The organism is Neorhizobium lilium, from assembly GCF_004053875.1.
Taxonomy (GTDB): Bacteria; Pseudomonadota; Alphaproteobacteria; order Rhizobiales; family Rhizobiaceae; genus Neorhizobium; species Neorhizobium lilii.
This window is the reverse complement of the sequence record NZ_SBIP01000003.1, coordinates 391,672-448,081: the sequence shown is the minus strand read 5'-3', so window position 1 is coordinate 448,081 and position 56,410 is coordinate 391,672. Positions and strand designations below refer to the sequence as shown.

Genomic DNA, 56,410 nt, shown 5'->3' with positions numbered 1-56,410 from the left:
ACCTGCCGCTCGATCCCGTCGGTTACATTCGCAATTCCGGCGTCATCAGCGAGTTCCGCGATTCTTATCGCCGCCTTAAACTCGGCAGCGGACTCTACCAGCGCGATACGAGCGGCGTGCGTTTCGTCTCCTCCAGCCTGTTCCGCGCCTCGCTACGGTTACCGGCCAATATTCCGGACGGGCAGCACATGGTGCGTGCCTATCTGTTCAAGAGCGGCGCCCTGATTTCCCAGCGGGAAACACCACTGCGGGTGGTGAAGACCGGCCTGGAACAGGCAATCAGCGACGCAGCACATAACAGGCCGTTCGCCTACGGTTTCCTGTGCGTGCTGATTGCCGTCGTTACCGGCTGGGGCGCGAGCCTGATCTTCCGAAAGGATTGAACCAGACGCCACTCTCTTTTCGGGCACGCCACGACATGCCGGGGCAGTCTGCCGTTGGCCGTCATGATCCCGCCCTAACAATTTCACGATCGCCTGCGTAAATCGCCAATGCTCACCTATCTGAAATCGCTGCCGTCCCACGCCCGCATCCTCCTCAGCCCGGCTCAAATGCGGCTTCTCATCCGCCGCAGCGAGTTCGGGCTCATTGCGGTGGCCGCGCTTGTGGGGGTCATGGCCGGCGTCGGCGTTGCGGCCATGAGCTGGATTTCGCAGGCCCTGCACCAGCTCGTCTTCGGCATTCCTGTCGGCGAGAGACTGAGTTCGGCCTCCAGTCTCTCCCCGCAGATCATCCTCATTGCGCCGATCGGTGGCGGCATCCTGCTTGGCCTTCTTCTGCTTTGGCTGCGAAAATCGCGCAAGAAGCCGATGGTCGATCCGATCGAGGCAAATGCCCTGCATGGCGGCCGCCTGTCGCTGACCGACAGCGTCATCGTCGCCGTCCAGAACCTCATCTCCAACGGCTTCGGCGCGTCCGTGGGGCTGGAGGCCGGCTATACGCAGCTCTCTTCCGGGCTCGCGTCCAAGATCGGCCTGCTGCTGCAATTGCGCCGCGCCGACCTGCGCATCCTTGTCGGCTGCGGCGCTGCTGGCGCGATCGCTGCCGCCTTCAATGCGCCGCTGACAGGCGCCTTCTATGCCTTCGAGTTGATCATCGGGACTTATACCGTCCTCAGTCTCGCGCCCGTGGTGGTCTCGGCCCTGATCGCTACCTTCATGGCGCGGCTTCTGGTCGGCGATGCCTTCCTGATCGATATCGGCAAGTTCGGAACGGTGATGCCGGCCGACTACCTGCCGGCCATTGTGCTCGGTATCGTCTGCGCCGGCGCCGGCATCCTGCTCATGCAGGGTGTGACCTATGTGGAAGAACTGGCGCGCAAGAGCTCGATCTCCCCCATCTTCCGGCCGGCGCTTGGCGGGGTCGTGGTGGGGCTTCTCGGCCTCGTCGACCACCAGGTCCTCTCTGCCGGCCATGGCGCACTTCACGTCAACCTCAACCAGAGCATGACCATCTCGGCCGTGCTTGCCGTCCTGCTGATGAAGTCGCTCGCCTCGGCCATTTCGATCGGCGCCGGCTTCCGCGGTGGGTTATTCTTCGCCTCCCTGTTCCTCGGAGCGCTGCTGGGCAAGCTTTTCGCCTACTGCACGCCCTATATTTTCGAGCATGCGACGCTGACGCCTGTCGTTTATGCCGTTGTGGGCATGAGCGCCCTGTCCGTGGCGGTGATCGGCGGCCCCCTGACCATGACTTTTCTGGCGCTGGAAATCACCGGCGACTTCCCGATCACGGCGCTGGCTCTGGCGGCCGTCATCACGTCCTCGGTCGTGGTCAGAACCACATTCGGCTATTCCTTCGCCACCTGGCGGTTCCACCTGCGTGGAGAAGGCATTCGCAGCGCCCATGACGTTGGTTGGGTCCGCAACCTGACGGTCGGTAAGCTGATGCGTACCGACGTGCGCACAGCGCCTGTGACCATGCCGCTGGACGAATTCCGCAAGGAGTTTCGCCTGGGATCTACACAGCGCGTTGTGCTGATCGACGAACGCGGCACATATTCAGGCCTGATCCTGCTGCCGGATATCTACGCGGCGCCGCGAGAGGAGAACAACGAACCACAGTCGCTTACAGCTTTCGCCCGCTATCAGAACGATGTCCTGCTGCCTACTATGAACGCCAAGCAGGCCGCGGCGATCTTCGACAAGACCGAGGCGGAAGCGCTTGCGGTCGTCAGCAACCAGACGGAACGCAAGGTCATCGGCCAGCTCAGCGAAAGTCATCTGCTGCGGCGATACGCCGAAGAGCTGGACCGGCGACGGCGCGAGGTTTCCGGCGAAATCTGACGCTTCCGACTATCGCCGTATTGGTCCAGAGCATCCACACGGTCCGTTGGCTGCGGGATGGGATAAATTAGTGGAAACGTCAGCCGAGCAGGTTGCCGTAGCGCACGGAATAGATGCGATCACGCCCGAGGAGATGGGCGACCAGGGCATCGTGGTTGAACAGGCCCTGCATGGCGCGATGGCGCAGGTCCAGCCCGCCTGCCAGAACCCCAAAGGCCGGCATGACGAGCCGATCGCCATCGCAGGCAAAGCAAGGACGGCGTACGGATTTTTCCCGGCGGCGCACCGTGGCCGACGGATGCAGGTGACCGGCAATCTCGCCTTTGCCGGAAATCAGGCTCGGCTCGTGACGGAAGACCAGGCCGCCATAGATCAATTCATCGGTGGCGGTGCCAGGAAGATCCACGGTTCCATCCGGATCGTGGTTGCCGTTGATCCAGATCCAGTCGCGACCCCGCGCCATGCCGGAAATCAGGGCCCGCAGATCGGCCGGCAGATGCTCCGAGCCCCTGCGGTCATGGAAATTGTCGCCAAGCGAGACGACCACTTTCGGATCGTAGCGGCCGATGACAGCCGCAAGAATGTTGAGCGTTGCGATGGTGTCATAGGGCGGCAGCATCATGCCGCGGCGGGCGAAGGCAGCGCCTTTTTCCAAATGGAGATCGGACACGACCAGCATGCCCAGTTCCGGCAGGTAGAGGCCGCCCAGCGGATCGCAGACGGCCGCGACGCCATGGACGAGGATTTCCTCCCCGCCGACAGCCACGCCGTTTGTCAATGTTATGCGGGCGGCAAGCCCGAGGCGGTGCATCAACGTCGTTTCGTCTTTCCGTTTCCACCCTCATTCCTGTGACAAACACAGGGATGAGGGAGTTCCCTATTGCCAGTCTCACGAAAGGCTTACGGCGACATAGCCTCCGCGATCAGCTCGTCCGCAGCCTCCTTCAGCACCGCGTCATGCGCCTCTCCCGGCACGCTTTCCCTGCCGATTTCCAGCATGATCGGAACCGCAAGCGGCGAAACACGGTCGAGATCAAGATGGGTGATATGCCCTTTGATTCGCTTCAGCATATCGCCTAAGCGCGCAATATCCAAAAGACCAGATGCCGCATCCCGCCGTGTCGCCTCAAGCAGGATATGGTCCGGCTCGTGGGTGCGCAGCACATCGTAGATCAGATCGGTGGAGACGGTGACCTGTCGGCCTGTCTTCTCCTTGCCCGGATGGCGTCGCTCGATCAGGCCGGAGATCACCGCGCAATTGCGAAACGTGCGCTTGAGCATGTAGCTTTCCGCAAGCCAGGCCTCCAGGTCGTCGCCAAGCATGTCCTCGTCGAAAAGTTCGGAAAGACTGATACGCCCCTCTCCGATCATTCCGCCGATATCGTTGAGGCCCCAGACGGCGAGCGAGTAATCCGTGGCGACGAAGCCGAGCGGATGAGCACCGGCACGCTCCAGGCGCCGGGTCAGCAGCATGCCGAGCGTCTGGTGGGCGAGCCGCCCCTCGAAACAGTAGGCAATCATGAAGAAGCGCTTCCCGCGCGGAAAGGTCTCGATCAGCAGCTCGTCCTTCTTCGGAAGCATGGACCGTTCCTGCTGGATGCTCAGCCAGTCGCGCACCTGGTCGGGAAGCGCCTGCCAACGCTTGGGGTCGGCCAGCATGGAGCGGACCTGATCGGCAAGATAGGTGGTGAGCGGAAACTTGCCGCCAGCATAGGCCGGGATCTTCGGGTCCAGCGAGAAGGCGTTGGAGACCAGGCATTCGTTCTCGCGAATGCCTTCGAAGCGCAGCACCTTGCCGGCGAACAGAAATGTGTCCCCATGCACCAGCTGTTCCAGGAAATACTCCTCGACCTTGCCGAGCGTCATGCCGCCCCGGCCGACAGCCCCGGTAGCCCCGCGTTTCACCAGCCGGACGCTGAGCTCGGCTGCCTCCACGATGGTGCCGAGGTTCAATCTGTACTGCATGGCGATGGCCGGATTGGAGACGCGCCAGCGACCGTCCCCGGTCTTGCGGATCTTGGCGTAGCGCTCGTAGGAGCGCAGCGCATAGCCACCTGTCGCGACGAAATCGACGATTCGCTCGAACATTTCCCAGGAAAGGTCCGCATAGGGCGAGGCGGAGATGATCTCGTCGTATAGCTCCAACGGATCGAAGGGTTCGGCGCAGGCCATGCCAAGCACATGCTGGGCCAGAACATCCAGCGCGCCCTCGCCCACCGGCGGCGTATCCTGGGCGCCGAGGTAGTTGGCGTCGAGGGCTGCCTGACACTCCATCACCTCGAAGCGATTGGCGGGCACGAGGATCGCCTTGGAGGGCTCGTCCATGCGGTGATTGGCGCGGCCGATGCGCTGGGCCAGCCGCGAGGCACCCTTGGGCGCGCCGACATGCACGACAAGATCGACGTCGCCCCAGTCAATACCCATGTCGAGCGTCGAGGTGGCAACGACGGCACGCAGCCGGTTCTCGGACATGGCCGCCTCCACCTTGCGGCGCTGGCCAGCATGGAGCGAACCGTGATGCAGCGCGATCGGCAGGTTTTCCTCGTTGACGGTCCAAAGCTCCTGGAAGAGGAGCTCCGCCTGGAAGCGCGTGTTGACGAAGATCAGCGTCGTCTTGTGCCGCTTGATCTCCTCGTAGATCTCCGGAATGGCATAGACAGAGACATGGCCAGACCATGGAATGCGGCTTTCCGTGCCCATGATGGTGATATCCGGCGAGGCGCCGCCGGTGACATGCACGAGACCTGCGGGCGCGGCCGGGGCTTCTCCTCGCGGAACGAGCCAGCGCTGAAGATCCATGGGATCGGAGACCGTGGCCGAGAGACCGATCGTTTTCACCTGCGGCGCGTGCCGGCGGATACGCCCGAGGCCGAGCGACAGCAGATGCCCGCGCTTGGAGGTGACGAGCGAATGCAGTTCGTCCAGGACAATGTATTTCAGGTCCTTGAAGAAGCGCTCCGCTTCCTTGTTGGCGAGCAGAAGCGCCACCTGCTCCGGTGTCGTCAGCAGGATATCGGGCGGCACGAGCTTCTGCCTCTGACGCTTGGCCTGCGGCGTGTCGCCTGTGCGGTTCTCGACAGTCATGGCAAGGCCCATTTCAGTGACGGGCTTCATCAGGTTGCGCTCGATATCGACCGTCAGCGCCTTCAGCGGCGAGACGTAGAGCGTGTGAATGCCGGTGAAGGCAGAGCCCGGCGGTAGCTTGCCCCGCCGGACGAGATCAGTCAGCGAGGGCAGAAAGCCCGCAAGCGTCTTTCCGGCCCCCGTCGGCGCAATGAGGAGCATGTTTTCCCCGCCTTGAGCGCGGGCGAGCAGTTCCAGCTGATGGGCGCGCGGACGCCAGCCCTTTTCCGCAAACCAGCGGGTAAAGGGAACGGGCAAGTCGATAGTGCTGTCCATTTCGATGCGATCCACGCTGCACATGTAGTTCGGCAGCGCCCATTGAGAAGACGCGAGCGCTGAGGGAAATACCGGTGACGCTTGAATTTTGCCGCAATCGGGGCGTGCCTAAGGTCAAGTCTCATTTGTCGGATCGCCATGCCAACCCGTCGCACGATTCTCGCCGCCATCAGCCTTGCCGCGCTCTTTCCGCGCGGGCCGCTTGCCGCCGGTCCGGCTCCCCTTGCCCTATGGCCCTCAACGCCTCCAGGCGGTGGCGGTCCACCCGGGCCTATCCGGACGCGTCCTGGCGGCGCAGTGCGCAATGTCTCCGCGCCAAGTCTTGAGGTGTTTCAGGCGGAGGAACCGAACGGAATGGCGGTGCTGATTGCGGCCGGTGGCGGCTACAGACGCATCCAGAACGGCAATGAGGCCCTGCCGGCGGCCCGCTGGCTCAATGCGCATGGCATTACCGCCTTCGTGCTCACTTACAGGCTTCCGGGCGAAGGCTGGGCAGCCGGGCCGCTCGCGCCCCTGCAGGACGCCCAGCGCGCCATCCGGGTGATCCGTGCCGGCGCAAGCCGCTTCGATATCCACGCAGACCGTATCGGGGTTCTCGGCTTTTCTGCCGGCGGTCATCTGCTCGGGCTTGCAGCAACCCGGTCAACCTTCATCACCTATGAAAGGGTGGATGCGACGGACCAGATTTCGGCGCGGCCAGACTTTGCAGCGCTGATCTATCCCATCATCACGCTGAAGCCACCCTATGACCGGACTTCCAGCCGGAAAATGCTGGTCGGTGAGCATCCGGACCCGGCATTGACCGCCGAATGGTCGGTCGAGGAGCATGTGAAGGCCAATTGCCCGCCGATGTTCCTGGCACAGGCGAAGGACGATCCGGTGTCGGACCCGCACAACACCCTGCTCATGCAAGCGGCCTGCGAACAGGCGGGCATTCCGGTGGAACTGCTGCAGCTGGACGACGGCGGCCACGGCTTCGGCATGGGCAGACCCGGCACCGCCTCCATGGCCTGGCCCGATGCCTTCGCGTCCTGGCTGGCGAAAACCGTACCTAGCTAGAATCAGGAGTGGCATCTCATCTGGCCAATTGACATCGATTTTAATCGTGGATATATTTTATCCATGATTAGGAGATGGTCATGAAACTGAGCGACGGCGTGGAGCAGGCAATCCATTGCATGGCGGTTCTTTCGGGACTGCCTGACGGGAGCGTCCTGTCTGCTGCGGCGCTGGCGGAGTTTCATGGGGTATCGACCAGCTATCTCCTCAAGCACATGCAGGCGCTGTCGGGCGCCGGTCTGGTTGCCACCGTGCCCGGCCCCAAAGGCGGCTACCGATCGGCGCGCAAGCCCGAAGAAACCACCCTGCTCGACATCGTGCTGGCCGTCGAAGGACCGGCCGCCGCTTTCCGCTGCGCCGAGATCCGCCAGCGCGGGCCGAACCCACTGCCGGGCCGCTACTTCACCAAGCCTTGCGGCATCAACGCCGCGATGCTGAAGGCCGAGAAGGCTTATCGGGCCGAGCTCTCCAAGGTAACGATCGCCGACATTCTGGCAGATCTTGCCGCATCCGACGACGGAGGCATTGCCGCGCGCGGCTGTGCCTTCCTCCAACTTAACGAACGCAAAAAGGCGCGCTGACGTGCCACAACCCAAGGAGAAGATCATGCACCCCCGTTTCAACTACTACAAAGCCGCTCCTGACGCTTTCAAGGCCGTGACAGACCTCGAAAACTACGTTCAGAATTCCGGCCTCGAGCGCCGCTTCATTCACCTGATCAAGCTTAGAGCCTCCATCATCAACGGCTGCGCCTTCTGCGTGGACATGCACGTCAAGGAAAGCCGCCATGACGGCTTGTCCGAGCAGTGGATCAACCTGATGAGCGTCTGGTGGGAATCGCCGGTCTATGACGACAAGGAACGCGCATTGCTCGGCTGGGTCGATGCGGTGACGAAGATTTCCGAAACCGGGATTCCGGACGGCGCTTATGAGGCCCTAAAAGCGCATTTCACCGAAGAGGAGATGACCAAGATCACGGTGGCGATTGGCGCGATCAACGTCTGGAACCGCCTTGCCGTCGGCTTCCGCTCCCAACACCCGCTCGACAAAACCGCCAAGGCTGCATGAGGCGGGTCGATCAGCGCACCGCGATATAGCGGTCGGAGCGATGATTAATGGTGAGAAGCAGGTTCAGGATCACGGCGCTCAGCAGCGACCAGAGCACCGTGGCCGGGCTCACCACAAAGAAGGCGGCAGCCATGACGCAGAGGTCGAAGGCGAGCTGCACCAGCCCCGCCGGGATCTTGAACCGATCCTGGATATAGATGGCGAGGATGCCGATCCCGCCAAGCGATGCCCGGTGGCGGTAGAGGCCGAGCAGGCCGAAGCCGATCAGGATGCCTGCCAGCAAAGCTGCCCAGAACGGATCAATATACTGGATGACGAGGAAGCGTCGCTCCAGTTCCGAAATGACAGAGACGAGTGCGATCGCGCCGAAAGTCTTGACGGAAAAGCCGAGGCCCAGCCGCCGGAAGGACAGGTAGTAAAAGGGTAGATTGACGACGAAGAAGAGAATGCCGAACGGGATGTCGAAGGCATAGTGCAGCAGGAAGGCGACGCCGGCCGTACCGCTGGTAAGAAGGCCGACCTGGTTGAGCAGATAGAGCCCGAGGGCCGCAACCATGGCGCTGATGAAAATGCCCTGGGCATCCTCCAGCGGCGTATGGCGGGCCGGGTCCATGCTGTAGAACCCGATCATGCGTTTGCGCGCCTGCTCCTGATCCGCCATTCGTGCTCCCTTGTTTGCAGCATAGTGCAACGCAACATCGGCATGGGCAAGAAGGTTTCACGCAGCTTCCGGCTCGCCTGCCTAGAACGCACGAAGCTGATCGTCAGGAAGGCTTGCGCGACAGAAACAGAATGCCGTGGATGGGCTTTCCGGCATCCATGCGAATGACTGTTTTGGTCACGTCCAGAACTTCCAGTCCGTAGCGAGCCAGCAGCATGCGGATATAGGCTTCCGAATGGGCATAGCGTAGCGAATCCCTCAGCAGGAATGTCTCGCCATCGCCGGCGTCTTCTACCGAAAAGGCGAAGACGCCGCGGGGTGCCAGAAGGTCTAGCACCAAGGGAAAGACGGTTTCCAGCGAGCCGAGATACATGAGAACGTCGGCAGCGGAGACGAGGTCGGCGCGGTGCTCGGCCAATTCCTCCGAGAACAGGCCAGACTCGGCTGGAAGCCGGCTGAGATCGGCCTGCCCGAGATGGTCGTAAAGTCCCTTGGCCGCTGCCCTGGCAAGCATGTTGGCGGACAGGTCGAAGCCTTCGAGACGGCCCGCCCTCTCCCTGATCTCGGCGCCGAACAGGCCTGTGCCGCAGCCGAGATCGACCACGCTGGAGAAAGGCGCATGGGGAGCAACGAGCGCTGCCAGCTTGCCTGGCACCGAGTATTCCAGCTTTTCGACCAGTGCCGTATCGAAGCGATCTGCGTAATCGTCGAACAGGCCTTCCACATAGCGACTGGGCGGGCTGGCCGGCGTCTGCTCCTTGCCAAGCAAAGCAAGCTTGAGGCGCGCGCCGAAGACATCCTCCGGTTCGAGCGCCAGGGCCTGACGATAGGCGTTGGCCGCGCCATGCGACTTCACCGCGTCGGGCTGGGCTTTCTGACGGTATTCGCCGAGCCTGAACCAGCCGGCCGCCCATCTGGGCACCAGTTCCAGCGCCTGTTCCATCAGTTCGACTGCCGCTGCCCAATCGCCGGTCTCGGCCAGCATGCGGGCATAGTCCGTGCGGCGGTCGGCAATCGGGTCGCCGGAAGAGAACCGGTTTGTGTGTCTGGCTTTCGGCGTCATGTCAGTACCCCACGGAAAGATAGGTTCTTCGCCGAGGCCACAAAAAAACTCAACTTCTATCTGAGGAGGCGCTGCCCGCTTGCGATGCCGCACGGGCGCGGCTATGCCTTCTGGGCAATTCGGAGAAAACTGAAATGGCGAATGGGGTCAACAATTTCCTGGGCGACTCGCCCGGCCGAACGATCATCAAGCTGGTCGTGGTCTGCCTCATCGTGGGTTTCGTGCTGGCCTTCCTGGGCTTCACGCCGGACAATATCGTCAGCAGCCTGCGCTATCACTTCCTGGACCTGTGGTACAACGGTTTCGTCGCCATGGGCAGGGTCGGCAATTATCTCATGCTCGGCGCCATCGTCGTCATCCCCGTCTTCATCATCCTGCGCCTAATGAGCTACCGACGCTGACATGACCATGCAACTGATGAGGCCGTCGCGCCGGCATTTCCTCGTCCTGTCCGGCATGGGGCTCGTGCTGGCAGGCTGTTCTACCACATCCGTTCTGGCGCCGACACCGACGCCCGGCGCCAGCGACCAGACGGCAGCAGCGCTTCCTGCGGTCAACAAGCTGCGGCAGAGCCGAGGGCTTGCCGCACTGACGCTCGACGCGCCCGCTCGCAAAGCCGCCGCCGTCCAGGCCGTGCGCATGGCCAAGGCCGGCGAGATGAAGCACTTGATCGGCTTCGGCGACGATTTCGGCAACCGCATGAAGAAGAGCGACGTGCAGCTTCCCGTTGCCGAAAACATTGCAAGCGGCCAGAGCAGCGTCGATGCGGCCGTCACTGCCTGGATCAATTCGCCAAAGCACCTCACCAACATGCTCGGACCCTATAAGGGGTTGGGCGTCGCCATGGCGCGCGCCGGTGACGGGCGGAGTTACTGGGCCATGGTGCTTTCGGGCTGAGCATGGACACTGCGAACCAGCAGGCGGAGACAACCAGGCCCTTCGAAGTCACGCACCGTCTTGTGCTGGGCATCGCCGTGCCGATGACGCTCGGCTTCCTGACGACGCCGCTGCTCGGGCTGACGGATACGGCCGTCGTCGGCCATCTCGGACGACCGGAGGCGCTGGCAGGGCTTGCGATCGGCGCCATCCTCTTCGACCTGATCTATGGCAGCCTGAGCTTCTTTCGCACCTCCACGACCGGACTGGTGGCGCAGGCTTTCGGTCGCGGCGATATCCGTGAACAGCAGGCGGTCTTCTACCGGGCGATGATCAGCGCGGTGGCGCTTGGACTGCTGATGCTGGCGCTTTCGCCCCTGATCCTGGCCACCGCGCCCGACCTGATGACCGGCGACGCCGAGGTCGCTGCCGTGACCCGGCAGTATTTCGGCATCCGTATGCTGACAAGCCCGGTAACCTTTGCCAACTTCGCCATCCTCGGCTTCGTGCTCGGCCGCGGCAAGGGCTCGCTCGCCCTGCTGCTGCAGATCGTGCTCAACGGCACCAATATCCTGCTTGCCATCCTGTTCGGCCTGGTGCTCGGCTGGGGCGTCGCGGGTGTCGCCTGGGCGACGGCGGCGGCTGAAGTGGTGGGGCTCGTCATGGGGCTTGCGATCGTCAGCCGGCAGTTTTCGGCTGCGCATCGCCCAAGCCGCGTCGAGATCATCGACCCCGGCAAGCTCCGCCAGCTTTTCCAGCTGAATGCCGACATCCTGATCCGCTCGCTGATCCTCAATGGCGCCTTCGCGCTGCTGACACGGGTGGGATCGAGCTTCGGCGCGGTGACGCTGGCGGCCAATGCCGTGCTGATGAACATCTTCATGCTGTCGGCCTTTTTCCTGGACGGCTTGGCGGGAGCGGCCGAGCAACTGGCGGGCCGGGCCGTCGGCGCCCGTTTCCGGCCGGCCTTTGACCGGATGCTAAGGCTCACCGGCTTCTGGTCCTTTGCCATGGCCGGCATGGTCGGCCTCTTCTTCATCGCCTTCGGGCCGGCGATAATCCAGACACTGACCACCTCGCAAGAAGTGCAGCAGGCGGCGGCGGTCTATCTGCCATGGGCGGCGCTAACCGGCCTGACCGGCGCGCTCGCCTTCCAGATGGACGGCATCTTCATCGGCGCCACCTGGTCGCGCGAGATGCGCAACATGATGATCCTATCCTTCGTGATCTATTGCGGCAGCCTTGCGGTTCTCGTGCCGCCGATGGGCAATCACGGGCTGTGGCTGTCGCTCAACCTCTTGCTGCTGATGCGCGGCCTGTTTCTGGCAGCCATGGTGCCGCGAAAGGCGCGTCAGAGCTTCGGCTTATAGAAGGAGATCAAACCCACTCCGCGAGCCGGCTGTCGCGCAGCTCGCGGATCGACGCAACTCCGTCCCGATCCATCAGCGCCGAGAGGCCCTTGACGATGGTGGAGGCGAGGCTCGGCCCCTCATAGACCATGCAGGAATAGAGCTGCACGAGGTCTGCACCCGCGCAGATCTTCTCCATGGCATCCCGGGCGCTGCCAACACCACCGACACCAATGATCGGCAGGGCCGGACCGACCCGCTTGCGAACTTTAGCCAACACTTTCGTGGAGAGCGTAAACAGCGGCGCTCCCGACAAGCCGCCCGCCTGCCCTGCCATTGCCTTGTCCTTCAAACCGTCGCGGGCAAGCGTGGTATTGGAGACAATCAGCCCATCCAGCGGATGGGACAGAGCTTCGGCCGCAATGTCGTCCAGTCCCTCGTCCGTCAGGTCCGGCGCGATCTTCAGAAATACCGGAACCGAACGCCCATGTTTTGTCGCTTCCTCGGCACGCGCAGCCAAAACCGCGTCCAGCAGGATGTTCAGGCTTTCACGCGCCTGCAGGTCGCGCAGGCCCGGCGTGTTGGGCGAAGAGATGTTGACCGTGAAATAGGTGGCAAGCGCGTAGAATCGGCGGATGCCGGCGACGTAATCCGCCACACGGTCCGTCGCATCCTTGTTGGCACCGATGTTGACGCCGACGATGCCGGGCCGGCCGGCGCGGGCAGCGAGACGCGCAAAGGCCGCGTCATGGCCTTCATTGTTGAAGCCGAGCTGGTTGATGACGCCGCGGTCCTGGACCAGCCGGAAAATGCGTGGCTTGTCATTGCCTGCCTGGGGCTTCGGCGTCAGGGTGCCGACTTCGGTAAAGCCGAAGCCGAGCTTCAACACGGCGTCCGGCACTTCGGCATTCTTGTCATAGCCGGCGGCAAGACCGAGCGGATTGGGAAAGCGGATGCCGGCAATCGTCTGGACGAGCCTTGCATCCTCGCCTAATCGGCAGGCCGGCAGCACGCCGCTCTTCAAGGCGGCAATAGAGAGACCATGTGCGGTTTCCGGATCGAAAGCGAACAGGCTACGCGAGGCAAGGGCCGAGAGAGGACCAATCACGGCATGATCTCCGGAAAGGCATGGCGTCCATCGACGCCGATCAGCAGCGGCATTTCCCAAAGCACGGAAGAGGTGGGCAGGTCCGCATAGAGATGCGGAAAGAGATCGCCGCCGCGGGAGGGCTCATAGCGCAGCGCCTCGCCCAGCGCCGTCGCATCCACCGCCACCAGCAGCAGGCCGGTCAGGCTGGCGAAATGCAGCCGCGCCGTCTCGCGAACCTGGGCGCCGGTCGAGAAATGGATGAAGCCATCCCTCAGATCGATCTCGGCGCCTTCGAAGACGCCCTTTTCCTTTGCCGTCCGCCACAGCGTCTCCGGCACGATTTTGTAGACAATATCGGTCATCACGGACTTTCGAAATAACGGTCTCGGGACCGTTACCCGCAAAACCGGGTTCTTGTCCATTGCAACGCGGATGAGGCGAAGCGAAACAGGCGGCGACCCCTACTTTGACCCGCCTGCACAACTGTCGGGTGGCGTGGTTTCCGCTCTTGTATCCTGCGGCGCGCAGGGTTACAAATTGCCAAGGGAGACTTCACCAGCACGACTATGTCCTTGGGAGGGGGCGTGGAAATGCAGACACTTACAATCATCATTGCAGACGACCACCCCTTGTTCCGCGGTGCGCTGAGCCAGGCGGTGCAGGGCATTGCGCAGGAGCTCGCCATCATTGAGGCAGGCGATTTCGAGGCCGCACGGCAAGCATCGGAGCATTATCGCCAAGCCGACCTGATGCTGCTCGACCTTGCCATGCCGGGGGTCAGCGGCTTTTCCGGCCTGATGAGCCTCAGGGCAGAATTTCCGTGCCTGCCCATCGTCATCGTGACCGCCAGCGACGACTGCGCCACGATCCGGCGGGCGCTTGAGCTTGGCGCCTCCGGCTTCATCTCCAAATCCTCGGGGCTCAGCGACATCCGCACCGGGATCCAGACCGTGCTCGACGGCGGCATCTGGGCGCCTATGCACGACGCGACACCTAGCGAAGACGAGCAGGGCCTCCACGAGTTGATGGACCGGTTGAAGACGCTGACGCCGCAGCAGAGCAGAGTGCTTTCCATGCTCGGCGAAGGCCTGCTCAACAAGCAGATTGCCTATGAGCTGAAGGTTTCAGAGGCGACCATCAAAGCGCATGTCTCGGCCATCCTCTTGAAGCTCAACGTCGATAGCCGCACGCAGGCGGTGATCAAGCTCGGCAAGATCAACATGGCAATGGTGGCATAAGACCATCGGGATGCTCGCCGTGGCTACGGGGACGGAGCAGGATTTTATTCCTCTTCACTCTTTACGCGCCCTGCCGACTTCGCTAGATTTCGGGCAACCGCTGGCGAAGACATTCGCCCGGCGACGCCCGCTTGAGCCGCTGTCCGGCATGACGGGCCTGATTTGGAAGCGGCAATTCCCGAAGCTGCCGCTTTCCCAGTTCGAGGCACAAGACACGATGCTGTCACACGAAACCATCTGGACTGCGATCGATACGCTTGCCGAACGCCATCAGCTGACGCCTTCGGGACTGGCGAGGCGGGCGGGCCTCGACCCGACCTCGTTCAACAAATCCAAGCGGTTAGGCCCGGACGGACGGTTGCGCTGGCCCTCGACCGAGTCGATCGCCAAAGTGCTGGAGGCGACCGGAGCAACCGTCGATCAGTTCATGAGCTACCTGCCCTCGCCCATCCGGCGCGGCGAGATACCGGAAGGCAATTTTCCGCCGCAGCCGGGGACAATTCCGCTGCTCGGTTTTGCGCAGGCGGGCGCGGGCGGCTTTTTCGACGATGGCGGCTTTCCGGCCGGCCAGGGATGGGATGTGGTGGAATTTCCGGTGGACCCGGCCCGCAAGGGTGGCGTCTACGCGCTGGAAGTCCAGGGCGACTCCATGATGCCGCTCTACCGCGACGGCGACGTGCTGATCGTGGAGCCGGGTGCTCAGGTCCGGCGCGGCGACCGTGTCGTGCTGAAGACCCGCGAAGGCGAGGTCATGGCCAAGGTGCTGGCGCGCCAGACGGCGCGGTCGATCGAGTTGATGTCGCTCAATCCCGAGCATGCCAACCGCAGCTTCGACCTGTCGGAAGTGGAATGGATGGCGCGCATCATCTGGGCCAGCCAGTGACGCTGCGGCGTAGGAATTATTTCTGCCTCAGTAGAGCCCGTTCGGGAAATAGCGCAGATAGATATCCTGCAGGCGACCGTTGCGCGACAATTCCAGCAGGGCGTGGTCGAAGGCGGCAACCAGATCCGGGTCGCTCCGGCGGATCATGACCGAGAGCCCCTCGCCCAGATATTTCTGGGAGAGATAGGGGCCATCGAAAAGGGCACAGCAATTCCCGGACGCCTCACCCGCGACCCAGAAGGGCAGGCGAAGCCCATCGGCGAAAACCGCGTCCACCTCTCCTTTCTTCAGCGCTTCCAGCATGGGCTCATAGCCCTCGAAAGATTTAGCCGCGCTGGTAGGAAAGAAAGCCTTCAGCATATCCTCATGCACCGTGCCTTTGACCACGCCCACCGGACGACCTGCCAGCGCCGCGGCGGTGTCGCCTCCGATCGTAGCGGCTCGGTTGCGGGCGAAACGGGCGGGAATGCCGAGATAGGGCCGGGAAAAGAGGAAGCGACGGCGCAGTTCCGGGGTAACGGCAATACCGGCCATGACCGCCTCGCCGCCTCCGCTTTCCAACGTCTTTTCCAGCTCGTCATACGGAAGTGCCTGGATCTGGCACTTGGGCTCGATCTGCAATTCGGTACAGATTTCGCGGGCGAGATCCACATTGAAGCCGGAAAGCCTGCCCGTCTGGTCGGCGAAATTGAACGGCGGAAAGTCTACCGTCGTCAGGATGCGCAGGCGTATTACCTGCGAAAGGTCCGGGCGGGCGATCCGCTCGCGGGCGTCGAATAGACGCGGCAGCGACGTTCCCACAGTCTCGGCAGCCGCCGCCGATGCTCCGCAGCCCAGCATCGCCAAAGCCAAAAGCACGGAAAATCCCTTGTTTTTTAGGGGTGTAATCCTGTGGCGCATGTTTATGCTCCCTGAGGGGACAGATTGGGGCGTCCGCTACGGACGGTGTAACAGAACGATGCGGATGGGGGAATATCCGCCCGAAGCTTCCGGGCGGCAGGAAGATGCGTGGGGCGGTTCTTCCGGGCAGACATGGGCGGATGATGAGGCGCTCGCGGGCCGGCAGGCGGAGCTTGCGGCTTTGACAGCGCTCGGCTTTTCCAAACCGTTGCTGGCGCGGCTGGCAGCGCTTGCACACACCAACGGCACAAGCGTGGAAAGCGAGCTTCTGCGCAACGGCGAAGTGGAGGAAAAGTCCTACTATGCCGCAGTCGCCCGCCTGCTGCGGCTGCCTTTCGTCGACGCGATCGATCCGCGCACCGTAAGCGACTTCCCCCTGCTCGATACGCAACTGCAGCAGCCGCTGACGCTGCGGATCGCCCACCGGAACCGGTCGCCGCAGACGGCTGTGGTGCCGCAAGCCTCTCGGATTGCAGATCTTGCGGCGGCGCTGGCGGCCCTGCCGCTGCTTGGACGGGATCTTGCCATCACGACGCCGAGCGCCATCCGCTCTGCAGTGTGGAGCGCCGGCGCAGAACGACGCGTCCGGGAGACGACAAACCGGTTGTTCGAGGACCGGCCGCATCTGTCCGCACGTGTCGTGCTTGCGGGCCATCAGGGCTTCTATGCGGGACTAGCCGTGGCGGCATTCTTTTCGGCGCTCATGCTGCGCCCGACGGAGACGCTGCTTTGGCTGCATATCACGCTGTCGATTATTTACTTCCTGTCGCTCACTCTGCGGCTGGCGGCCCTTGTGCGCAAGTCGACAAGCTCGGCACCGCAGCATGCGGCGGCCGTTTTGGGTCCACTGCCGCACTATACGGTAATGGTGGCGCTGTACCGCGAGGCCGGCATGGCAAAGCAGCTGATCTCCAGCCTGCGCCGGCTGGATTGGCCGGCATCTCTTCTCGATATCAAGCTGGTCTGCGAGGCGGACGATAAGGAAACGATTGCGGCGCTCAAGGCGGAGCGTCCAGGGCCGCATTTCGAGATCATCGAAGTGCCGGCCTATGGACCGCGCACCAAGCCGAAGGCTCTGACCTATGCGCTGACTGCCGTTCGCGGCGAGCTTCTCGCCATCTACGATGCGGAGGACAGGCCGCATCCGCAGCAGCTGCGGGAAGCGCATGCGCGGTTCAATGCCGCACCGCCGGAGCTCGCCTGCCTGCAGGCGCCGCTGATCATCACCAATGCCGGCGCCTCGTGGCTGAGCGCCCTTTTCTCGCTCGAATATTCCGCCCTCTTCCGCGGTCTCCTGCCCATGCTGGGGAAACAGCGCATGCCGCTGCCGCTGGGCGGCACCTCGAACCACTTCAGGACGGAAGCGCTGCGGAAGGCGGGCGGTTGGGATCCTTACAATGTCACCGAGGATGCGGATCTCGGGCTTCGCCTTTACCGTTTGGGCTACAGAGCCGATGTCCTTCATCGCCAGACGCTGGAAGACGCACCCGTGGAGCTTCCGGTATGGCTTGCGCAACGCAGCCGCTGGTTTAAAGGCTGGCTGCAAACCTGGCTGGTGCTGATGCGGGACCCGTTCCGGCTTTCGCGGGAAATGGGGCTTGCCGCCTTCCTGATCTTCCAGCTGATGGTGGGCGGCATGCTGATCTCGTCCCTGCTGCATCCGCTCATCATCGTTTTTCTCGCAGGTGGCATCGTCGCCCTGCTGACGGCTCCGGCCAGTGCGATACCCCTCGACGTGCTGACGCTTTTCGTCATCGACTTCGTCAACATCATGGGGAGCTACCTGATTTTCATCGGGCTTGGCATCGGTTCGATGATCGACCACGAAAAGCGGCTCGTTGGCCGGCGCTGGATCATGGTGCCGCTCTACTGGCTGATGACCTCCGTAGCGGCCTGGCGAGCCGTGGCGGAGCTGAGAAGGAAGCCCTTCTTCTGGAACAAGACGCCACACAAGCCAGTATCGCCCAAGCTGCCTTGAACTCGTGGGAAAGGTTTCGCAGCCAGATCGGAATGGGGCTTGTCGTCTTTCAGCAGCGGCTTCGTCTGCCGTCGTTGCATAAGACAGTTCTTAAAAAGAATCCCCGTTGACTCATTCAATGAATAAGAACAAAAAAGGAACAAAGCTCTTTACGGCCCATCTTAAAGGTCAGTTTTGGATTTCCGGACCTCATGCAAAACCGTGCCCATTTCGTTTCCATAGAAGAACTCCGGGATCGGATCGAGCGCGTCAGTTCCGTCAGGCGGCAGAAGTCTGTGTTGCCGTTTGGTATGGGTCCGATTGACCAGCATCTACCGGGCGGTGGCTTGGCTCTCGGTGCTTTGCACGAGGTAGCAGGTGGCGGAAATGGTGCTCTTGACGGGGCGGCGGCGGCGCTCTTCGTTGCCGGCATAGCAGCGAGGACTACCGGTAGGGTACTTTGGTGCGTAACACGACAAGACCTATTCATGCCGGGCTTGGTGCAGGCGGGCTTATCCCAAAACCGGGTCCTCATCGTTGAATGCCGCGATGAGAAAGGCGTCCTTGACTGCTTCGAGGAAGGTTTGCGGTGCAATGGCCTTGGTGCGGTAGTCGGCGAGGTGGCACGCCTGACAATGACGGCGTCCAGGCGACTGCAGCTCGCGGCAGAAGCATCCGGTGTCATCGGCATAGCTATTCGCCGGTGGCGACGGCAAGCGGAAGCATCAGATTACGGCCGTCCGACCGCTGCCGTCACTCGCTGGCGAATTTCTATCCTTCCTTCTGAACCGCTGCCAGTTCCCGGCATAGGCCGTGCCCGGTGGTATCTCGAACTTCTTCGTTGCCGTGCCGCAGAGAGTGCTGATTATGTGGTCGAAGCCTGCGATGCCAAGGGTCGTCTCGGTTTACCTGCCAACTTGGCCAACAGATCGCCATCGCAAGACGCTTGGACAGCAAGCGCCGCCCGCTGACCAGCCGCTGGTGATGATCGGGCACAAAGGGAGTCGCAGGTTGATCATGGCGGCGAACGACGCAGCCATTGCGGCGGGCCTTGGGATAGGAATGGTCGCCAGCAAGGCGCAGGCGCTGGTTGCCGATTTGATCATGGTGGATTTGAAACCAGAGGATGATCTGCGCGAGCTTGAACGTCTGGCCCTTTGGTTTCTCGGCAATTTTGCGCCAATTGTCGCCGCCGACCCGCCAAACGGAATCGTCATCGATACCACCGGCGCCGATCACCTGCATGGAAACGAAGTCATGATGTTGACTGGCATGATCAACCGGCTGCGCGCAATGGGATTTGCGGCACGCGCGGCGCTTGCCGACAGCTGGGGCGCAGCACATGCCCTAGCCCGGTTTCGTGCCTCGCCATTCCTCGTTCTACCCGCTGGTGAATCTGCTGCCGCTGTTTTGGATTTGCCCATATCGGCACTTAGGCTCGACGCTCAGATCGTCGTTGCGCTTCGCAAGCTTGGCTTCGAGCGGATCGGCGACCTAGAAGCAACGCCGCGTGCCCCGCTCGCCTTGCGCTTCGGACCGGAGATCGGTCGGCGGCTTGACCAGATTCTTTGCCGCGTGCCGGAGCCGATTGATCCCATACGCTCGCCAGAAGCGGTCAGCGTGCGCCGTGCATTTGCGGAGCCCATATCCGCAGCGGAAACGATTGCCCGATATGTAGGCCGGCTGGTGCAACGGCTCTGCATTATCTTGGAAGAGCAGGGATTGGGGGTTCGCCGCCTCGACCTCATCTGCCATCGTGTGGACAGCGGTCTTCAGGTCATACGCGCCGGAACTGCCAAGCCTGTGCGCGACGCACCGCGCCTGACCCGCCTGCTCTGCGACCAGATCGAAGCTATCGAACCGGGCTTTGGTATCGAGATCATGGTGCTCTCTGCCAGCCGAACGGAGCCGCTTGACGCCATTCAGGCTGTTTCCTCGTTGATCAAGCAGCCAGAAGCCGACATCAGTGATCTGGTTGATGTGATCGCTAATCGCGGCCATCTTATCTACCGCATTGCCGCCGTCGAAAGCGATGTGCCGGAACGGTCGTTCATGCTGGTGCCGCCGCTTGCCGATGATGACGAGATCGGCTGGCCTCTGCACTGGCCGCGCCCATCCCGGCTGCTGGCTCACCCCGAACCTATTCAGTGCTTGGCGCTGCTGCCCGATCATCCACCCGTCAATTTCACATGGCGGGGCATCAGACATGTGGTCAAACGCGCAGATGGGCCGGAACGAGTGTTTGGTGAATGGTGGAAGCGGGACAAGGAACTGGTTGCCGTCAGAGACTATTTCGCAGTCGAGAACGAGGCAGGCGAAAGATTTTGGATCTTCCGGCAAGGTGACGGCGAGCATTCCGATAGCGGGCCGGGTCGATGGTTCGTGCAAGGGTTATTTGGATGAGCGCCGCAGCTTCTGGCAACGCGCTGCGTTACGCCGAACTTCAGGTAACCTCGCATTTTTCTTTCCTACGCGGAGCTAGCTCCTGTGAAGAGTTGTTTGCCGCAGCGGTGTCTTTCGGTATCGAGGCACTGGCTGTCGTAGATCATAACAGCCTTGCAGGTATCGTTCGAGCCCATCAGGCGGCGAAAGATACCGGCATCCGGCTCGTCGTCGGCTGCCGCCTCGACCTGCGTGAAGATATTTCAGTGCTGGTTTATCCGACACATCGTCCCGCATATTCGCGTCTCTGCCGGTTGCTGTCACTCGGCAAAGGGAGAGCGGGTAAAGGCAAGTGCGATCTGGGCTGGGACGATCTTGTGGCCTATGGCGAGGGGTTGCTTGTCGTTCTCCTTCCCGATCTTGCCGATGAACTCTGCACGATCAGGCTGCGGCAGTTGCGCCGCGACTTCGGCGACCGCGCCTATATGGCCCTGACCCTAAGACGTCGCCCAAACGATCAATTACGGCTTCATCAGCTTTCCACTCTTGCCTTACAGGCGGGCATACCGACCGTTGTTACCAATGACGTTCTTTACCATGACCGCAGCCGACGTATGCTGCAGGATATCGTTACCTGCATCCGGCACAATACGACCATAGATCAGCTGGGCCACCGCAAGCAGCGTTTCGCCGACCGATATTTGAAGCCTCCGGCAGAGATGCACCGTCTGTTCAAGCGATACCCCGATGCGCTGGACCGCAGCCTCGAGATCGTCAAGCGCTGCCAGTTTTCACTGGACCAGTTGAGTTACCAGTACCCCGAAGAGATCATGATCCCCGGACTCACGGCTCAGCAGGCATTGGAAAAACTGACATGGGAAGCAGTTCCAACGCGGTATCCCGAGGGTCTGCCGGATGACGTTGAGGCAATTTTGAAACATGAGTTGGCGCTCATTGCCAAGCTGGAATATGCCCCGTATTTCCTGACCGTGAATTCCATCGTGAAATTTGCCCGGTCGAAAGACATTCTTTGTCAGGGGCGCGGATCGGCTGCAAACTCGGTCGTTTGCTATGTGCTCGGCATCACTTCCATCGATCCCTCTCGCATCGATCTGCTTTTCGAACGCTTTATCTCAGAGGAGCGTCGCGAGCCGCCCGATATCGACGTCGATTTCGAGCATGAGCGCCGTGAGCAAGTTATCCAATGGGTCTATGAGACCTATGGCAGGCAACGGGCAGCCCTTTGCTCGGTCGTCACCTGCTATAGAGCCAAAGGCGCACTGCGTGATGTCGGCAAAGCGCTCGGTTTGCCTGAGGACCTCACCAAAATGCTGTCGTCGCAGATCTGGGGCTGGAAGGAAGACGTTGGCGAGAAACAGGCCAAGGAGCTTAACCTCAACACCACAGACCGCCGACTGCTGCTCGCCTTCGATCTGGCTCAGCAATTGACTGGCACCCCCCGTCATCATTCACAACACCCCGGCGGCTTCGTGCTGACTCAAGACCGGCTTGACGAACTGGTGCCGATTGAACCCGCAGCCATGGAAGATCGGCAGATCATCGAATGGGACAAGGATGACATCGATATTCTCAAGTTCATGAAGATGGACGTATTGGCGCTCGGCATGTTGTCCTGCATGAAGCGCGGCTTCGATCTTCTGGAAGAACACAAGGGCATCAGGAAAGATCTCGCGACCATCCCGCCCGATGACCAGCGCACATACGCAATGATCAGGCGGGCCGATACGCTCGGAACGTTTCAGATCGAAAGCCGGGCGCAGATGTCGATGCTACCCCGCCTAAAGCCGCAGACATTTTATGATCTGGTTATCGAAGTGGCAATTGTCAGGCCCGGCCCTATCCAAGGCGACATGGTGCACCCCTATCTGCGCCGTCGCGAGGGCAAGGAAAAGCCGGTTTATCCAAAGCCGGAACTTGAGAAGGTGCTCGGAAAAACCCTCGGCGTGCCCTTGTTCCAGGAGCAGGCAATGCGGGTTGCCATCGAATGCGCGGGCTTCACCGCCGGCGAAGCTGACCAGTTGCGGCGCGCCATGGCAACCTTCAAACATACCGGCGGCGTCAGCAAATTCGGAGAGAAGCTGATTAATGGCATGATCGACAATGGCTATGAGCGCGAGTTCGCGCTGAAGACCTTCGCGCAGCTCGAAGGTTTTGGGTCCTACGGCTTCCCTGAAAGCCACGCGGCCTCCTTTGCCCTGATCGCCTACGCGTCTTCGTGGCTGAAGTGCTGGCATCCTGAAGTGTTCTGCGCGGCGCTGCTGAATGCCCAGCCGATGGGCTTTTACGCACCGGCGCAGATCGTCCGTGACGCGCGCCAGCATGGGGTTGAGGTTCGGCCGGTTTGCATCAATGCTTCACGCTGGGATTGCACGTTGGAAGAGGCCAAAGACGGCCGGCTGGCTGTGCGGCTAGGCATGCGCATGGTCAAAGGTCTAACCAACAAAGAAGGGGCAGCCATCGTTGCAGCCCGGGAGGATCAGCCCTATCAGTCGATTGATGACCTATGGCGGCGGGCAAAGGCTCCATCGTCGTCACTTGTCCAGCTGGCTGAGGCGGATGCTTTCCATCCCTCGATGAAACTTGCACGCCGCGAGGCCCTATGGGCGATAGAAGCTCTACGGGACGAGCCGCTACCATTGTTTGCAGCCGCCACGGCGCGCGAGCAGACTGGAATTCCCGAAGCCATCGAACCGGTCGTCACCCTCAAGCCGATGACCAGAGGCACTGATGTGGTCGAGGACTACAGCCATATCGGCCTGACACTGCGTGAACACCCGCTGACATTCTTGCGTGGCGACCTTAGCCGTAAGGGCATGGTGACTTGCGACGAGGCTATGAATTCCCGCGATGGCCGATGGTTGGAAACGGCCGGGTTGGTTCTCGTGCGTCAACGGCCGGGCAGCGCGAAGGGGGTGATGTTCATCACCATTGAAGACGAGACCGGCGTCGCCAATCTTGTTGTATGGGTCAAAATATTTGAGAAGTATCGCCGCATCGTGCTTGGAGCAGGCATGGTGGGTATCTACGGCAAGATCCAGCGTGAGGGCGAGGTCGTCCACCTCGTTACCCATCGGCTCACGGACCTGTCGAGCGACCTTGCCAGCGTCGGTGACCGTGACGCCACATTTCTCATGCCGCATGGTCGCGGTGACGAGTTTCATCATGGCAGCCCGACATCAGATCCACGCGGTCTGCCCAAGGTTCACGGTATCGACGACCCCCACAATCACATTGATCGGATCAGGATCAAGACGCGCGATTTTCGATGACCGAGTGTTTTGCTTGCCGAATATGCACAATCGACCGCCACGACTTCCCCGCAGCTTCAGAAACGAAGAGATACAGCAGTGTCCGACCTTGGACGAGCAGGTCAAACATGTAAGGGAGGAGGCTGGAGCGGGTGAAGGGAATCGAACCCTCGTATTCAGCTTGGGAAGCTGCTGCTCTACCATTGAGCTACACCCGCGCGCAGCCAGAACTAGCCTCTCCCGAGTGGAAATTCAACTCCAATCGGATCGAGGTCGAGATGGCGAAAAGGCTGAGCCGAACCTCCGCACGAGGCTTTAACCGGGGCAAGCCGATCAGCTGAATCCGGCACGTCCCCGACCGCTGCCTATATTATTCAGCGCGGAAATGCTTGGAAAGCTTCAGACCTTGCGCCTGATAATTGGAGCCGAGGCCCGCACCATAAAGCGCTTCAGGCTTTTCCATCATGTGCTCGTAGACGAGGCGGCCGACGATCTGGCCGTCTTCGAGGATGAAGGGCACTTCGAGCACCGCGCGGCTGCCGCGCCCACCCGACGCCTCGTGATCGAAGCCCGGATCGAAGAAGCCGGCCAATACGCGAATATCCAAATTCGAAATGCGCGGTATATGGTGCAATAACTACCTGTTGGTGGCCTTGAAGCCGTAGTATACACCAACAGCCAAGCAACCCACAATCAAAACAACAGCAATCATAGCAGCCTCCGATTTATGTTTAATCAGAAATTTGAATATCATTCTATGATAGATTTGGTCAACACCAACATCAAGAAAATATATTCTACCACCATAGAATTTCATAAAGTTTCTACGAAATTATTGCGCGAATGCACCCCATTTCGTGTTGTTAGCTATAGAAGCGTTTTATTATATTGAAGACGCTCTCTATCTAAACAATAAGCAATATGGACATACACTTATATATATGACTTAGATCCATATACGGCAAAAATGACTGAAATTCAGAGGGTGAAAATGTCGTTTTTTGAAAAAGCAAAAATTGCAGCGTTAGCCGCTAATACGAAATTTTCAGAGTTTCTAGAAAAACAAAAACAGGCGCAGGCAGAAAGAGAAATAAAATCAAGAGCCGAACGCGCACGGGCAGAAGCAGAGCAAGCAGAGCGGGACAGAATAGAGGCTGAAGAGCGTCGGAAATTTGAACAGAAACGTGAGTCTACCAAGTATTTTCAGTTTTGGAATCGAAGAGGTACTGCATACAAAGTTAGCAAAGAGCGCTATAGAGAGGGGGACCACTCTTATATTATGACGAAATTACATCTGGATGTTCCAGGCAGCGATGAAATAAAAGTCGTCGTACCGAAATGTGATTTTCCGGTAACCAATGGAAACGACGTTGTCGTTATTTACGGAAGCACCCTTGAGATCGATTCCGGGCCCTTGTTGAGAATTATAAACATAACAAAGAACACGGCATTTGATGTCGATGACAACATCGAAACAATCAGTAAGCGTTCTAGTCTTGAAAGATCCTATGCTTTAAAAAGAGTACATAGAGATTTTAGAAAGTATATTTCGTCACTCTGAATGTTTTTTACGCAACCGCGGTTTGCGACCACATCCTTAGCCCACCTGGAGAGGCATCAATTCGGCCTGCACTAAGTCACGACCACCTGACGGTTCGGATTTCAAGCCGAAGTGATCGCCTGTCAAGTGGCAGGTGGCTCGGCTCCGGCGCGGAAATGCTTGGAAAGCTTCAGGCCTTGCGCCTGATAATTGGAGCCGAGGCCCGCGCCGTAAAGCGCTTCAGGCTTTTCCATCATGTGCTCGTAGACGAGGCGGCCGACGATCTGGCCGTCTTCGAGGATGAAAGGCACTTCATGGCTGCGCACTTCGAGTACGGCCCGGCTGCCGCGCCCACCCGATGCCTCGTGGCCGAAGCCCGGATCGAAGAAGCCCGCATAGTGGACCCGAAATTCGCCGACCAAGGGATCGAACGGCGTCATCTCCGCTGCATAAAAGGGGGGCACGTGCACCGCCTCCTGTGAGACGAGGATATAGAACTCGTCTGGATCGAGGATCAGCTCGCTGCGGCCGCGGCTGTAGATCGGCTCCCAGAAATCGAAGATGTCGTGCTGGGCTTTCTTGTCGACATCAACCACGGCCGTGTGGTGCTTGCCGCGGTAGCCGATCAGCCCTTCATGATCGCCGGAGAGGTCGATGGACAAGGCAATGCCGCCGCCGGAGACGTTGGGCAGCTTGGATGCCACCAGGGTTTCCGCTTCGTGCAGTTTCAGAAGTTCCGGCTCGCCGAGCAAAGCATTGCCCACCCGGAAGCGGATCTGCGACAGGCGCGAACCGCGCCGCACCACGATCGGGAAGGTGCGCGGGCTAATCTCAAGGTAGAGCGGGCCGGAATAGCCGGCCGGAACCTTGTCGAATTCCTGCGCATAATCGGTGATGACGCGGGTGAAGATGTCGAGACGCCCGGTCGAACTCTTGGGGTTGGCGGAAGCGGACATTCCTTCGGGCAGATCGAGCCTCTCCATCAGCGGCACGATATAGACACAGCCGGTTTCCAGCACCGCCGCTTCCGTCAGATCAATCACATGCAGCTTCAGCCGGTCGAGCTTGTCGGAAACCAGGCTTGTGGGACCGGGCATGAAGCTCGCGCGAACCCGGAAGGCTTTGGCGCCCAGGCGCAGGTCGAGGCTTGCCGGCTGGATCTGGTCGCGTTCGAGTTCGCGCTCGGAGATCAGCCGCCCGCTCTCGAACAGAGCCGCTATGGCGCGATCCGCCAGAATTCCCGTTTCCCGAGCCGTCATCTTCATTCCCTTGGCTTCATGCCATATCGACCGCGACAAAACCAAATGCGGGGCATTGACGCAAGCGGGGGCCGGCGCTATGCCAGTCTTATCCCGTGGTGATTTGGCCGGTCGGCTTGCAGCCACGTTAAACAAGTGGCTAAAAGGACCGGGTGTGAAACCGGTCTGCTTTATTGCGGCCGGTTTTTTTGTTGCGAAGGTGTGACACGCATGACCCAATCGTCCAACAGCTCATCCAAGTCCTGGCGCCCGGCGACCAAGCTCGTCCATGGCGGAACGCTCCGCTCCCAATACGGGGAGATGTCGGAAGCGATCTACCTGACACAGGGCTTCGTCTACGATACGTCGGAGGCGGCGGAAGCACGGTTCAAGGGCGAGACGGACGGCTTCATCTATGCCCGCTACGGCAGCCCCACCAACGACATGTTCGAAAAGCGCATGTGCATGCTGGAAGGTGCCGAAGACGCGCGCGCCACCGCCTCCGGCATGGCTGCCGTCACCGCCGCCATTCTCTGCCAGTTGAAGGCCGGCGATCATATCGTCGCGGCCCGCGCCCTATTCGGCTCCTGCCGCTGGGTGGTCGAGACGCTGGCGCCGAAATACGGCATCGACTGCACGCTGGTCGATGGCCGCTTCATGGAGAACTGGGAAAAGGCGATCACGCCCAACACCAAGGTCTTCTTCCTGGAAAGCCCGACCAATCCGACGCTGGAAGTCGTCGATATCGCCGGCGTCGCCAAGCTTGCCAACCAGATCGGCGCCAAGGTGGTGGTCGACAATGTGTTTGCGACCCCGCTCTTCCAGAAACCACTGGAACTCGGTGCCCATATCGTCGTCTATTCGGCAACCAAGCATATCGACGGCCAGGGCCGCTGCCTCGGCGGCGTTGTGCTGTCGGATAAGGCCTGGATCGACGAAAACCTGCACGACTATTTCCGTCACACAGGCCCCGCCATGTCGCCGTTCAATGCCTGGACGCTTCTGAAGGGCGTGGAGACGTTGCCGCTACGCGTCAAGCAGCAGACGGAGAACGCGTCCAAGATCGCGGACTTCCTGGCCGAGCAGAAACAAGTGGCGAAGGTCATCTACCCGGGCCGCAAGGATCATCCGCAGGCCGATATCATCGCCAAGCAGATGACGGGCGGCTCGACGCTCGTCTGCTTCGAGCTCAAGGGCGGTAAGGAAGCCGCCTTCAAGCTGCAGAACGCGCTCGACGTCGTGACCATCTCCAACAATCTGGGCGATACGCGCAGCCTGATCACCCATCCGGCCACGACGACCCACAAGAACCTCAGCGACGAAGCCCGCGCCGAACTCGGCATCTCGGACGGCACGGTGCGGCTGTCGGCCGGCATCGAGGACAGCCAGGATCTGCTGGAGGATTTTGCGCGGGCGCTGTCGCATGTTTCGGCTTAGAGCCGTTTAAGGGTTTAAGGGTAGCTCTTCACCATTGGATCCGGCCGGCGGCCGGATTCACCATATCGATTATCTCTAACCTCAAGAACAAGTGGCGTTTTCCTGCGCAACCGCCCGGAATTCTTGACGTTGCGGCGCGCCTGTACGATATCCCTCAAATCAGTTTATCGAGGTGCCCATGTATCGCGCCCGCACGAGAGATATCGAGATCTCTGTCGAGCCTTATTATCTGGAGGAGCAATCCAGTCCGGAAGACAGCCGCTATGTCTGGGGCTATCGCATCGTTATCGAAAATCATTCGGACGTCACGGTCCGGCTGGTGCACCGCTATTGGCACATCACCGACCAGACCGGTCTCGTGGACGAGGTGGAAGGTCCAGGCGTGGTGGGCGAGCAGCCCAGGCTTCAACCGGGCGATAGTTACGAATATTCGTCCGGCTGCCCGCTCGATACGCCGTCAGGCATGATGTTCGGTCATTACGACATGCAGACGGACGAGGGAGAGATGTTCAGGGCGGCCATCCCCGCCTTCTCCCTCGATTCCCCCGGTCTGACCCGCGTGCTCAACTGATCAGGCCTGCTCGAATTCGGCCCTTTCGAAGCGATAGGTGGTGGAACAGAATTCGCAGGTGACAGCGATATGCCCATCCTCCTCGCTCGCCTGGATCTCTTCGGCTGAAAAGCCTTCTAGAACCCCTTTGATCTTGTCGCGCGAGCAGCTGCATCGGTCCAGTACGCTTTGCGGCGGATAAACCCGCACGCCGCGCTCGTGAAAGAGCCGGAACAGCAGTCGCTCGATCCCCACATGCGGATCGGTCAACTCGTCGGTATCGATGGTTTCGACCAAAGCCCGGGCTTCCGTCCAGGTATCGTCCTCGGAAAGATCCTCATCGCGCTCGTCACCGTCGCCGCCATGCAAGTCCGGCTGCCGCATACGCTCCGGCGACTGCGGCAGGAACTGGGCGATCAGCCCGCCTGCCCGCCAGTTATGACGCGGCTTTCCGTCTTCGCCGCGGTCGAAGAGTTCGGCAACGCCGAGGCGCACCTTGGTGGGGATCTGCTCCGACTGGCGGAAATAGACGCCGGCAATCTCTTCCAGCGTCGAGCCGTCCAGCGGCACGATGCCCTGATAGGGCTGCATGCCACGCCCCTGATCGATGGTAAAGGCAAGCACACCCTCGCCCAAAAGCTCCGGCGGCGACATTCGCCCCTCCCGGATAGCCTCGGCCAGCGCTTCCTCGTCATAGCGGGCATAGGCGCGCAGGCTTTCCGGCGTGGAAAAATCCGCGACCAGAAGATCCACCGGGCCATCACCCTTGGTCTGCACCGTGAACCGGCCGTCGAATTTGAGCGAGGTGCCGAGCAAGGATGTCAGGACAATGGCTTCCGCCAGCAACCGGGCGACCGGTGCCGGATAGTCATGGCGGGCCAGGATCGTGTTGAGAAGCGGTCCCAGCTGGACCGCACGACCGCGGACATCCAGCCCCTCGACCTGAAAGGGCACGACGCGGTCGTCGCCGGCAAAATCGAGTTCGTTCAATTCTAAGCTTGCTTCCGCCATCTTGTCGCTCCTTGGCGCCGGTTCCGATGCTTTTACACAAGCACAAGCCGAAGCGGAACCGCTTGGCCCTAAGGAAGACGCCGATCATGTTCTTTGAGACGCCGTTCGTTTCCATCAGGTCACGCTGCGCGGCACGTTGAAGGTCGCTAAATGGGTGCCCGTATGAACGAAATCAAGGCGCTTTCCAGGGGCGATCACACCAGCCCGAAGCACCAGGCGAGGATGGATTTCTGTGCATGCAGACGGTTTTCCGCTTCGTCGAACACCACCGATTGTGGGCCATCGATCACCTCGTCGGTCACCTCTTCACCGCGATGGGCCGGCAGGCAGTGCATGAACAGCGCATCTTTTGCTGCGCGTTTCATCAACTGGTCGTTCACCTGATAGGGCTGGAAGATGTTGTGGCCCCGCGCCTTGTGTTCCTGGTTCATCGAAACCCAAGTGTCCGTGACCACCATGTCGACATCCGCCACAGCGCGTTCGGCATCATGGCTGAGCATGATTTCGCCGCCGTTGTTGCGCGCCCAGTTCAGGAACTTGTCGTAAGGTTCCGAGCCCATGGGCACGGCCATGTTCATCCGGTAGCCGAAACGGGCGGCGCCTTCGATGAAGGAGTGGAGCACGTTGTTGCCGTCGCCCGTCCAGGCGAAGGTCTTGCCGGCGACCGGTCCACGGTGCTCCTCGAAGGTCATGATATCGGCCATGATCTGGCAGGGATGGGTATCATCCGTCAGGGCGTTGATCACCGGAACCGTCGCATGTTCGGCAAGCTCGAGCATTCGGTTATGATCCGTGGTGCGGATCATAATCGCGTCCACATAGCGGGACAGAACCTTGGCCGTATCGCCGATGGTTTCGGCGCGGCCGAGCTGCATTTCCGTGCCCGACAGAAAGAGCGTCTCACCGCCGAGCTGGCGCATGCCGACATCGAACGAGACGCGCGTACGGGTGGAGGGCTTTTCGAAGATCATCGCCAGCATCTTGCCGGCCAGCGGCTTGTCCGCCGTGCCAGCCTTGGTGGCCTGCTTGCGGAGTTTCGCATCCTCGAGGATGTTGCGAAGATCCGGAGCTGCGACTGCAGAGAGATCGAGAAAATGCTTCGGTGCTGCCATGTGATTACGGTTCCCAGATCAGAGGGAACCATCCATGGCGCCCTCTTCGCCCCCTCAGGCGGATTTCTTCAATTCGCTGGCGACAAGCCGTTCAGCCGCCTTTTCGATGCGGCGCAGACCTTCGCGGGTCTCCTCAGCGGTGACCGTCAACGGTGGCAGAAGGCGCACGACGTTATCGCCCGCCGGTACGGCCAGCATGTTTTCCGCGCGCATGGCGCCCACGAGCTCGCCGGCCGGAACCTTGGCCTTGATGCCGAGGAGAAGGCCTTCGCCACGGATTTCTTCGATGACATCCGGAAAGCGATCCTTCAGGCTGGCGAGCCCCTGCCGGAAGACCAGCGACACATCGCGGACGTTCTGGAGGAAATCATCGCTGAGCACGACGTCGAGGACCGCATTGCCGACCGCCATGGCGAGCGGATTGCCGCCATAGGTCGTGCCGTGCGTGCCCGCGGTCATGCCCGAAGCGGCCTCCGCCGTCGCAAGGCAGGCGCCGACTGGGAAGCCACCGCCGATGCCCTTGGCCAGCGCCATGATATCCGGGGTCACGCCGGTCCATTCATAGGCGAAGAGCTTGCCGGTGCGCCCGACCCCGCACTGGACCTCGTCAAAGATCAGCAGCAGGCCATTGTCGTCGCAGATCTGGCGCAACGCCGCCAGGAACTCCTTAGGCACCGGACGAATACCGCCCTCACCCTGGATCGGCTCGATCAGAATGGCCGCGGTGCTTTCGGTCACCGCCGCCTTCAGCGCTTCCAGATCGTCAAAGGGGACCTGATCGAAGCCTTCCACCTTGGGGCCGAAGCCTTCCAGATATTTGGCCTGGCCGCCGGCGGCGATGGTTGCCAGCGTGCGGCCATGGAAGGCGCCTTCGAAGGTGATGATATGGAAGCGCTCCGGATGACCCTTCACATATTGATAGCGGCGGGCGGTCTTGATCGCGCATTCCAGCGCCTCGGCGCCGGAATTGGTGAAGAAGACCTTGTCCGCAAAGGAATGATCGGCCAGCCGCCGCGACAGCGTCTCCTGGCCCGGTACTTCATAGAGATTGGACGTGTGCCAGAGCTTTTCCGCCTGGTTCTTGAGCGCCTCGACCAGATGCGGATGCGCATGGCCCAAGGAGTTCACGGCAATGCCTGCACCAAAGTCGAGATATCGCTCTCCACTTTCCGTCACGAGCCAAACCCCCTCGCCGCGTTCGAAACGCAGAGGGGCCCGAGCAAAAGTGTCGAAAAGCGCGGCTTCGGCCATGGCGACATCACTCCTGAAGGCTACGGGCGCAGGTGCCCGAAAAAATCAAAAATGCCGCCCACAGGGCGGCGCGGGCACTATCGGCATTCGGTGGAAGCATGTCAACAAAACACCAAGCATTTCCGGCCATTTTCAGGTCTTAAAGCCCTTCCGGCCAATGTGGCAGAAATGACTCGTGTTCTGAGCAAGTTGGGGAAAACCAAGAAATCGATTCGATGCGATTCCAGCGACTCTTGCCACGGAGTCAGCCTCACACTAGGTTAACGATCAATTACTAGAACGCATGCGGCGGAACTAGTCACCTAAATCATAGATATAGTGGGTGTTGCGACATAATCCTCGCAGCGCAGGTGAGTGGATTCCGTATGCCGGCAACGTTCAAAGGCGGAGAACGGGCATGAACTGGACAGACGAGCGCGTCGAGAAACTGAAGCGGTTGTGGGCAGAAGGGCTTAGTGCCAGTCAGATCGCAGCGCAACTCGGCGGCGTCAGCCGCAACGCAGTGATCGGCAAGGTGCACCGGCTCAACCTTCCGGGCCGCGCCAAGGCTGGCGGTGTTGCCGCCGCAAGCCGCGCTCCTGCCAAGCGCCCGGCAGTTGCTCCCCGCCCTGCGACCTTCGCCTCACGCGTTACGCCTGCCCGCCCGATTGCCCGCACCGTCGGCGCAACCGCCCTGCAGGAAGAGATCGACGTCGATACGGTCCGAGAAATTGCCGTCACTTCGAAGGGCAATGTCGTCGTCCCGATATCCAAGCAGCTCGCCCTGACCGACCTCACCGAGCGCACCTGCAAATGGCCGGTCGGCGATCCGCTCAAGGATGACTTCCACTTCTGCGGCTGCGAGTCCCCGGATGCCTCGCCTTACTGTGCCTATCATGCGCGCCTGGCTTACCAGCCGGTTCACGAGCGCCGCAGGACAGCTGCCCGCGCCTGATCCTACATCTACGAGCACAAGCAAAGCGGGCAGCGGCCCGCTTTTTTGTTGCGCAAAACAGGCAATGGCTTCAGGCCAAACACCTGCGCTATGACAACCTGAAGCATATCGCACAGGGGCTACCTTGCCCCTGCTGGCCGCTTAATCTTGCAACATGAATTTGCAATATCCATTTATCGGGTGTGAGGACGACCTCCCCTGAATGGGAACAATGTCCGGGACGGCCCGGGAAGCACCCATGGAGGGTTCAACCTTGCGCACCACACGCGACCGTATCCGTCACGCCATCAGCTTTGAAATCATCGGGCTTGCGCTCGTGACACCTCTTGGCGCCTTCGTTTTTCACGTGCCGATGTCCAACCTTGCCGTCGTCGGGGTCGTCTCGGCAACCATCGCGACCGGCTGGAACTACCTCTACAATCTGATTTTCGACCACATCCTGCAGTGGAGGACAGGCAGAACGATGAAAGGCCTGGGCCTGCGTATCGTTCACGCAGTGCTTTTCGAGGCCGGGCTGCTGCTTTTACTGCTGCCCTTCATCGCCTGGCATCTCGGCATCAGCCTCATCCAGGCGCTGGCGATGGATATTTCCTTCGCCGTCTTCTACGTTGCCTATGCCTTTGTATTCAACCTGGCCTATGACCGGCTGTTTCCCCTGCCGGAATGGCGGCAGCGAAAGATTCAGGCTTCCATGGAATAGCCGGCGCCGCGCACGGTGCGGATGACATCCTGCATGTTGGAGAAATTGAGCGCCTTGCGCAGCCGGCCGACATGGACATCGACTGTGCGCTCATCCACGTAAATGTCGTGGCCCCAAACGCCATCGAGCAGTTGCGAGCGCGAGAAGACGCGGCCGGGCGACGCCATCAGAAATTCCAGAAGGCGGAACTCGGTTGGTCCCAACCGGACTTCGCGGCTCTTGCGGTGAACCCGGTGCGTCTCGCGGTCGAGTTCGATATCGCCGCAGCGGAGCACGCTCGACAGGACCTCGGGACGTGCCCGCCGCAGCATCGCCTTGACGCGGGCCATCAACTCCGGCGTCGAGAACGGTTTGACGACATAGTCGTCGGCGCCGGTTGCCAGCCCGCGGACGCGCTCGCTCTCTTCGCCGCGGGCCGTCAGCATGATGATCGGCAGGCGTTCCGTTTCCGGGCGCATGCGCAGGCGGCGGCAGAGCTCGATGCCGGAGACGCCGGGCAGCATCCAGTCGAGGATCAGCAGATCCGGCGTACGCTCCTGCAAGCGGATTTCCGCCTCGTCGCCACGCAGGATGGTATCCACCTCATAGCCTTCGGCTTCGAGATTATAGCGAAGAAGCACGCTCAGCGCCTCTTCGTCTTCAACGACCGCTATCTTCGGCTGCATTTCGGGTCTCTTCCGTCACAAGTCCATTAAGACCAATCGGCATCTAGGTTTCGGGCGTGGCCCTAGCGGATTTCGTTTCTGAACAGGAGGGAAGGCCGCAGTGGAGCCTATCCTCCACAAGGCCTTTCCGACGTCTTCAAAGGGGAAATCCGGCGCGTCCCGAAGGGATATGGTGAAAATCGCCCATTTCCGCGTCGCGAACCCTCGGTGGATATAAGATCCATCATCGGTATCGCTCCTGGAACTGAACGATTTTCCCTCATACCACGCTCCAAATCCTGAATGTCGACTGGCCCTAGCCGGCAGCGCCGACCATATTGGACGAGTCGTCTTTGGGACGCTCGCCTTCCGGCTGAGCGCCTGTCGTCATGTAGTAGATGGTTTCAGCGATGTTGGTCGCGTGGTCACCGATGCGTTCGATGTTCTTGGCGCAGAACAGGAGATGCGTGCAGGTGGTGATATTGCGCGGATCTTCCATCATATAGGTCAGCAGCTCGCGGAAGAGCGAGGTGTACATCGCGTCGATTTCTTCGTCGCGAAGCCGGATCGCCTCTGCCTTTTCGATAGAGCGGCTGACGTAGACGTCGAGAACTTCCTTAAGCTGGACCAGGGCGAGATCCGACAAATGCTCGAGACCTCTTGCAAGCTTGCGCGGCACGCCGGTGCCTTGAACGGCGATGACGCGCTTGGCCGTGTTCTTGCCGAGGTCGCCGACGCGCTCCAGATCCGCTGCGATACGCAGCGTGCCGACGATTTCGCGAAGATCGGCCGCCACCGGCTGACGCCGAGCGATGGTGATGATCGCCTTTTCCTGAATCTCGCGTTCGCCGTTGTCCAGGATCACATCATCGGAGATCACCTTCTGAGCAAGGGCGGAATCCGAGTTCACGAGCGCCCGCACGGCATCCAAGCACATCTGTTCGGCCAGGCCGCCCATCTCGGAAATACGGCGGGTTAGATACTGCAATTCCTCATCATAGGCGGATAGGATATGGGTCGAGGCCATCTTTGTTCCTTCCAGATGCACACATCACTGCATTCTTGGGTTTTGAAAATCGGTCAGCCGAAGCGGCCGGTGACATAATCCTGAGTCCGCTTCTCCTGCGGAGACGTGAAGATCTTGGCCGTCTCGTCGAATTCTACCAGTTCGCCAAGATACATGAATGCCGTCTGGCGAGAGACGCGCGCAGCCTGCTGCATGTTGTGGGTGACGATGACGATGGTGTAATCGGCGCGCAGTTCGTCGATCAGCTCTTCGATCTTGGCAGTGGACAGCGGATCGAGCGCGGAGGCCGGCTCGTCGAGCAGGATGATTTCCGGCTTCACGGCCACGGTGCGGGCGATGCAAAGACGCTGCTGCTGCCCGCCCGAGAGGCTGAGGCCGCTGGCGTTGAGCTTGTCCTTGACCTCGTTCCACAGAGCCGCGCGGCGCAGAGCCGCTTCGACGCGCTCGTCCATTTCGCTCTTGGAGAGGTTCTCATAGAGCTTGATGCCGAACGAGATGTTGTCATAGATCGACATGGGGAACGGGGTCGGCTTCTGGAACACCATGCCCACCTTGGTCCGCAGCAGGTTGAGATCCTGGCTGCGGTCGAGGATGTTCTTCCCGTCCACCAGCACTTCGCCTTCGGCGCGCTGCTTGGGGTAAAGCTCGTAGATGCGGTTCAGCACACGCAGCAGCGTGGACTTGCCACAGCCGGACGGGCCGATGAAAGCGGTGACGCTGCGCTCCGGCAACTGAAGAGAGATGTTCTTCAACGCCTTCGATTCACCGTAGTAGAAGTTGAGATTCTTGATCTCGATCTTCGCCTTGTCGCTGATGTTCTGGGGCGCGACTTTGTCCAGGGATACCATGTTGTTCATCGATCCTCTCTGCGTCCGGTGAGGCTGCGGGCTAAAATGCTAAGTGCCAAAACCGTTAGGGTAATAAGGAGGGCGCCTGTCCAGGCCAGTTGCTGCCATTCCTCGTAAGGGCTCAGCGCAAACTGGAAGATGGTGACGGGCAGGCTTGCCATGGGGGCGTTCAGGTTGCTGCTCCAGAACTGGTTGTTGAGGGCCGTGAAGAGCAGCGGGGCAGTTTCGCCGGATATGCGGGCGATCGAGAGCAGAATGCCCGTGACGATGCCCGAAAGTGCGGCACGATAGGCAACCGAGCGGATAACGATCCAGCGCGGTGCGCCGATCGCCGTGCCCGCTTCGCGCAGTGCGTTCGGCACCAGGTTGAGCATGTCTTCGGTGGTGCGCACGACAACCGGGATAACCAGAATTGCCAGGGCGAAGGCACCGGCAAAGGCCGAGAAGTGCCCCATGGGCCGTACCACAAGTTCATAAACGAACAGACCGACAACGATGGATGGCGCCGAAAGCAGGATGTCGTTGATGAACCGTACGACTGTGGTCAGCTTGGAGAACCGGCCGTATTCGGCCATGTAGGTGCCAGCGAGGATCCCGATCGGCGTACCGATGACAACTGCGATGATGGTGATGACCAGGCTGCCGGCGATGGCATTCAACAGACCACCGGCTTCGCCCGGAGGGGGCGTCATCTGGGTAAAGACGGCGAGATTGATGCCGGCAAGGCCCTTGTAGAGCAACGCGCCAAGGATGAGGGCGAGCCAGGCCAGGCCGATGACGGCAGCGACCCCGCAGAGCACCATCATGATGCCGTTCGTAGCTTTGCGGCGAGGATAGATCGTCGACATATCAGGCTCCTGCCTTCCGGCCGATGCGCATCAGCATGTAGCGAGCGGCAGCCAGGATGATGAGGGTGATGACGAAGAGAATGAGGCCGAGAGAAATCAGCGACGAGGTATAGAGCTCGCCGTCGGCTTCGGTAAATTCGTTTGCGATCGTGGCCGAAATCGTCGTGCCCGGAGCAAAGAGCGAGGCGCTGATCCGGTGCGCATTGCCGATCACGAAGGTAACCGCCATCGTCTCGCCGAGAGCACGGCCAAGACCGAGCATGACGCCGCCCATGATGCCGATCCGCGTATAAGGAATGACGACATTGCGGGTTACTTCCCAGGTCGTGCATCCGATGCCGTAGGCGGATTCCTTGAGGACCGCCGGAACCGTATCGAAGACGTCCTTGGTGATGGACGTTACGAAGGGCAGCACCATGATCGCCAGGATCATCGAGGAGGTCAGCATGCCGATACCGTAGGGCGGGCCTGCAAACAGGCTGGAGAGCCCCGGAATATCCTTGAACAGGTTGATGACGAAGGGCTGGATCGTCGTCTGCACGAAGGGCGCGAAGACGAACAGGCCCCAGATGCCGTAGATGATGCTGGGAATGCCGGCCAGAAGCTCGACTGCAATGCCGATCGGGCGGCGCAGCGGACGCGGGCACAGCTCGGTCAGGAAGATGGCGATGCCGATGCCGATCGGCACGGCGATCAGAATAGCGATGCCGGAGGTCACGATCGTGCCGTAGATGGGCGCCAGCGCTCCGAACTTCTCAGTGACCGGGTTCCAGCTTTCCGTCGTCAGGAAGGCGAGGCCGAATGTGGTGATTGCTTCCCATGAGCCCACGACGAGCGAGATTGCAACACCGCCAAGGATCAACAATACAAGGATCGCAGCCGCGCGGGAAACACCCGCAAAGATCATATCGGTGAAGGCGAAGCGCCTTACGACCTTTTCGCGCCGCGTATCGACACGTTGTTCCGCCATTGCCAAGGTCATGCTCCCTGCCCCTCAGTCAGCTCTCTGGAAGTGGAAGGGGCGTTGTAGCGCCCCTTCCGGCTGCATATTACTTGGAAGCCCAGACCGGCTTGCCGTCCTTGCCAACAATGTCCTTGGCCCACATGGCTTCGACACTCTTGACGACTGCTTCCGGCATCGGAACGTAGTCCAGCTCGGCAGCAGCCTTGCCACCGTTCTTGTAGGACCAGGCGAAGAACTTGAGGGCTTCGCCAGTTGCAGCTGCATCCTCAGGCTTTTTGTGAACCAGGATCCAGGTCGCAGCCGTCATCGGCCAGGATTCTGCACCCGGCTGGTTGGCGAGGATAACGCCATAGCCCGGCTGCGAGTCCCACTTTGCGTTTTCAGCAGCTGCCGCGAACGACTTTCCGGTCGGCTCGACCGTCTTGCCGTCCTTGTTGATCATGTCGGCATAGGTCATCTTGTTCTGCTTGGCATAGGCGTATTCGACATAGCCGATAGCGCCGTCAGCCTGCGTGACGTTGTTGGCAACGCCTTCATTGCCCTTGGCGCCGATGCCGACCGGCCATTCGAGAGCCGAGTTGACGCCAACCTTTTCCTTCCATTCCGGGCTGGTTTCGCCCAGGTAGTAGGAGAAGTTGTAGGTGGTGCCGGACCCGTCCGAACGATGAACGACAGCAATTGCCTTCTTCGGCAGCTTGGCGCTGGGGTTCAGCTTCTTGATGGCTTCGTCGTCCCAGGACGTGACCTTGCCCTGGAAGATGTCGGCCAGCGTCTTGCCGTCGAGAACGAGTTCGCCCGGCTTGATGCCTTCGAGGTTCACGACAGGAACGATACCGCCCATGACCATGGGGAACTGGGCGAGACCGGAGGCTTCCAGATCTTCACCCTTGAGCGGCGCGTCGGAAGCGCCGAAGGTAACGGTCTTGGCCTTGATCTGCTTTACGCCGCCGCCGGAGCCGATCGACTGGTAGTTGAGGCCGTTGCCGGTCTCCTTCTTGTAGGAGTCAGCCCATTTTGCATAGATCGGGTAGGGGAAGGTGGCGCCAGCGCCGGAGATATCAGCCGCATGAGCGGCCGGGACGAACGCGGCAGCCGAAGCCATTGCAACAGCAACGGCCATCGGGCGAGTGAAATAGTTCATGAGGGTCTCCTCTTGGATAGGGATCGACGCCGTGCGCCGACAAGCGCCCCATAACAGGGCCGGATAACAGTTCAGTGACGCGGGACCACCTTCAAAGACGGCCGAAACAAGCTTGCTGGCTTCTTCCATGCTTTCGTCTTCGCAGTGTCCTGCGCCGCGCTAACCGATCTACCTGCCGGCGCTCGCCCGCTGTTCTTAGCGGCCGTAGCCCCACCGTTTTATGTCAGCTTGGTGAAACATTTATGACAGAGAATTTCTTTGCCGATCAAAGGCTTGCATTCTGCCATATTTCTTCGTGTCAGAATCTGACGGTAAACGCCGTTCCCTTGCCCACTTCGGATTTGACGATGAGGCGGGCTCTATGCCGCGTCAGAATATGTTTGACGATCGCAAGCCCCAGGCCGGTTCCCTTTTTCGAGCGGCTGTCGGCCACACTCACCCGATAAAATCGCTCTGTAAGACGCGGCACGTGTTCGGCCGGAATTCCGGGGCCGCAATCCACCACGCTTACCTCGACCGGCTGGGAGGGTTCGCTCCTGACGAAGACGTCCACCACCTTGCCCTCCTGCCCGTATTTGCAGGCATTTTCTATCAGGTTCTCGAAGACCTGCACCAATTCGTCCCGATCGCCCAGAACCTCCACCTTCGCGTCCGGAAGGTGCGTGCGGATCTCGACGCCGAGTTCTTCCGCGAGCGGCAGCAGCGTGTCCCTCACATGGCCGATCAGCGGCTTCAGATCGACCGTCTGGTCCGGTGCGATGTGGGCTTTGAGTTCCAGCCGGGATAGCGACAGCAGGTCGTCCACCAACCGGCTCATGCGGGTCGCCTGATCGAACATGATGCCGAGAAAGCGTTCATGCGCCAGCGGATCGGAGCGGGCCGGCCCTTGCAGCGTCTCGATGAAGCCCCGGAGCGACGCCAGGGGGGTGCGCAATTCATGGCTGGCGTTCGCCACAAAGTCGGAGCGCATCCGCTCAATGCGGCGCAGTTCCGATACATCGCGAAAGGCCAGGACATAGAGGCTGTCAGAGCCCGGGGTCACATCTTCCAGGGCGACGGGGGCGACGCGGAGAATGAAGACCCGTTCGGACGGTAGCCGCTCCGAATGCTCAATCTGGTTCGGCTGGCCCGTCGCCACAGTTTCGCGCACCATATCGAGAATGCCGGGAGACCGGAGACGAGCCGAAAGATGGGCACCGACAAACAGTGCGCCAAACGCTTTTTCGGCAGCGCGGTTCTGATGGAGAACAGTCAGATCGGCACCGATCACGAAGACCGGCATATCGACGGCCTCCAGCGTGGCGCCGATCAGAGGCAGCGGATCGGCGTCCGCCTCTTTGGCTTGTTCGTCCGGCACGGGCTCGGTGGGCAGGAATGCCGGCTGCCGGACCACGGTGACGACGACCAGCAGCAGCCAGGCAATGAGAACGCCTCGCCAATCCACGCCTGCAAAAACTGCGAGGGCGGCGCAGAGGGACAGGAGCAACAGCAGCGGCCATTCCTGGCGCAAGCGTGAAGGCAGCAGCGCTGTCCGCTCGGATATTTTTGTTCCAGGCCTTTCCAATTGCCTTCCCGCCTCTTCCCGTAAACCGCTGCAGATATAACTCTTGCATGACAGTTGTGCATCGAGTCGCCGCAAAAGAAGCGAAACCGCCAGTTCTCCCCAGGAAGCGGCGGCCGCATTCGGATAGTCGGATCACGTGGAAGAAGGAGAATAGCATGAACCAGAAAAGCCCCTCGCGAAGCGTCAACCTCTCGGTCGGCGGCAAGGACAGGATTTTCGATATAGACGATCCGAAACTGCCGGACTGGATTGACGACCATGCGCTCGCATCGGGCGGCTTTCCCTATGACGAGAAGATGGACAAAGACAAATACGAGAAGCATCTCGAGCGCCTGCAGGTCGAACTCGTCAAGGTGCAATACTGGCTGCAGGCGACCGGCAAGCGGATGATGGCCTTGTTCGAGGGGCGGGACGCGGCGGGAAAAGGCGGCACAATCTTCTCCATCCGCTCCTATCTCAACCCGCGATCCGCAAGGGTGGTGGCTTTGACCAAGCCCACGGAAACTGAAGCCGGCCAGTGGTACTTCCAGCGCTACGTGACGCATTTCCCGACGGCCGGCGAAACCGTGTTGTTCGACCGCTCCTGGTATAATCGGGCGGTGGTGGAGCCGGTCATGGGCTTCTGCACGCCGGGGCAGTATGAGGCCTTCCTGAAGGGCGTTCCCCGCCTTGAGCAGATGATCGTCGATGACGGCATCCATTTCTTCAAGTTCTGGCTGGATATCGGACAGGAAATGCAGCTCAAGCGCTTCCACGACCGTCGGCATGACCCGCTGAAGATCTGGAAGCTGTCGCCGATGGATATTGCGGCGCTGACGAAGTGGCAGGACTACACGGCCAAGCGCGACCGCATGTTGCAGGAAACCGACAGCGATCTGGCGCCCTGGACCGTCGTGCTTGCGAACGACAAGCGCCGTGCGCATCTCAACGTCATTCGGCAGCTACTGCTTTCGCTCGACTACGAGGGCAAGGACATGGACGCAATCGGCGAGATCGACGACAAGATCCTCCGCTCGGCAACCAAGTTCCTCAAGTAAGCGCGAAAGGGCACGACGAAAGCATCGTGCCCTCAGTGGCCGGAAAGAACGCGGACGGAATATAGCAGGATGGGTTTGTTGGGCCCTTCAAGACCGGCATTGAGGATGATGCGGCCGGCACTGGTGGGGGCCAGCGTCCGGTCGAAGGAGACGTTGAACAGGGCCTCCAGCTTCTCCTGCGTGGCCGTGAAGCGGTGCCGCGAGCATTCGCCAAGGCTGCCGAAATCACAGCGCACGGAAAGCTGCGCGGCCTGGTTTGCGTCCGATTGAACGGTCAGCGCAATGGTGGACGTCTTGGCCGCCATCTGGCGAAGCAGATCGGCCGGCACTTCAATCACGACATCGCCGTTCTGACCAGGGTCGGCCGACGTAATCCGGACCGCCGGACCTTCCGAGCCTGCCACGGCCTCGGCTGTCGCTTGGCCTCCCACCTTCAGCTTTGCCACATCGGTGGGTTTGAAGACTTCCGCCCAATCATCCGAGAACCCGCCGCGGGGATCGAAATGACTGCTGCCGCCCTGCCCGCGAGCCGCACGATCGGCCGCCTGCAAAGCGTCCTGCATGACCGATTGCACCATGCCAGACGTATAGAACCACCAGCAGGCTACTCCAACTAGAATAAGCGTAATCACCCAGGTGAGGAGGCGGGACAGGAAGCCGCGTCGCCTGCGCGATTTCGCTCTCCGTTTTGGAGATACATCGAGGCCGTTGCCGGATTTTGCAACACGTGATTTTTTTTGCACGGCAGGCTCGTACTGTACCGCCTGCGGCCTCTCACTGCGGGCGGTCAAACCATCGTCCGCATTCAAAGCGGGGCTCTCGAAACCTGCATTTGCTTGAGGAGCCAGGTGAGATCCGGCATGTGGTCCCACTTGAGGGTCTATGGGCTCCACATGGGGCGCGTGCTGAGGTTCGCCTGTCGGAAGTTCTGCCTCGCGCCTTGGCCCTTCATCCGGGAGGGCATCATCTGCCGAAGTCGGCCCGGCCGGTTCCCGCGACATTGGCCCAACGACAACGGCATCGGCCGGCAGAACAGGTTCCGACGCGTGCTGCGCCAAACGGTCGATCTCTTCCTTTTCGATTTCCAGTATCTTGTCTTCGAGGCGCTTCTGCTGCTGCATGATGATCAGCGTGTCGCTCACACCCTGGCGGCGGAGCCCGGCGTCCAGAGCCTGACGAGCCGATTGGTAAACCCGCGCCCTCGTCTGCGCATCGCCCCGGTCCGAACGATCCAAAGCATTTCTGATCGCTGTTTCCAAACCACTCACTGCCGGTCCTTCCGGTTACGCTCAACCCTGCCCGAGGCATTTACCTTTCGGTAAACTCTCCTCCACCGAACATCAAGCGCAGGTTTTGGAGCTTCACCGCGCAATTCCGGTAAAGATATGGCCAATCTCTGCGGGCCTTTCTCTACACAGCAGATCTCTCTACGAACGCGACAGAGGCGCCAATCCGAACATGTTGCCATCTTCCGGCCTTTGCCCTGCTATGCTAGACGATATTACGTGCGCGTAAACGTAAGTCGGGAGGAGACGCCGTGCTGCCGGATATCTTGAAGACCAGAACACGCCTGCCTGTGGTGGCTTCGCCCTTGTTCATCATTTCACATCCGCAGCTGACGCTGGCGCAATGCAAGGCCGGCGTGATCGGCGCCTTTCCTGCGCTCAATGCGCGGCCTGAAAGCCAGCTGGACGAATGGCTGGCGATGATCACGGAAGAGCTTGCCGCCCATGACGCCGCACATCCAGAGCGGCCAGCAGCGCCCTTTGCGGTGAACCAGATCGTGCACACATCCAACAAGCGGCTGGAACACGACTTGACGATGTGCGTGAAATACAAGGTGCCGATCGTCATTTCTTCGCTTGGGGCAGTCCCGGAGGTGAATGCCGCAGTCCACTCCTATGGCGGCATCGTGCTGCATGACGTGATCAACAACCGCCACGCCAATTCCGCCATCCGCAAAGGGGCCGACGGACTGATCGCAGTGGCAGCAGGTGCCGGGGGTCATGCCGGCACGCTTTCGCCCTTCGCTCTGGTGCAGGAGATCCGCGAATGGTTTGACGGGCCGCTGCTTCTTGCCGGAGCCATCGCAACCGGCGGCGGTATTCTGGCGGCGCAGGCGATGGGCGCCGACATGGCTTATATCGGCACTCCCTTCATCGCCACGCATGAGGCGCGCGCAGCCGAAGGCTACAAGCAGATGATCGTGGATTCTCAAGCCACCGATATCGTCTACTCCAACTACTTCACCGGCATACACGGCAATTACCTGAAGGGCTCTATCACCGCGACCGGGCTCGATCCGGACGCGCTGCCCGCTGCCGACCCGTCCAAGATGAATTTCGAAGCGGCCACCAGCGGCCCGAAGGCCTGGAAAGAAATCTGGGGCGCGGGCCAGGGCGTCGGGACCATCAAGGCGGTGGTATCGGTAGCCGAACTGGTGGACCGTCTGGAGGGAGAATACCAGGCGGCCCGCGAACGGCTCCGCATCTAGCCACAACTGCCAGCCAAGATCAGGAAAATCGCCGGCTGCGCGAAAAGCGGCTTGAAATCGGGTGCCGATCCTTGTATCAGCCGCATCACCTGCAGCTGGGCATCACCCCTGCCGGGCCGCTTTAGCTCAGGTGGTAGAGCACATCATTCGTAATGATGGGGTCAGAGGTTCGAGTCCTCTAAGCGGCACCATTTATCCCACCAAATAGACATGATCTTCGAATGGCAGCGGCGCCCAGAATGGCACTCGTGCGCATCTGAATGAAAGCCGCCGTTCAAAGAACCTGGCCTTCACCGGGGGTATTCGCATGGTTTCGGCACATGTTGCCGGATGAGCGCACCAGTACGACACTGGTTATATTGCCGCGTTAACTACTCTTTAATGATCCGCTTGTGCCTTTCGGCACTTGTGCCATGATCCCTGTCAAACGGGGGATAAAGGTTATGAAGACACCAGCGCCCAATGTCGCAGATACGAGTTCCGAAGCGCATTCGGCTTGTCGTGTAGAAATCGAGGCGGCAATGCACCGTCTTATCAAGGCTGCGGTCAAGCAGGGCTGGAGCAAGGCGGAGGTCGCCTTGACGCTGGCCGATGCGGCCGAAGATTTCGTGATGGAGCTCGCCGGCAGAACGCCGACGCAGCATTGATCCCGGATTGTTAAAGCGTCTCGCGATCTTCAGATTCGCTGTCCACGCTTTAAGCTTTTGTTTTATCGCATGACGTTGAGGCAAACCCGATACGCGCTCTTGCGCGACATGCTGTAGCTATCGCTATACGGCTCGTCAGCTCCAGTAAGCGGCGGCCGTGAAGTCGCGTTTGCTAAACCCTCGGGCGGTCAGCCGCGCACGAGCCGCCCGGGCGGCGTCGGCGTGGCCGGCAAACCAGACATGCGCGCCCCCCGGCGTTTCCGTCGCCTCCAGGGCCGCAACGAGATCGGAAACCACCGTGACCCGACGATCTCCGGCAAGTTCGCACAGATCGCATTCCGCCGCACAGACGAAAGCCCTGACATCCCCACCGGCCAGAGACAGCATGCGGCAGATGGCAGGCAGCGCGGTCTGGTCGCCGAACAGATAGAGCGGCGAGCCTTCCGGGCACCAGCCGCCGCCAGGGCCCATGACGCCCACGATCTGCCCGGCGGGATTGCTTTCAGCCCAATCCGAGGTAGGGCTGCCGGCATGGCGGAAGATATCGAAATCCAGCCAATCGGCATCCTGCGCTGCGGTCGTATAGACCGGGCGATGCATGGCATCCTCGCCTTCCGGCCAGACGGTGCGGCCGGAAGCCGCGATACGCGGCCAGCGCGGGGCGCGGTCCTTGGGCGGCAGGAGCAGGCGAAAATGCAGGCTGCCCTTGCCGAGGCGCGCGGCATCATGGCCCTGGAGCCGCACCCGCAGGAACCCGGGCGAGCGGCGGGTGACCGACATCACCCGCATAAGGGACAGGCCCGGCGCAAGCGCCCCCTCGTCCACATCTTGCCAGACGATCCGCATGCCTTGCTCATCGAACAGCTCGGTCAGGCTGCCCTGGAGCGTTTTCAGCAGGCGTTCTTCCGGCGCCGTCAATTTGACGACAAGCCCGTCCCCCTGCGCATGAAGAACCGCTTCCGAATTCCACACGCTAAAATGCAGATCACGACCCCGCTCTATCGCGGGAATATCCCATTCCGCAGCGCGGGCCCGCACAGCTTGCAGGGCTAGCGCTCCATTAGCGGCGATATGGCCTTTATTTGTGAATGTCACGGGCAAGGCTCAACCTCGAAAAGAGTCGGTCTTCAGCCTTCATGCAATTTCATGATAATCCTTGTCAAGATTACCAGGGCTATCTGCCTCATCGAACGCCAGGCGGTGGACAAGCTGCGCAATTGCCATGGAAGCCGTCAGCCCCGGCGATTCCATGCCGTAGAGGGCGATGTAGCCGGGATGACCGGTCGTTGCCGGTCCCTGGATGACGAAATCGCCACCGCCGCCCTGCGGCCCCACCACCTTGGGCCTTATGCCCGCATAGGCCGGCTGCAGAGCCTGATCCGGCAAGTGCGGCCAGTATTTCCGCACGACGGCATAGAAACGATCGGCGCGACGCGGATCGATCTCATAGCCGATCTTGTCGATCCATTCGACATCCGGACCGAAGCGGGCCTGCCCGGCAAGATCAAGCGTCAGATGGACACCGAGACCACCTTTTTCCGGAACAGGGTAGATCAGCCGGGTCGCCGGCGCGGCGCCCCTTAGGGAGAAATAGCAGCCTCGGGCGTAGTGGCGCTCAGGGATGGTCGCAGGATCAAGCCCCTCCATGGCTGCCGAGACACTCCAGGCTTCCAGACCCGCCGCGTTTACGACCAGACGCGCCTCTACCTCCACCGGGTCGCGTCCGCCGACAGAAAGGCGAACGCCTTTGGCGAAAAGCTGCCCGCGCAGAACCGGCGCGTTCAGGACGACATTTCCGCCATGCGCTTCTATGTCCGTCAGATAGGCCTCCATCAGGCCGTGGCTATCGATGATACCCGTCGAGGGCGAGACCAGTGCCGCAAACCCCTTGATCTGCGGTTCGAGGCGCCCCAGCTCAGCGCCATCGATCAGCCGGCAGTCGTCTACATCATTAGCCTGCGCCTGACCGAGCAAGCTTTGGAGATAGGCAACCTCCTGCGCATTCGAAGCCACCACCAGCTTGCCGCACTGCCGGTGGGGGATCCGGCGCTCGCGGCAATAGTCGTAGAGCTTCCGTTTGCCTGCCACGCACAGCCGCGCTTTCAGGCTTCCGGTCGCGTAGTAGAGCCCGGCATGAATGACCTCGCTGTTGCGGGACGAGGTGACGCTGCCGATGGCGCCCTCCGCTTCCAGCAGCACGACCTCGCGACCGCCAAGCGCCAGTTCGCGGGCAATGGCAAGACCGATCACCCCACCGCCGATGACGACGCAATCCAGCGCCACAACTTCAGGCATGGTTCCTCCGAGATTTTTCTTCTGCTGCCGCGGCGCGATGATATACGAGATCCCGGCGCTCGCCAGCCTAGCTCCTCTGTCCGTTCCCACATCCGAAAGTCGTGCAATGCTGAAAGTCGTATTTCTCGACCGCGATACGATCGGTCCATCGGTCACCATCAGCCGCCCCGGCTTTGCTCATGAATGGTTCGAATACGGCAAGACACCCTCGGAAGATGTTGCCGCCCGCATTGCGGATGCGGACATGGTGATCACCAACAAGGTGCCGATCCGCGCCGAAGCCCTGGCGTCCGCAAGCCGGCTGAAGATGATTGCCGTTGCCGCAACCGGCTACGATGTGATCGATCTCGCTGCCGGCAAGGAGCGGGGCATCACGGTATCGAATGTGCGGGGCTATGCGGTCAACACCGTGCCCGAACATACTTTCGCACTGATCTTCGCGTTGCGCCGCTCGATCGTCGGCTTCCGGCAGGACGTGATTGCCGGCGAATGGCAGCGCGCCAACCAGTTCTGCTTCTTCAACCATCCGATCCGGGATCTTGCGGGCTCGACGCTCGGGATCTTCGGACGTGGCACACTCGGGACATCCGTGGCCAGGATCGGTGAGGCTCTGGGCATGACTGTCCTGTTCGCCGGCCGCAAGGGGGCCGAGACGCTCGAAGAAGGCTACACCGCTTTCGACGAGGTGCTTGAAACAGCCGACATCCTCAGCCTCCATGTGCCGCTGACGCCGCAGACGCGGGACCTGATCGGCATGCCGGAATTCCGTAAAATGAAGCGGCAGCCGCTGATCATCAACACATCGCGGGGCGGACTGGTGAACGAAGTGGATCTGGTTCGCGCCCTGGACGAGGGCCTGATTGCCGGTGCCGGTTTCGACGTGCTGACCAAGGAACCGCCGGCACCGGACAATCCGCTGCTTGCTATCCTCGACCGGCCGAACGTGATCGTGACGCCGCATGTGGCCTGGGCCAGCGACGAGGCGATGCAGAGCCTCTGGGCACAGGTCATCGGCCATCTGGAGAGTTTCGTGGCCGGAAAGCCGACCAACGCTCTTTAAAGCCTCAGGTATCGGCGATCTCGATCCAGGTCGGCGCATGATCGCTGGCATGTTCGCGGCCCCGCACCTGCCTATCCACCTCCGCACGCTTCAACCGCGGCATCAGCGAAGGACTCAGCAGGAGGTGATCGAGGCGCAAACCGGCATCGCGGCCCCAGGCATTGCGGAAATAATCCCAGAATGTGTAGACGCGCTCTTGCGGGTGAAGCGAGCGGACCGAGTCCGTCCACCCCTGATCGAGAAGACGCTGGAAGACCTCGCGCACTTCGGGCCGGAACAGGGCGTCGTCGCGCCACCGCTCGGGTTTGTAGACATCCAGATCCGTCGGCATGATGTTGTAGTCGCCCGCGAGGATCACCGGAGCTTCCGTGTCGAGCAGCGCCTGAGCGTGCACAAGGAAGCGCTCGTACCAGGCAAGCTTGTAGTCGAATTTCGGACCGGGCGCCGGATTTCCGTTCGGTGCGTAGAGACAGGCGATCAAGACACCCTGGACGGCTGCCTCGATATAACGGGCATGGAGATCGTCGGGGTCGCCCGGCAGTTCGCGCCGCGTCTGGACAGGATCGACACCGCGGGACAGGATCGCAACACCGTTCCAGCTTTTTTGACCGCTCCAGATAGCGCCGTAGCCGGCCTGCTCGATCGCCTTGCGCGGAAACTTGTCCTGCGGCGCCTTCAACTCCTGCAGGCAGACCACATCGGGCTGCGCCTCCGCCAGCCATTCGAGCAGGAGGGGAAGGCGGCCGTTGATGCCGTTGACATTGAAGGTGGCGATCTTCAACGGCCTGCCCGCCTCGTGCTGGTCTTACTGATCATGCTCTCTTCCCTCTTTAGCCAGCAAACGCGCCAGAGGGACATTGGATGCAGGGCAGCGAAAGCTTCTCGAAGCGACGGTGAAGTTAGCGAAAGATTCAAGACTGGCCATCATAATCCCACTCCGACCGCGTGCCCTGGAGCGCACGCCACGCTGCTTCCAAGAGGACATCATGGCCGAAGCATACGCAGCCGCCTTGCGCGAATTCATCGCTGAAAACTTCCTCTTTCGGGCCGACGCCGATATTGGCGACGATCAATCCCTGCTGGACAGCGGCGTGATGGACTCGACCGGCGTGCTGGAATTGATCGCCTTTCTGGAAAAGACCTACGGCATCACGGTTGCCGACGCGGAGATCGTCCCGGAAAATCTGGACAGCATCGACAACATGAAGCGCTACCTGTCCGTCAAGCTCGCCGCCTGACCCATGCGGCTGGAGACGCGGCTCTGGAAGACTGCCAAGGCCTTCGGGCCGAAGGACGCCGTCGTGTCCGGCGAAGGCCGCCTCACCTATGCCGAACTGGATGCCGGTTCGGACCGTCTTGCCGCAACCCTGCTCTCGCTCGGAATAAATCCGGGCGACCGGATCCTGATGCTGCTCGACAATGGCTGCGACGCCGTTCTCGGCTTCTTCGGCGCCTGGAAGGCCGGCGCAGTGCCCTGCCCGCTGCATCCGACGATCAAGGCGGAAAAGCTGGCTGCCATCCTGGAGAGCACCGGGGCTGCGGCAATCATCGCGCAAAACCGCCTGCGCGGAACGGTGGAAGCCGCCATCGGCACGACACCCGTCAGGCCCCGCCTGATGATTGCTCAGGCAGGATATGCGGATCTAGGCGAGGCCCTGAGCTTCGAGCAGGCTATAGCGACTAACGGGCTCACCGCCCTCCCTATTTTCGCTGACCCGGATGCTTTGGCGCTCATCATCCACACGTCCGGCTCCACCGGCCGGCCGAAGGGGGTAATGCTTTCCCACGGCAATGTCCTTGCGGCTTGCGAAGCGATCGTCACCTATCTCGGCAATACGACGGAGGACACGGTTCTCAGCGTGCTACCGCTCTCCTTCGGCTATGGCATAACGCAGATGGTGACCATGGCCATGACCGGCGGAACGCTGGTTCTGGAAAAAAGCTTCGCCTTCCCGCGCAAGATCCTGGAGCGGCTGGCGGAGGTGAAGGCTACCGGCTTTCCGCTGGTGCCCCCGATGGCAGCCTTGATAACCGGGATGAAAGATCTGACGCCCGGTTTCCTGCCTCATCTGCGCTACATTACCAGTGCGGCCGCCGCCATGCCGCCGGCTATCGGCCAGCAGCTTCGGTATCTTTTTCCGGATACCCGCCTCTACCTGATGTACGGGCAGACGGAATGTCTGCGATCCACTTACCTCGCCCCGGAGGAGGCGCATCTGCGCCCGGCTTCGGTCGGAAAGGCCATCCCCGGAACGCAGGCCTTCGTGGTGGATGAGGATGGGAGCCCCGTTTTGCCAGGCATTATCGGCGAACTCGTGGTCGAAGGGCCGCATGTGATGCAGGGCTATTGGCGGGATCCGCTCAACTCGGCGCAGGCGCTTTCGCCCGCCGCCGCCGGCCGCCGACTTCAAACGGGAGATCTCTTCCGCATGGATGAGGACTGCTTTCTCTATTTCGTCAGCCGGCGTGACGACATCATCAAGACCCGCGGCGAAAAGGTGAGCCCGCAGGAGGTGGAAGCCGCGCTCTACGCGCTGCCGAGCATCCGCGAGGCAGCCGTTGCCGGTATCGACGATCCGATTTTCGGGCAGGTCGTGCGCGCTTATGTGGTGCTTGCGGAAGGGGTAGAGCTTGGCGAGCGCGACGTCATTCGCCACTGCGCAGGCCTGCTTGAAGATTATATGGTGCCGAAAAGCGTCGAGTTCCGCGCGGCGCTGCCGCGCACGACGACCGGCAAGATCCGCCTGGGTGCGGAGCAAGATAATCCGTCGAACAAAGGAAACGCCGCATGACAACGAGCCCTGCCGGAGCCTCTGGCACGCGCTTTTCGGCCGAGACGCTGAAGCTGGATGCCGGAGCCGAGATCGAGCGCATCTGCGGCTGGATCCGCGAGACGGTGCTGAAGGACCTGCGCAGGCGCGGCGCGGTGCTGGGGCTTTCGGGCGGCATCGATTCCAGCGTCACGGCTGCCCTTTGCGCGCTCGCGCTCGGTCCTGCCAAGGTAACGGGCATTTTCATGCCCGAACATGACTCCGATCCGGAGAGCCTGGAACTCGGGCGGGCGCTCGCGGATGCCGTTGGCATCGAAACCGTGCTGGAGGACATAGGTCCGGCCCTTGCCGCTGCCGGCTGCTATGCGCGCCGCGACGGCTTCATCCGCCAGGTGGTGCCGGAGTTCGGCGAAGGCTGGGGCTGCAAGGTGGTGCTGGAAGATGCCCTGACGGGTCGCGGCTACAATATCTCCTGGCTGGTCGTTGCCAATCCGCAAGGGGAGCAGACCCGCCATCGCATGCCGCTCGACGTCTATCTCGGCATGATCGCCGCCGCGAACATGAAGCAGCGCACCCGCAAGCAGATCGAATACTACCATGCCGACAGGCTGAACTTTGCGGTCGCCGGCACACCCAACCGGCTGGAATACGACCAGGGTTTCTTCGTCAAGAACGGTGACGGTGCCGCCGACTTCAAGCCGATTGCGCATCTCTACAAGAGCCAAGTCTACCAACTCGCGGAAGCGCTAGGCGTGCCGGACGCCATCCAGCGCCGCCCGCCGACCACGGATACCTGGTCGTTGCCCCAGGGCCAGGACGAATATTACTTCTCCCTGCCCTATGATCGCATGGACCTGTGCCTCTATGGCCTGGAAAACGGCATTGCGCGCGAGGCGGTTGCGGAAGCCGTCGATCTGACGCCAGATCAGGTGGACGCGGTCTGGCGCAATATCGCCGCCAAACGCAAGGTAGCGGACTATCTGCATGCTGCGCCGGTGACGATGCTTAGCTTGAGAGATCTCAGTCGAACCGATCGCCCATGAGGCGCGTCCAGCTTTCGCCTGCAAGTCCGCTGATCAGCGCCTGACCGGACTTGATCGGCTCCATCAGGCTCTCCTCGCGTGCATGCGCGACATAAAAGGAGCGGCCGTAGAAAATCGTCTTGCGGCTCATCAGCGCCGGGATCAGCCAAGGATGTGCGGCGCCGCGAATGCCGGAACATCCGATCTCATAAGCATGAGCAAACAGATCGTCGGTCATCTGCACAATCGCATTTGGCACCGACAGCGCCTGCAGCAGCCAGCCGATCTCGCCGGGACGGGCGAAATAGACATAGGCCGCCACGGGCCGTCCGTCCGGGGCAAATCCAACCCGCCATTCCGGATAACCGAAACTCCGCTTGTGTTCCGCCTGCGCCAGAAACCATGACAATGAACCGTCATCCCAGCGTGGCCGAAGAAGGTAATTCGAGACAAGCGCCAACAGCGCCTTGCCGAATTCCTCACGGCTGACATCGCGGAAGGTGATTTTCGAGACCTTACGCTCCGCCGGGCGGAAGGGCGTCGCGCGAACAAGGGCAGCACCGCGGTCGGCGATACGCCCAAAAGGGCGCAGAAGGGTCGCGGGGGCCCGCCGCCTGGCCAACACTTCCACCGCGGCCGAGACGGGGCGCAGGATGCGCAGCCAGTTCATGCTGTAGCCGGGCTCTAGCGCGTAGCCCGCCTTCTGCCACATGCCGAGGGCGGTGGAATTGGCCGTTTCGGTCAGCGAGATATCCTGCGGACCCGCGAGGAAAGACCGAAGCAGGCGGGCGCCCGCCAGCGGATTTGCCTTTGGGTCCTCCACGACCAGGGAGCCAGCAAGAGCGCCGCGCAATGGCCGCCCGTCCAGTTCCAGCCGAGTTGGAAAGACGCCCACAAAACCCGAGATACGGTCGCCCGGACCGACGAAAACCTTCGACATGATATCGGGGTCCGCCCAGGGGTGGGAAAGGAACACATCGCGCAGATAAGCCGACAAATCAGCTGAGGATCTATTGGAGCCTCGGAACGTCGCCTGGAAGAGGCGCGCCACAGCATTGATGTCGCCTGCCTCGACATTGCGGACGATACCCGCCTGCGTCTTGTCCGCCATGTGCCCCGCCTCCGTTCGGCAAACCATGGCATGACAGGTTTAAATAAACAAAAAGGGGCCCCGCGTTGGCGGAGCCCCTATAACGACCTGCTGTAGGATATTACATCCAGTAGGGCGGAACGCCGTAATAATCGTAGATCGTCCGGTCGTTCGCACGATACCAGGTCTCGTCGTCGAGATCGTTATAACGCGGTGCACCGATGATCTGGTCCTTGGTGAGGTCGATACGGTATCCGTCGAGCTGTTCGTCGTAGCGCAGCTTTTCCCAGGGAAGCGGGTAATAGTCGTCGCCAATCCCGAGGAAGCCGCCAAAACTCAGCACCGCATAGGCAACACGGCCGCCACGCTTTTCCAAAAGGACGCGCGCAACTGAGCCGATGCGCTTGCCATCTGCTCCATAAACGGCGGTGCCTTCAACCTTGTCGCTGGCAATCAGCGACGGTGTGTCCTTGACGTAAGGGTCCTGGCCGGCTTTCGGTTCCTGATGCAACATGACGCACCTCCTTGTTGTTGTGGATTGTCACGACTGTTCAACGCGAAGCCTGAAACGATGGTTCCCTCAACCGGCACCTGTTGCATCAGTCGGGAGATTGACGTTTACGTCAAGGTTATTGTAGCTTGGGAACAATATCCTGGCTGGAGAGCCGGGGGCATGGCATAATCTCATCCCGTGGACAGGTGGAGGACCTCGCCTCAAAAAGGCACTGCGGGAGACGGAACGGAGGAGGTTCTGATGAACGAAATGATCGCGCAGACCGGATCGACTGCGGGCAAGATCTGGCTCGCCTCCTATCCCCCGACTGTTCCGGAATATATCCCGCCGCTCGCCCACCGCTCGCTGGGCGAACTTTTCGAGGAAAGCTGCAGCCGCTTTGCCGACCGCCCTGCCTTTTCGAGCATGGGCAAGGCTCTCACTTTCAGGCAGATGGAGGAGGGAAGCCGCAAGATCGGCTCATGGCTGCAGGCGCAGGGGCTAAAGAAAGGCGACCGCGTCGCCGTCATGCTTCCCAATATCCTTCAGAACCCGGTCATCGTCTACGGCATCCTGCGGGCCGGCATGGTGGTGGTGAACGTCAACCCGCTCTACACACCCCGGGAGCTGGAGCATCAGTTGAAGGATGCCGGCGCAACGGCCATCTTCGTGCTCGAGAATTTTGCCCATACAGTTGAGCAGGCGGTTTCCCATACGGCGATCCGGCACGTGATCGTCGCCACCATGGGCGACATGCTGGGCCTCAAGGGCCATGTGGTCAATCTCGTCGTCCGCCGGGTGAAGAAGCTGGTCCCTGCCTGGTCGCTGCCGGGTGCGAAGAGCTTCCGGCAGGCTCTGTCCGAAGGTGCGCGGCAAACGCTGCAACCCGTGGAAGTGGCCCCGGACGACGTGGCGTTTCTGCAATATACGGGCGGTACGACGGGCGTTTCCAAGGGCGCCGTCCTGACGCACAAGAACCTCCTGTCCAACAAGGAACAGATGGCCATCTGGCTGGAGACGGCCTTCCTTTTCAAGCCGAAGCCGGATCAGCTGCAATTCCTTTGCGCGCTGCCGCTCTACCATATCTTCGCGCTGACGGTGAACTCGCTGATGGGTATAGCAACCGGCAGCCACAACATCCTGATCGCCAATCCACGCGATATCCCGGCTTTTGTGAAAGAACTTGAGAAATACCGGATTCATGTGTTTCCGGGCCTCAACACGCTGTTCAACGCGCTGATGAACAATCCGGGATTTCAAAAGCTCGACTTCTCCTCCCTGATTCTCGTTTTCGGCGGCGGCATGTCCGTGCAGCGGTCTGTTGCAGAGCGCTGGCACGCGATGACCGGCTGCCCGATTACCGAAGGCTACGGCCTGTCCGAGACGTCACCAGTCGCGACGGCCAATCGTCTGGACGCGACCGAGTTCAGCGGCATGATCGGTTTGCCGGTTTCCTCCACGGAGGTCTCGATGCGCGACGACGAGGGACTGGAGATCGAGATCGGCAATGTCGGCGAAATCTGCATTCGCGGCCCGCAGGTGATGGCGGGCTACTGGAACAGGCCGGACGATACTGCCCGTGCGATGACAGCCGATGGCTTCTTCCGTACCGGCGATATCGGCTACATGGACCGGCAAGGCTATATCAAGATCGTGGACCGCAAGAAGGACATGATCCTGGTGTCGGGCTTCAACGTTTATCCGAACGAGGTGGAGGAAGTGGCGGCCACGCATCCCGGCGTGCTGGAATGTGCGGCGGTCGGCGTGCCCGACGAGCACTCTGGCGAAGCTGTAAAGCTCTTCGTCGTACGCAAGGACCCTACTCTTACGGAGGCGGAACTAAGGACGCATTGCGCTGTCGGGCTCACGAATTACAAGCGGCCACGCTTCATCGAATTTCGCGACCAGCTGCCGAAATCCAACGTCGGCAAGATCCTGCGGCGGGAGTTGCGCGGCTGAAATCTGGATTGCCACAACGTTGCATGGAGGCGACAGGCCGGCACCAATGGTGTGCGGGGAGGCGCTAATCCAGGCATAGTGCTGGACGAGCGCCGGTCGCTGCCATAGCCAATGTCTCTGGAAACCGGAAGCGAGCGGAAACGACGTGGCGAGAGTTCAGGGCTTCACGACGCGGGCGAGCATATTTGCTCTTTGCCTTGCCGTGCTCTCCGCCTGCGCGGGGCGTCCAGAGGGCGTACTCATTCCGCAGCAGGTGAGGACCGCCAATACGTCCAAGGTCGATGTCCTTGTGGCGACGACACGCCGGCCGGCCGAGACACCCGGTGTGCTCTTTTCCGGCGAGCGTGGCAAGGGTGCACAGGTCACGGAGATTTCCATCTCGATTCCACCGGATGCCAAGCGCAAGATCGGCCAGGTGCAATGGCCGTCAAGGCTTCCGGCAGACCCGGCCAAGGAATTCGCCACGATTTCCGTCACACCACTGACGCCGCAGTCGGCGCATGGCTGGCTCGGCCAAAACCTGACGAAAAGCCGCCGCGTGCTGGTTTTCGTGCACGGCTTCAACAACCGCTATGAGGACGCCGTCTATCGCTTTGCGCAAATCGTCCACGACTCCAAGGCGGATGTCGCGCCGGTCCTGTTCACCTGGCCATCTCGCGGAAGCATCTTCGCCTACAACTACGACCGGGAGAGCACCAACTACTCCCGCGATGCGCTGGAGGACATGCTGCGCCGTCTGGCAAAGGACCCAAAGGTCGGCGAAGTCACGATCATGGCGCATTCCATGGGATCATGGCTGACGGTGGAGGCCCTGCGGCAGATGGCGATCCGCGACGGCCGCGTGGCGCCGAAGATACAGAACGTTATTCTCGCCTCGCCGGACCTCGACGTGGACGTGTTCGCCAACCAGTTCAGCGCGCTTGGGCCGCAGCATCCGCGTTTCACTCTGTTCGTTTCCCGCGACGACCGGGCGCTCAGCCTATCGCGGCGGATTTCGGGAAACATCGACCGGCTGGGCCAGGTCGATCCAACCATGGAGCCTTATCGCACGGAGTTCGAAAAGGCCGGGATCGTCGTGCTCGACCTGACGGCGCTGAAGACGGGCGACCAGTTGAACCACGGGAAATTCGCGGAAAGCCCCGAGGTCGTGAAGCTGATCGGCAACCGGCTCATCGCCGGCCAGACTGTAACCGATTCCGAAGTGGGGCTGGGTGATCGCCTCGGCGCCGTCGCCTTGGGAACGGCGCAAACCGTCGG

General features: G+C 61.0%; 52 protein-coding genes, 2 tRNA genes, 1 pseudogene and 1 riboswitch (2 of these 56 running past the window's edge). Of the genes and pseudogenes, 29 read left to right on the top strand and 26 right to left on the bottom strand.

The features are described 5' to 3' along the window. Together EPK99_RS14780 and EPK99_RS14775 are read left to right on the top strand one after the other, a co-directional pair. A protein-coding gene (locus EPK99_RS14780) for a TIGR02186 family protein (protein ID WP_128443842.1) crosses the window boundary here: on the top strand, positions 1-383 show its 3' end. Its footprint begins 436 nt before the window's first position; the window shows 383 of its 819 coding nt (coding positions 437-819); its start codon lies off the left edge, out of view; the stop codon is at positions 381-383. A 108-nt stretch (positions 384-491) separates the two neighbouring features. Continuing rightward, entirely contained in the window at positions 492-2,282 is a 1,791-nt protein-coding gene (locus EPK99_RS14775) for a chloride channel protein (RefSeq protein WP_128443841.1), read from the top strand. A gap of 79 nt (positions 2,283-2,361) precedes the next feature. Here the strand turns inward: EPK99_RS14775 and pdeM are convergent, their stop codons facing one another. Together pdeM and EPK99_RS14765 are read right to left on the bottom strand one after the other, a co-directional pair. Beyond that, positions 2,362-3,096 carry a ligase-associated DNA damage response endonuclease PdeM gene (gene pdeM, locus EPK99_RS14770; RefSeq protein WP_128443840.1) on the bottom strand — a complete coding sequence of 245 codons (735 nt, stop codon included), beginning with the start codon at positions 3,094-3,096 and terminating at the stop codon, positions 2,362-2,364. A gap of 86 nt (positions 3,097-3,182) precedes the next feature. After that, positions 3,183-5,681 carry a ligase-associated DNA damage response DEXH box helicase gene (locus EPK99_RS14765; protein ID WP_425374205.1) on the bottom strand — a complete coding sequence of 833 codons (2,499 nt, stop codon included), beginning with the start codon at positions 5,679-5,681 and terminating at the stop codon, positions 3,183-3,185. A 138-nt stretch (positions 5,682-5,819) separates the two neighbouring features. Here EPK99_RS14765 and EPK99_RS14760 point away from each other — a divergent pair, with 138 nt between their 5' ends. The 3 genes from EPK99_RS14760 (at position 5,820) to EPK99_RS14750 (ending at position 7,808) form a co-directional block, all read left to right on the top strand. After that, on the top strand, positions 5,820-6,740 hold the full coding sequence (locus tag EPK99_RS14760) for an alpha/beta hydrolase (RefSeq protein WP_128443838.1): 921 nt from the start codon (positions 5,820-5,822) through the stop codon (positions 6,738-6,740). An 80-nt stretch (positions 6,741-6,820) separates the two neighbouring features. After that, the gene (locus EPK99_RS14755; protein WP_128443837.1) at positions 6,821-7,321 is read left to right on the top strand and encodes an Rrf2 family transcriptional regulator; all 501 of its coding nucleotides are present in this window, start codon (positions 6,821-6,823) and stop codon (positions 7,319-7,321) included. A gap of 25 nt (positions 7,322-7,346) precedes the next feature. After that, positions 7,347-7,808, top strand: a complete 462-nt coding sequence (locus tag EPK99_RS14750; RefSeq protein WP_128443836.1) for a carboxymuconolactone decarboxylase family protein — start codon at positions 7,347-7,349, stop codon at positions 7,806-7,808. Between the two features lie 10 nt (positions 7,809-7,818). Here EPK99_RS14750 and EPK99_RS14745 read toward each other — a convergent pair whose 3' ends face one another. Next, entirely contained in the window at positions 7,819-8,469 is a 651-nt protein-coding gene (locus tag EPK99_RS14745; RefSeq protein WP_128443835.1) for a YitT family protein, read from the bottom strand. 103 nt (positions 8,470-8,572) lie between these two features. Further along, entirely contained in the window at positions 8,573-9,532 is a 960-nt protein-coding gene (locus tag EPK99_RS14740) for a class I SAM-dependent DNA methyltransferase (RefSeq protein WP_128443834.1), read from the bottom strand. A gap of 134 nt (positions 9,533-9,666) precedes the next feature. Between EPK99_RS14740 and EPK99_RS14735 the strand changes: the two genes are divergently transcribed. Genes EPK99_RS14735 through EPK99_RS14725 form a run of 3 tightly spaced genes read left to right on the top strand, consistent with a single transcriptional unit; the run spans position 9,667 to position 11,778 of the window. After that, positions 9,667-9,933 (top strand): DUF6460 domain-containing protein, encoded by a 267-nt coding sequence (locus tag EPK99_RS14735; RefSeq protein ID WP_128443833.1) that lies wholly within the window; start codon positions 9,667-9,669, stop codon positions 9,931-9,933. A gap of 1 nt (position 9,934) precedes the next feature. Then, positions 9,935-10,429: a CAP domain-containing protein gene (locus tag EPK99_RS14730; protein ID WP_425374204.1), complete on the top strand. Its 495-nt coding sequence runs from the start codon at positions 9,935-9,937 to the stop codon at positions 10,427-10,429. A gap of 2 nt (positions 10,430-10,431) precedes the next feature. Beyond that, positions 10,432-11,778, top strand: a complete 1,347-nt coding sequence (locus EPK99_RS14725) for an MATE family efflux transporter (RefSeq protein ID WP_128443832.1) — start codon at positions 10,432-10,434, stop codon at positions 11,776-11,778. 7 nt (positions 11,779-11,785) lie between these two features. On the opposite strand, the gene EPK99_RS14720 is transcribed toward EPK99_RS14725, so the two are convergent. Together EPK99_RS14720 and EPK99_RS14715 are read right to left on the bottom strand one after the other, a co-directional pair. Then, positions 11,786-12,865: a quinone-dependent dihydroorotate dehydrogenase gene (locus EPK99_RS14720; protein ID WP_128443831.1), complete on the bottom strand. Its 1,080-nt coding sequence runs from the start codon at positions 12,863-12,865 to the stop codon at positions 11,786-11,788. Further along, positions 12,862-13,209 carry a DUF952 domain-containing protein gene (locus tag EPK99_RS14715; RefSeq protein WP_128443830.1) on the bottom strand — a complete coding sequence of 116 codons (348 nt, stop codon included), beginning with the start codon at positions 13,207-13,209 and terminating at the stop codon, positions 12,862-12,864. Before EPK99_RS14715 ends, EPK99_RS14720 begins: the two co-directional genes overlap by 4 nt. A 228-nt stretch (positions 13,210-13,437) precedes the next feature. Between EPK99_RS14715 and EPK99_RS14710 the strand changes: the two genes are divergently transcribed. Then, complete coding sequence (locus EPK99_RS14710; RefSeq protein WP_128443829.1) at positions 13,438-14,085, top strand: response regulator transcription factor; 648 nt, start codon at positions 13,438-13,440, stop codon at positions 14,083-14,085. A 217-nt stretch (positions 14,086-14,302) separates the two neighbouring features. Beyond that, on the top strand, positions 14,303-14,968 hold the full coding sequence (locus EPK99_RS14705; RefSeq protein ID WP_128444240.1) for a S24 family peptidase: 666 nt from the start codon (positions 14,303-14,305) through the stop codon (positions 14,966-14,968). Positions 14,969-14,995: 27 nt separating this feature from the next. Here EPK99_RS14705 and EPK99_RS14700 read toward each other — a convergent pair whose 3' ends face one another. Continuing rightward, on the bottom strand, positions 14,996-15,868 hold the full coding sequence (locus EPK99_RS14700) for a transporter substrate-binding domain-containing protein (protein WP_128443828.1): 873 nt from the start codon (positions 15,866-15,868) through the stop codon (positions 14,996-14,998). A 64-nt stretch (positions 15,869-15,932) separates the two neighbouring features. On the opposite strand from EPK99_RS14700, the gene EPK99_RS14695 reads away from it, so the two are divergent. The 4 genes from EPK99_RS14695 to EPK99_RS14680 all read left to right on the top strand — a co-directional run bounded on the left by EPK99_RS14695 (position 15,933) and on the right by EPK99_RS14680 (position 23,497). Next, a complete protein-coding gene (locus EPK99_RS14695) occupies positions 15,933-17,846 on the top strand; it encodes a glycosyltransferase family 2 protein (protein WP_245582429.1) in 1,914 nt (637 codons plus the stop codon). 191 nt (positions 17,847-18,037) lie between these two features. Beyond that, a complete protein-coding gene (locus EPK99_RS25740) occupies positions 18,038-18,796 on the top strand; it encodes an ImuA family protein (protein ID WP_128443826.1) in 759 nt (252 codons plus the stop codon). Beyond that, positions 18,711-20,228, top strand: a complete 1,518-nt coding sequence (locus EPK99_RS14685; RefSeq protein ID WP_128443825.1) for a Y-family DNA polymerase — start codon at positions 18,711-18,713, stop codon at positions 20,226-20,228. Before EPK99_RS25740 ends, EPK99_RS14685 begins: the two co-directional genes overlap by 86 nt. Beyond that, a complete protein-coding gene (locus EPK99_RS14680; RefSeq protein WP_128443824.1) occupies positions 20,225-23,497 on the top strand; it encodes an error-prone DNA polymerase in 3,273 nt (1,090 codons plus the stop codon). Before EPK99_RS14685 ends, EPK99_RS14680 begins: the two co-directional genes overlap by 4 nt. 123 nt (positions 23,498-23,620) lie before the next feature. Here the strand turns inward: EPK99_RS14680 and EPK99_RS14675 are convergent. Further along, positions 23,621-23,694, bottom strand: a tRNA-Gly gene (locus tag EPK99_RS14675). Positions 23,695-23,846: 152 nt separating this feature from the next. After that, a pseudogene (locus tag EPK99_RS14670) lies at positions 23,847-24,065 on the bottom strand (2'-deoxycytidine 5'-triphosphate deaminase); the annotation flags it as partial. A 402-nt stretch (positions 24,066-24,467) separates the two neighbouring features. On the opposite strand from EPK99_RS14670, the gene EPK99_RS14665 reads away from it, so the two are divergent. Continuing rightward, on the top strand, positions 24,468-25,037 hold the full coding sequence (locus tag EPK99_RS14665) for a hypothetical protein (protein WP_128443823.1): 570 nt from the start codon (positions 24,468-24,470) through the stop codon (positions 25,035-25,037). Between the two features lie 122 nt (positions 25,038-25,159). Here EPK99_RS14665 and EPK99_RS14660 read toward each other — a convergent pair whose 3' ends face one another. Next, complete coding sequence (locus EPK99_RS14660; RefSeq protein WP_128443822.1) at positions 25,160-26,275, bottom strand: 2'-deoxycytidine 5'-triphosphate deaminase; 1,116 nt, start codon at positions 26,273-26,275, stop codon at positions 25,160-25,162. An 85-nt stretch (positions 26,276-26,360) separates the two neighbouring features. Then, positions 26,361-26,439, top strand: a riboswitch (SAM riboswitch). Between the two features lie 46 nt (positions 26,440-26,485). Here EPK99_RS14660 and EPK99_RS14655 point away from each other — a divergent pair. After that, the gene (locus EPK99_RS14655) at positions 26,486-27,691 is read left to right on the top strand and encodes an O-succinylhomoserine sulfhydrylase (RefSeq protein WP_128443821.1); all 1,206 of its coding nucleotides are present in this window, start codon (positions 26,486-26,488) and stop codon (positions 27,689-27,691) included. 178 nt (positions 27,692-27,869) lie between these two features. After that, entirely contained in the window at positions 27,870-28,262 is a 393-nt protein-coding gene (gene apaG / locus EPK99_RS14650) for a Co2+/Mg2+ efflux protein ApaG (RefSeq protein WP_128443820.1), read from the top strand. On the opposite strand, the gene EPK99_RS14645 is transcribed toward apaG, so the two are convergent. The 3 genes from EPK99_RS14645 to EPK99_RS14635 form a co-directional block, all read right to left on the bottom strand. Beyond that, positions 28,263-29,252, bottom strand: coding sequence for an Hsp33 family molecular chaperone (locus EPK99_RS14645; RefSeq protein ID WP_128443819.1), 990 nt, complete (start codon positions 29,250-29,252; stop codon positions 28,263-28,265). A 194-nt stretch (positions 29,253-29,446) separates the two neighbouring features. Beyond that, complete coding sequence (gene argF, locus EPK99_RS14640) at positions 29,447-30,364, bottom strand: ornithine carbamoyltransferase (protein ID WP_128443818.1); 918 nt, start codon at positions 30,362-30,364, stop codon at positions 29,447-29,449. Between the two features lie 54 nt (positions 30,365-30,418). Then, on the bottom strand, positions 30,419-31,615 hold the full coding sequence (locus EPK99_RS14635) for an aspartate aminotransferase family protein (protein WP_128443817.1): 1,197 nt from the start codon (positions 31,613-31,615) through the stop codon (positions 30,419-30,421). Positions 31,616-32,012: 397 nt separating this feature from the next. On the opposite strand from EPK99_RS14635, the gene EPK99_RS14630 reads away from it, so the two are divergent. Together EPK99_RS14630 and EPK99_RS14625 are read left to right on the top strand one after the other, a co-directional pair. Further along, entirely contained in the window at positions 32,013-32,549 is a 537-nt protein-coding gene (locus EPK99_RS14630; RefSeq protein WP_128443816.1) for a GcrA family cell cycle regulator, read from the top strand. A gap of 253 nt (positions 32,550-32,802) precedes the next feature. Then, on the top strand, positions 32,803-33,249 hold the full coding sequence (locus EPK99_RS14625) for a PACE efflux transporter (RefSeq protein WP_128444239.1): 447 nt from the start codon (positions 32,803-32,805) through the stop codon (positions 33,247-33,249). On the opposite strand, the gene phoB is transcribed toward EPK99_RS14625, so the two are convergent. The 7 genes from phoB to phoR all read right to left on the bottom strand — a co-directional run bounded on the left by phoB (position 33,231) and on the right by phoR (position 40,207). Then, entirely contained in the window at positions 33,231-33,914 is a 684-nt protein-coding gene (gene phoB, locus EPK99_RS14620; RefSeq protein ID WP_128443815.1) for a phosphate regulon transcriptional regulator PhoB, read from the bottom strand. The two genes, EPK99_RS14625 and phoB, sit on opposite strands and share 19 nt — an antisense overlap. A gap of 295 nt (positions 33,915-34,209) precedes the next feature. Further along, positions 34,210-34,920 carry a phosphate signaling complex protein PhoU gene (phoU, locus tag EPK99_RS14615; protein WP_128443814.1) on the bottom strand — a complete coding sequence of 237 codons (711 nt, stop codon included), beginning with the start codon at positions 34,918-34,920 and terminating at the stop codon, positions 34,210-34,212. Between the two features lie 53 nt (positions 34,921-34,973). After that, positions 34,974-35,777 carry a phosphate ABC transporter ATP-binding protein PstB gene (gene pstB, locus EPK99_RS14610; protein WP_128443813.1) on the bottom strand — a complete coding sequence of 268 codons (804 nt, stop codon included), beginning with the start codon at positions 35,775-35,777 and terminating at the stop codon, positions 34,974-34,976. Beyond that, complete coding sequence (gene pstA / locus EPK99_RS14605) at positions 35,774-36,616, bottom strand: phosphate ABC transporter permease PstA (RefSeq protein ID WP_128443812.1); 843 nt, start codon at positions 36,614-36,616, stop codon at positions 35,774-35,776. Before pstA ends, pstB begins: the two co-directional genes overlap by 4 nt. A gap of 1 nt (position 36,617) precedes the next feature. Further along, positions 36,618-37,598 (bottom strand): phosphate ABC transporter permease subunit PstC, encoded by a 981-nt coding sequence (pstC, locus tag EPK99_RS14600; protein WP_128443811.1) that lies wholly within the window; start codon positions 37,596-37,598, stop codon positions 36,618-36,620. 67 nt (positions 37,599-37,665) lie between these two features. Then, entirely contained in the window at positions 37,666-38,721 is a 1,056-nt protein-coding gene (gene pstS / locus EPK99_RS14595; RefSeq protein ID WP_205909101.1) for a phosphate ABC transporter substrate-binding protein PstS, read from the bottom strand. Positions 38,722-39,019: 298 nt separating this feature from the next. Continuing rightward, positions 39,020-40,207, bottom strand: a complete 1,188-nt coding sequence (phoR, locus tag EPK99_RS14590) for a phosphate regulon sensor histidine kinase PhoR (RefSeq protein ID WP_425374203.1) — start codon at positions 40,205-40,207, stop codon at positions 39,020-39,022. Positions 40,208-40,440: 233 nt separating this feature from the next. Here phoR and ppk2 point away from each other — a divergent pair, with 233 nt between their 5' ends. Continuing rightward, positions 40,441-41,322 (top strand): polyphosphate kinase 2, encoded by an 882-nt coding sequence (gene ppk2, locus EPK99_RS14585; RefSeq protein WP_128443810.1) that lies wholly within the window; start codon positions 40,441-40,443, stop codon positions 41,320-41,322. Between the two features lie 32 nt (positions 41,323-41,354). Here ppk2 and EPK99_RS14580 read toward each other — a convergent pair whose 3' ends face one another. Beyond that, entirely contained in the window at positions 41,355-42,557 is a 1,203-nt protein-coding gene (locus EPK99_RS14580; protein WP_128443809.1) for a hypothetical protein, read from the bottom strand. Between the two features lie 302 nt (positions 42,558-42,859). Between EPK99_RS14580 and EPK99_RS14575 the strand changes: the two genes are divergently transcribed. The 3 genes from EPK99_RS14575 to EPK99_RS14565 all read left to right on the top strand — a co-directional run bounded on the left by EPK99_RS14575 (position 42,860) and on the right by EPK99_RS14565 (position 44,463). After that, entirely contained in the window at positions 42,860-43,816 is a 957-nt protein-coding gene (locus EPK99_RS14575; protein ID WP_128443808.1) for an NAD(P)H-dependent flavin oxidoreductase, read from the top strand. Between the two features lie 115 nt (positions 43,817-43,931). Next, positions 43,932-44,007: transfer RNA gene (locus tag EPK99_RS14570), tRNA-Thr, on the top strand. A gap of 252 nt (positions 44,008-44,259) precedes the next feature. Next, positions 44,260-44,463, top strand: coding sequence for a hypothetical protein (locus tag EPK99_RS14565; RefSeq protein ID WP_128443807.1), 204 nt, complete (start codon positions 44,260-44,262; stop codon positions 44,461-44,463). A gap of 135 nt (positions 44,464-44,598) precedes the next feature. Here EPK99_RS14565 and EPK99_RS14560 read toward each other — a convergent pair whose 3' ends face one another. Both EPK99_RS14560 and EPK99_RS14555 read right to left on the bottom strand, forming a co-directional pair. After that, complete coding sequence (locus EPK99_RS14560) at positions 44,599-45,558, bottom strand: siderophore-interacting protein (RefSeq protein ID WP_205909100.1); 960 nt, start codon at positions 45,556-45,558, stop codon at positions 44,599-44,601. 39 nt (positions 45,559-45,597) lie between these two features. After that, positions 45,598-46,758: an NAD(P)/FAD-dependent oxidoreductase gene (locus tag EPK99_RS14555; protein WP_128443805.1), complete on the bottom strand. Its 1,161-nt coding sequence runs from the start codon at positions 46,756-46,758 to the stop codon at positions 45,598-45,600. A gap of 106 nt (positions 46,759-46,864) precedes the next feature. Here EPK99_RS14555 and EPK99_RS14550 point away from each other — a divergent pair, with 106 nt between their 5' ends. Beyond that, positions 46,865-47,818: a D-2-hydroxyacid dehydrogenase gene (locus EPK99_RS14550; protein ID WP_128443804.1), complete on the top strand. Its 954-nt coding sequence runs from the start codon at positions 46,865-46,867 to the stop codon at positions 47,816-47,818. Positions 47,819-47,822: 4 nt separating this feature from the next. Here the strand turns inward: EPK99_RS14550 and xth are convergent, their stop codons facing one another. Beyond that, positions 47,823-48,599 (bottom strand): exodeoxyribonuclease III, encoded by a 777-nt coding sequence (gene xth / locus EPK99_RS14545; protein WP_128443803.1) that lies wholly within the window; start codon positions 48,597-48,599, stop codon positions 47,823-47,825. Positions 48,600-48,804: 205 nt separating this feature from the next. On the opposite strand from xth, the gene EPK99_RS14540 reads away from it, so the two are divergent. The 3 genes from EPK99_RS14540 to nadE are packed head-to-tail and all read left to right on the top strand — an operon-like array spanning position 48,805 to position 51,632. Further along, positions 48,805-49,056 carry an acyl carrier protein gene (locus EPK99_RS14540; protein WP_128443802.1) on the top strand — a complete coding sequence of 84 codons (252 nt, stop codon included), beginning with the start codon at positions 48,805-48,807 and terminating at the stop codon, positions 49,054-49,056. A 3-nt stretch (positions 49,057-49,059) separates the two neighbouring features. Beyond that, positions 49,060-50,610 carry a class I adenylate-forming enzyme family protein gene (locus tag EPK99_RS14535; protein WP_128443801.1) on the top strand — a complete coding sequence of 517 codons (1,551 nt, stop codon included), beginning with the start codon at positions 49,060-49,062 and terminating at the stop codon, positions 50,608-50,610. Next, positions 50,607-51,632: an NAD(+) synthase gene (gene nadE, locus EPK99_RS14530; RefSeq protein ID WP_128443800.1), complete on the top strand. Its 1,026-nt coding sequence runs from the start codon at positions 50,607-50,609 to the stop codon at positions 51,630-51,632. The genes EPK99_RS14535 and nadE overlap by 4 nt, the downstream gene beginning before the upstream one ends. Here the strand turns inward: nadE and EPK99_RS14525 are convergent. Both EPK99_RS14525 and EPK99_RS14520 read right to left on the bottom strand, forming a co-directional pair. After that, positions 51,610-52,722 (bottom strand): hypothetical protein, encoded by a 1,113-nt coding sequence (locus tag EPK99_RS14525; protein ID WP_128443799.1) that lies wholly within the window; start codon positions 52,720-52,722, stop codon positions 51,610-51,612. The genes nadE and EPK99_RS14525 overlap by 23 nt on opposite strands. 100 nt (positions 52,723-52,822) lie before the next feature. Continuing rightward, positions 52,823-53,215, bottom strand: a complete 393-nt coding sequence (locus tag EPK99_RS14520) for a PRC-barrel domain-containing protein (protein ID WP_128443798.1) — start codon at positions 53,213-53,215, stop codon at positions 52,823-52,825. A gap of 240 nt (positions 53,216-53,455) precedes the next feature. Here EPK99_RS14520 and EPK99_RS14515 point away from each other — a divergent pair, with 240 nt between their 5' ends. Beyond that, positions 53,456-55,153 (top strand): long-chain fatty acid--CoA ligase, encoded by a 1,698-nt coding sequence (locus EPK99_RS14515; protein ID WP_128443797.1) that lies wholly within the window; start codon positions 53,456-53,458, stop codon positions 55,151-55,153. A 145-nt stretch (positions 55,154-55,298) separates the two neighbouring features. After that, positions 55,299-56,410, top strand: the 5' portion of a protein-coding gene (locus EPK99_RS14510; protein ID WP_128443796.1) for an alpha/beta hydrolase. Its footprint extends 133 nt past the window's final position; the window shows 1,112 of its 1,245 coding nt (coding positions 1-1,112); the start codon lies at positions 55,299-55,301; its stop codon lies beyond the right edge, outside the window.

Excerpts from the sequence above, each read along its gene's own strand:
- EPK99_RS14775 (WP_128443841.1), top strand. The coding sequence starts at position 492 with ATGCTCACCTATCTGAAATCGCTGCCGTCCCACGCCCGCATCCTCCTC.
- EPK99_RS14765 (WP_425374205.1), bottom strand. The coding sequence starts at position 5,681 with ATGGACAGCACTATCGACTTGCCCGTTCCCTTTACCCGCTGGTTTGCG.
- EPK99_RS14760 (WP_128443838.1), top strand. The coding sequence starts at position 5,820 with ATGCCAACCCGTCGCACGATTCTCGCCGCCATCAGCCTTGCCGCGCTC.
- EPK99_RS14755 (WP_128443837.1), top strand. The coding sequence starts at position 6,821 with ATGAAACTGAGCGACGGCGTGGAGCAGGCAATCCATTGCATGGCGGTT.
- EPK99_RS14750 (WP_128443836.1), top strand. The coding sequence starts at position 7,347 with ATGCACCCCCGTTTCAACTACTACAAAGCCGCTCCTGACGCTTTCAAG.
- EPK99_RS14745 (WP_128443835.1), bottom strand. The coding sequence starts at position 8,469 with ATGGCGGATCAGGAGCAGGCGCGCAAACGCATGATCGGGTTCTACAGC.
- EPK99_RS14740 (WP_128443834.1), bottom strand. The coding sequence starts at position 9,532 with ATGACGCCGAAAGCCAGACACACAAACCGGTTCTCTTCCGGCGACCCG.
- EPK99_RS14735 (WP_128443833.1), top strand. The coding sequence starts at position 9,667 with ATGGCGAATGGGGTCAACAATTTCCTGGGCGACTCGCCCGGCCGAACG.
- EPK99_RS14730 (WP_425374204.1), top strand. The coding sequence starts at position 9,935 with ATGACCATGCAACTGATGAGGCCGTCGCGCCGGCATTTCCTCGTCCTG.
- EPK99_RS14725 (WP_128443832.1), top strand. The coding sequence starts at position 10,432 with ATGGACACTGCGAACCAGCAGGCGGAGACAACCAGGCCCTTCGAAGTC.
- EPK99_RS14715 (WP_128443830.1), bottom strand. The coding sequence starts at position 13,209 with ATGACCGATATTGTCTACAAAATCGTGCCGGAGACGCTGTGGCGGACG.
- EPK99_RS14710 (WP_128443829.1), top strand. The coding sequence starts at position 13,438 with ATGCAGACACTTACAATCATCATTGCAGACGACCACCCCTTGTTCCGC.
- EPK99_RS14705 (WP_128444240.1), top strand. The coding sequence starts at position 14,303 with ATGCTGTCACACGAAACCATCTGGACTGCGATCGATACGCTTGCCGAA.
- EPK99_RS14700 (WP_128443828.1), bottom strand. The coding sequence starts at position 15,868 with ATGCGCCACAGGATTACACCCCTAAAAAACAAGGGATTTTCCGTGCTT.
- EPK99_RS14695 (WP_245582429.1), top strand. The coding sequence starts at position 15,933 with ATGGGGGAATATCCGCCCGAAGCTTCCGGGCGGCAGGAAGATGCGTGG.
- EPK99_RS25740 (WP_128443826.1), top strand. The coding sequence starts at position 18,038 with ATGCAAAACCGTGCCCATTTCGTTTCCATAGAAGAACTCCGGGATCGG.
- EPK99_RS14685 (WP_128443825.1), top strand. The coding sequence starts at position 18,711 with ATGCCAAGGGTCGTCTCGGTTTACCTGCCAACTTGGCCAACAGATCGC.
- EPK99_RS14680 (WP_128443824.1), top strand. The coding sequence starts at position 20,225 with ATGAGCGCCGCAGCTTCTGGCAACGCGCTGCGTTACGCCGAACTTCAG.
- EPK99_RS14665 (WP_128443823.1), top strand. The coding sequence starts at position 24,468 with ATGTCGTTTTTTGAAAAAGCAAAAATTGCAGCGTTAGCCGCTAATACG.
- EPK99_RS14660 (WP_128443822.1), bottom strand. The coding sequence starts at position 26,275 with ATGACGGCTCGGGAAACGGGAATTCTGGCGGATCGCGCCATAGCGGCT.
- EPK99_RS14655 (WP_128443821.1), top strand. The coding sequence starts at position 26,486 with ATGACCCAATCGTCCAACAGCTCATCCAAGTCCTGGCGCCCGGCGACC.
- apaG (WP_128443820.1), top strand. The coding sequence starts at position 27,870 with ATGTATCGCGCCCGCACGAGAGATATCGAGATCTCTGTCGAGCCTTAT.
- EPK99_RS14645 (WP_128443819.1), bottom strand. The coding sequence starts at position 29,252 with ATGGCGGAAGCAAGCTTAGAATTGAACGAACTCGATTTTGCCGGCGAC.
- argF (WP_128443818.1), bottom strand. The coding sequence starts at position 30,364 with ATGGCAGCACCGAAGCATTTTCTCGATCTCTCTGCAGTCGCAGCTCCG.
- EPK99_RS14635 (WP_128443817.1), bottom strand. The coding sequence starts at position 31,615 with ATGGCCGAAGCCGCGCTTTTCGACACTTTTGCTCGGGCCCCTCTGCGT.
- EPK99_RS14630 (WP_128443816.1), top strand. The coding sequence starts at position 32,013 with ATGAACTGGACAGACGAGCGCGTCGAGAAACTGAAGCGGTTGTGGGCA.
- phoB (WP_128443815.1), bottom strand. The coding sequence starts at position 33,914 with ATGCAGCCGAAGATAGCGGTCGTTGAAGACGAAGAGGCGCTGAGCGTG.
- phoU (WP_128443814.1), bottom strand. The coding sequence starts at position 34,920 with ATGGCCTCGACCCATATCCTATCCGCCTATGATGAGGAATTGCAGTAT.
- pstB (WP_128443813.1), bottom strand. The coding sequence starts at position 35,777 with ATGAACAACATGGTATCCCTGGACAAAGTCGCGCCCCAGAACATCAGC.
- pstA (WP_128443812.1), bottom strand. The coding sequence starts at position 36,616 with ATGTCGACGATCTATCCTCGCCGCAAAGCTACGAACGGCATCATGATG.
- pstC (WP_128443811.1), bottom strand. The coding sequence starts at position 37,598 with ATGACCTTGGCAATGGCGGAACAACGTGTCGATACGCGGCGCGAAAAG.
- pstS (WP_205909101.1), bottom strand. The coding sequence starts at position 38,721 with ATGAACTATTTCACTCGCCCGATGGCCGTTGCTGTTGCAATGGCTTCG.
- ppk2 (WP_128443810.1), top strand. The coding sequence starts at position 40,441 with ATGAACCAGAAAAGCCCCTCGCGAAGCGTCAACCTCTCGGTCGGCGGC.
- EPK99_RS14565 (WP_128443807.1), top strand. The coding sequence starts at position 44,260 with ATGAAGACACCAGCGCCCAATGTCGCAGATACGAGTTCCGAAGCGCAT.
- EPK99_RS14555 (WP_128443805.1), bottom strand. The coding sequence starts at position 46,758 with ATGCCTGAAGTTGTGGCGCTGGATTGCGTCGTCATCGGCGGTGGGGTG.
- EPK99_RS14550 (WP_128443804.1), top strand. The coding sequence starts at position 46,865 with ATGCTGAAAGTCGTATTTCTCGACCGCGATACGATCGGTCCATCGGTC.
- EPK99_RS14540 (WP_128443802.1), top strand. The coding sequence starts at position 48,805 with ATGGCCGAAGCATACGCAGCCGCCTTGCGCGAATTCATCGCTGAAAAC.
- EPK99_RS14535 (WP_128443801.1), top strand. The coding sequence starts at position 49,060 with ATGCGGCTGGAGACGCGGCTCTGGAAGACTGCCAAGGCCTTCGGGCCG.
- nadE (WP_128443800.1), top strand. The coding sequence starts at position 50,607 with ATGACAACGAGCCCTGCCGGAGCCTCTGGCACGCGCTTTTCGGCCGAG.
- EPK99_RS14525 (WP_128443799.1), bottom strand. The coding sequence starts at position 52,722 with ATGGCGGACAAGACGCAGGCGGGTATCGTCCGCAATGTCGAGGCAGGC.
- EPK99_RS14520 (WP_128443798.1), bottom strand. The coding sequence starts at position 53,215 with ATGTTGCATCAGGAACCGAAAGCCGGCCAGGACCCTTACGTCAAGGAC.
- EPK99_RS14515 (WP_128443797.1), top strand. The coding sequence starts at position 53,456 with ATGAACGAAATGATCGCGCAGACCGGATCGACTGCGGGCAAGATCTGG.